Raw genomic sequence first — 57671 nt, 5'->3', positions numbered from 1 at the left:
CTCTTCCGGCTGAAATTTCTTTCTTGCCAAAATAGCTGCCTCAACTACTAAATGTCCAATACCTGTTGAAAGGCTTTCTGAGTTAATAACAAAAATGTGTTCTTCGTAATAAAGCTCTTTTGCTGCAAGTCGCATTACATTTGCTGTTGTTGACATGTCTTCTGAAATAGCAAACATAATTACATCGTCGCCTGCTTCTTTGTATGGTTTTATCGCATTAATCGCATCTTCAATTGATGGCGCTGCTGTTTTTGGTGTTGTTTTATTTTCATCGCTCCATTTATAAATATCATCCGGTGTAATATCCACACCATCCTTATATTCATTGTCACCCATGTGAACATACAGCGGTAAAACATCAATATTGTATCTTTCTAATATTTCCTTTGTTAAATCACTTGTACTGTCTGTAATAATTTTTACCATAGTTCCTCCGTTGTTATTCGTTTTCTACCTCATTAATATCGTAAGGTGTTGTCTGGTATACATAATAGTTAATCCAGTTTGTCCACAAAAGCTGACCTGCCGCACGCCAGTTAACAATTGGCTCTTTTGTTGGATCATCGTCTGGGAAATAATTTACCGGAATAATCGGGTCCATACCTTTTGCTAAATCTCTTTCGTATTCCAACTTCAATGTATCTGCATCATATTCTGAATGATATAAAACAAAGAACTGTCTGCTGTCTACTGATTTTACAACACCAACTCCTGCTTCATCTGACTCTGCCATTAATTCAAGGTCCGGACATTCAAGAATCTGTTCTCTTGTAATTTCTGTTGCTCTTGAGTGTGGTGCATAATACACATCATCAAAACCTCTAAACAATGGTGACTTTTTATTTAAAATATGATGTTTGTAAATACCTGATAATTTAGGCACTCTGTCTCTTTTCTGTATTCCATAATGATAATATAAGCCTGCAAAAGCTCCCCAGCATAAATGGAACGTACAGTGAACGTGTTTCTTTGACCACTCCATTATTGTACAAAGTTCATCCCAATACTCCACATCTTCGTAAGCTACAAAGTCAAGTGGGGCGCCTGTAATAATTAAGCCGTCAAAATGATGGTCTTTTACTTCATCAAATGTTTTGTAAAATTCATCCATATGACTTGGATCAGTATGAGTTGAACGGTATGTTGCTGTCTGCAAAAATTCCACCTCTATTTGGAGTGGTGTATTTGATAATTTTCTTAAAATCTGTGTTTCTGTTACTATCTTTGTAGGCATTAAATTCAATACCAACACCTTTAGCGGACGAATGTTCTGAGTCATTGCTCTGTTCTCCGTCATAACAAATATATTTTCATTTTCTAAAATATCCCTAGCAGGTAAATTTGATTTTACTTTTATTGGCATGTTTATATCCTCTTTCCTACATTTAGTTTAATAATATGAAATAATACATGCAAGTTTCTTAATTCTACATTATGTATTGTGCAATTATATTTCATAATTTTCTCTTAATCAATCGTAAATTTCATTCTAACATAATAGTGAGATTTGTTCAAATTTTTGTATTATACATATTTATACATATTTTTACAACATGCTTATTAACATATCTAAAACATGCTCCACGCTTTTCTCCCTGACCACGTTTCTTCCGAGATTGCCAAAGTGTACTGTCTCCGTTTTTGTTTCACCATTAATTGTATAGCCAAAACATACAGTACCAACAGGCTTTTCCACAGTGCCACCTGTAGGACCGGCAATTCCTGTAATACCCACTCCTACATTTGCCTGATTAGCTTTTGCTACGCCCTCAGCCATTTCCTTTGCTGTCTGTTCGCTTACTGCACCTAATGTATCAAGTGTCTCCTTTGAAACATTTACATATTTCATTTTTGCCGCATTTGCATAAGTGACAAAACTTGCGTTTAAAACCTTTGACGCATCTGCCACATCAACGATAGTCGCTGCCATCTTTCCTCCGGTGCAGCTTTCTGCAAAAGATATTGAATATTTCTTCTCAATTAATTTTTTTACAAGTATTTCCTGTTTGTTCATTATAAAAACTTCCTTTCTCCCAAAGTCTTTAATCCACTTTTGTTCAAACACAAGTGATTACGAACTTTTTTGATTTTGAGTTTTGATTCTGGGAATTGTTTCGCAATTCGCACTCCCACAATGATTATACCTTATTTTTCTATGTTTAAAACATTATTTTTCGGACAATATACTAATACTATGTTTTATAAATTTAATGATTTTAAAAATAAGTTAGATATACAGCCCGAACATGACTTCGTAGGGATTATACCACTATCTTCTGCTAATAATTACCATATTATTAATAAGTATGTACCAAAAATACCTAATTTATTTATGGATTTCCATTTTTCTAAATTAGAGAACTCTAAAGATTTTATCTATGGGTACATTAATATACCGGATATTCTTGTTACGACCCGTTCTATTATTTCTTTTATTTTGACTAGGGACTATGTTGTGTTTATTGACAGGGACGAGTATGTTGCTAAGGCTTTTCAAAAAATGTCTGAATCCAGCAAGAACCAAGATGCTTTTCGGGATAGCGGGTGTGTTTTGTATTTTCTTCTTGATTATATTATGGCTAAGGATTTAGAGAAGATTAACAGCCTTCAACAAAATCTTGTACAGTTGGAGTTGGAAGTTTTAAATGAAAAAAATTTAGATATTATAAAAGAAATTACAAATTATCGGAGCCGCACCATGAAGCTTCACCATTACTATGTACAACTTGAGGGAATTCTTCAGGATTTGGAAGATGATATTTCTGATTTAATTAGTAATGAAGCAAAAGAATATTTCAATATTCTTATAAGAAAAATTACAATGTTTGGTCACGAATCGGAACAGATATGGGAATACACGTCACAAATAAGAGATATTTATCAGCAACAGTTGGACGTGCATCAAAATGCGGTTATGAAATTTCTCACTGTTGTAACCACGCTATTTATGCCTTTAACTTTAATTGTTGGCTGGTATGGTATGAACTTTGAACACATGCCTGAGCTTGAATTCAAATACAGCTATCCTATAGTTTTTGTTTTTAGTCTTCTTCTTGTTATTATTATGTGTGTAATTTTCAAAAAGAAAAAATGGTGGTAATATGCCACCATTTTCGAAATTACTCTTTATATTTTGTGCCTATTTTTCTGCCATATAGAACTCTTGTCTCAATATCTTTTGAAGTGTTATAGAAATATGTTTCAGGAAGTTTTACTTTGTCCTTTTCAACTAAAACAACAATAGTTGAACCGCCATATAAAAACATACCCTTTTCTTCGCCACGTTTTATCAAACCTGATTTTTGGTGGTTTTTGATTTTTCCAATCATCATTGCACCCACTTCTATTTGAGCAACTGTTCCAAAATTCTCAGTTTCAATAATTGAATATTCTCTGCTATTTTGTGCAAACACCGGATATTTATTTACGGCAATAGGTCGCACTGTATGAAGTATTCCCTTAACCGGCTTATTTTCCACAATCTCGCCATTGTCAACATAGCCGTATCTGTGATAGTCATCCACACAAAGTCTGAACACCATACAAATTCCACCATTATAGTCAGGCGCCTTCTTACTGTCCGGTATTAAATCTGCCACTTTGTAATGACTTCTCTTAATATTAAAAGTTGACTTTTCATCAATCCTATAAACGGACAATCTGCTGTCGCAAGGCGAAATAAAAGCATCGCTACTGTATTCCACCGGTCGCTTCTCCGGTAAAATCTTTCTTGTAAAACATTCATTAAAAGAATGGTATTTTACCTTTTCATAATCCCCCATGTTTATACCGTTGTTTTTGATGAAATTTTTAATATGAATTTTAGATATTGGAGAATCCATATAAGCCCCACCAATTTTTGAAATGATGGGGCTTGTAAGTATTTTCAGCACCACACGACCTGGCACTGTATTATATAAAAATTTTAAAATTCCTGATTCGTTATTATTTTCCATGTTACTCTCTATTATTAATAAACTAATCTATTTGTTCTATGCTTACCGCATTAACTCATTTATAAATTATCTTGCAAAATGTTTTACAACTATCATAGCTATAAATTCTAATGCACCTAAAAATACCATAAAATACAACATTGCAGTTCCCGGTTTCTTAAGCTTGAATTTCAAAACAAATAAAACCGCTACAATTATAAGAACTATGTAGTATGCAAAAGAAATATTAACACTGTTAATATATAAAATATGTCTTAGTAAAAGAAATGCCGGGAAAATAAGTGCTGTAGATGTAACAGGTAAACCATAATAATACTTGTTATCTCCTACGCAATCTCCCTGTGTTTCTTCAACAGTAATGTTAAAATATGCAAGTCTGATTAACGCTGCTAATACAAAAAATGCACTTGCAATAACGATAACTGCTTCAGGTATTGTGCATAAAACACTAGGTGGCTTAACCATTGTTGCACCAGCCACTCTGCCTGCGTCAAACATATCTCTTTTCCAAAGTCCCATACCTATACAAACCGGTAAAACACCAAATGCTACCAAATCTGACAATGAGTCAATCTGAACACCAAAATCTTTTTCTTTTTTTGTTCTATTTTTCTTTGATCTTGCCACTCTACCATCAAAAGTATCAAACAATCCACATAAAAGTAGAAACAATACTCCAAAATAAGGGTGACCATGTCCTGAAAGTGATACCAAGATTCCCATTACTGCAGAAAGTAGTGAACCGTATGTAAGTATCACAGTATAATCCCAAATTCCTATCATTTTATCTTGTGTTTCATTCCTTTCATTCCTCTTAACAAATATGCAACTAAAGTAATCAATCCACAAATTAATATACAACAGTAGAAAGAAATTCCTCTACTTAAAAGTTCAATGCTAATACTGTCTTTAACCAAATGTCCAAATCCGTCAATGAACAAATAATCTGCTGCTCCAACTGCTCCCGGTATTGGCACGCTGTTAGAACCAATTACAACAAATCCCTGAGCTGCAAAAGCATCTACCACCTTTGTTCCACCAATTCCAATAAACACACAAATAGAAACACCAATCAGTGACAATCTTTGTAATAAGTTGTAAATAAATGCCACGAAAATGTGTTTCTTATGACTGCTTATTGCCTGAGCACACTCTTTATATTGCTTTTCAACATGCTTTAATTTTTCCTGTCTTTCCTTAATGTTCTTAACTAAATGTAGTTTCTTAAACAATCTTAAGAAAAAGTCAGCGCACTTTGTAATGATTTTTTCCTTATAAACTAACAACAAAAAAGTTGTTAATAAAACAAATTGTACTAACGCTCCAATAAATATCATTATTTTTGAAACGATACTAAAATGCATAACCATAGTTGGTCTTAAAATGAAGCAAAGCACTCCTATAACAATAATTGAAACTGTATATAATGTCAAGTTTACCAGCAATATGATAGTGGTTACAGCCCCAGGAACCTTGTCCTTCATCATAAAATATGCTGATGCCGGCTGTCCACCTGTTGCTGATGGAGTAATTGCTGAGAAATAAATGTCTGATGATGAATATACCAAACATTTTCTAAAAGGTCTTTTGTAACCAAATGTTCCACACAAAACCTTAAGTGCCAAACCTTCGAATACAAAAAATCCGCACATACACACAAAAGCCCCAAAAATCCAGCCTGGGGAAGCTGATTTGATATAGGAAATAAATCCATCTATTGTGAAAGATTCATTTGTTCCAACAATTGCGTATATTGTTAATCCAATCAGTGCTAACAATACTAATGACCATAGCACTTTACTTTTCATATCTTTCATAAACACCTTTTCTATTAATAGTAAGCCTGCAAAGGCTTGTTTACAGTTACCTAACTAGTTTTTTTGAAAAGCCTATCTTCTATTATAAAATAAATCTTTGATAAATTAAACCTTCTTGATAAAAACAATCCAAGTTCCACTACCACAATGGCTGCCACAACATCTAAAACTACATGCTGTTTAACCATAAGTGTTGAAGCAAACACAAGAATTGCTGCTACAAACATAAATATTTTGTAGCCCTTTCCAACCTTTTTGCACTTCATTGCTCCTCGAAAACAAATCCAGTTTTCAAGACAATGTACTGATGGCAATAAATTATCAGGACTGTCCATACTATATATTAATCGTGATAACCACTGAAAAAATCCTGTTCCTGTTACCTCCGGTCTTATAATTGTTGTAGGTATTGCAATGAAAGCAACTAAACAACATAACTTTGCAATCTGCTCTGCCGTCAAAACTTCATAACAGACCTCTCTGCTCTCTCTTCCTATTACAATAAATCCCACAATCCAAACCACGTATGCCAACACATAAACTGACATCATAAACGGTGTAAACGGAATCATGTGATCTATTGGTAAACTTAAATCATAATGATACAAACCCGTTGTAAACAATCTGGTACCAAAATATGTAAACGCATTTAATCCTAAACATATTATTAAAGGTAAAAACGCATATTTTGGCAAAATCTTATATATTCTTTGCAAAATCCAAACCTCTTTCCTTTTAGTTTATACTTCTAAGTTTTTGCCCTTATGGTAAAGTAACACACTTTATCTATAACCGCAAGAAACTTAAGAATTTGTTTACAATTTATTAACTTTTCAAAGTGGCAAATTTCTAGTTGAAATTCCCCTAAAAATATTGTATTCTTTACTTGTAAATTGAAAATCGTCCATGCGACTGGCGGATAAGTGGAGTTCACCACAGGGAGCATGGTTTTAAGAATGTAAGTCGACCGCCTGGGCAACCTCTCTGGTTACCCAGGTGGTTTTGTTATTTTAAGGAGGATTTATTAAATGGAAATGTTATCTCTTGAAAATGAATTAAAAGAAAATTCATATCCGGGACGTGGAATTGTTATTGGAAAGTCTCCAAACGGAAAGTTTGCAGTAACAGCTTATTTTATTATGGGTCGTAGCGAAAACAGCCGTAATCGTGTTTTCGTAACTGAAGGTGAAGGAATTAGAACACAGGCTTTTGATCCTTCAAAGTTAGTTGATCCAAGTCTTATTATTTACGCACCTGTTCGTGTTCTTGGAAATAAGACAATTGTAACAAATGGAGATCAGACAGATACTATTTATGAATTAATGGACAAGCAGCAGACTTTTGAGCAGTCACTTAGAACTCGTGAATTTGAGCCTGATGGTCCTAACTACACACCTCGTATTTCAGGAATTATGCATGTTGAAGACGGAAAGTATAACTATGCAATGTCTATTTTAAAGAGCAACAACGGTAATCCTGATGCTTGCAACAGATACACTTTTGCTTATGAAAATCCTGTTAATGGAGAAGGACATTTCATTCACACTTACAAATGTGATGGTAATCCTCTTCCTTCATTTGAAGGTGAACCAAAGTTAGTTCCTATGATGGACGATATGGACGAATTCACTAACATGCTTTGGAACAGCTTAAATGAAGACAACAAAGTTTCTCTTTTTGTAAGATACATTAACATAGAAGACGGAACTTATGAAACAAAAATTATTAACAAAAATAAATAATCAATTATGCTTATTATCATAAAATTATAATTTATTAATATTTTGTTCAGGCTCTTTCTGAACAAATGCTGTTAATGATTATAATTATTAGTAGCCATTAAAATTGTAACTAAAGAATTTAATAATTATAACTAAAGAATTTAATTAGGAGTGCTTATGAAAGAATTAGAATTAAAATATGGATGTAACCCAAACCAGAAACCTTCACGTATTTATATGGAAGAAGGTGAATTACCAATCAAGGTTTTAAATGGAAAACCTGGATACATTAACTTCCTTGATGCTTTTAACGGCTGGCAGTTAGTTAAGGAATTAAAGAAAGCTACAGGTCTTCCTGCTGCTACTTCTTTTAAACATGTTTCACCAGCCGGTGCTGCTGTTGGACTTCCTTTAAGCGAAGTTGAAGCTAAAATTTACTGGGTTGATGACCTTGGAGAATTATCACCACTTGCATCAGCTTATGCAAGAGCCAGAGGTGCTGACAGAATGTCATCTTATGGTGATTTCATTGCTTTATCAGATGTTTGCGATGTTTCTACAGCACAGGTTATTAAGAGAGAATTCTCAGACGGAATTATTGCACCAGGCTATGAACCTGAAGCTCTTGAATTATTAAAGGGTAAAAAACGTGGTGCTTATGCTATTATCGAAATTGATCCTGACTATGTACCTAAGAAGCTTGAAAGAAAAGAAGTTTTCGGTATTACTTTTGAACAGGGACGTAACGAATTAAACATTGATGATGATTTCTTTAGCAATGTTGTTACAGAAAATAAAGAACTTACAGAACAGGCAAAGATTGACATGGCTATTTCAATGATTACATTAAAATATACTCAGTCAAACTCAGTATGTTTTGTTAAAAACGGACAGGCTATCGGTGTTGGTGCCGGACAGCAGTCACGTATCCATTGTGTAAGACTTGCTGGACAGAAGGCTGACAACTGGTTACTTCGTCAGTGTCCAAAGGTTCTTAATCTTCCATTTAAAGAAGATATGAAGAGAGCTGATAGAGACAATGCTATTGACCTTTACATTGGTGATGAATATATGGATATTTTAGCTGATGGCGAATGGGAAAGAGTATTTACAGAAAAGCCTGAAGTATTTACTAAGGAAGAAAAGCAGGCTTGGCTTGCACAGGCTGAAGGAATCACATTAGGTTCTGATGCATTCTTCCCATTTAGCGATAACATTGAAAGAGCTGCAAAGAGCGGTGTTAAATATGTTGCTCAGCCAGGCGGTTCTATTAGAGACCAGGATGTTATTGATGCATGTAACAAACATGATATGGTAATGAGCTTCACAGGACTTAGATTATTCCACCACTAAATCACTAAGATTTGATTAATTTATAGATATTTACAAAATTCCACCCCTTTATGATTTTATTAGTTGCAAGGGGTGGAATTTTTTGTTTTTGCCATTTTCTGTTTTTATTTGATTTGAATTTTTCCACCCCTTTTTGATTTTATCATGCTCAAAGGATGGAAAATTTTGTTTTTTCGTTTTTCTGTTTTTACTTTGTTTGAATTTTTCCACCCTTTTTAGTTTTTATCAGCCTCAAGGGGTGGAAATTTTTGTTTTTGCGTTTTTCTGTTTTTACTTTGTTTGAATTTTTCCACCCCTTTTAGTTTTTATCAGCCTCAAGGGGTGGAAATTTTTATTTTTGCGTTCTTCTGTTTTTACTTGGTCTGAATTTTTCCACCCTTTTTAGTTTTTATCAGCCTCAAGGGGTGGAAAATTTTGTTTTTACGTTTTTCTGTTTTTACTTGGTCTGAATTTTTCCACCCTTTTTTGATTTTATCATGCTCAAGGGGTGGAAAATTTTGTTTTTGCGTTTTTCTGTTTTTACTTTGTTTGAATTTTTCCACCCTTTTTAGTTTTTATCAGCCTCAAGGGGTGGAAAATTTTGTTTTTGCGTTTTTCTGTCTTTACTTAGTTTGAATTTTTCCACCCCTTTTAAATTTTATTATGCTCAAGGGGTGGAAAATTTTGTTTTTGCGTTTTTCTGTTTTTACTTTGTTTGAATTTTTCCACCCCTTTTTAATTTTATCATGCTCAACGGGTGGAAATTTTTGCTTCCTTATTTTTCAAACTTTTCTTTTGTCTAAATTCGTTAATATTTTCCATTTATTTCTTAATTCTTTGTTAATTTTTTGTGTATTGTATGGATTTACCATTGTTTTTTTGGTATGATGTTGTTCGGTATGAAAAAGAACTACGGAGGGATTTTATATGAATATTTTATTTTTTTTAACACCAAAAGAAAAAGTTGCACATACAGATACTGATGATACATTACGTCAGGCTTTAGAAAAAATGGAACATCATGGCTACTCAGCCATTCCACTTTTAGATTTAGATGGTAAATATGTTGGTACTATCACAGAAGGTGATATGCTTTGGTATATTAAAGATAATGATTTTCCAAGTTTAAAAGATATGGAAGATATTTCGATTTTGGATGTGGAACGTAAAAGAGATAATGAAGCTGTTAATATTTCAGTTTCCATGGATGAGCTTGTAAACAAGATTACTAACCAGAACTTTGTACCGGTAGTAGATGACCACAATGTATTTATAGGCATTATTACCCGTAAAGACGTTATTCTTTACCTTGCCAACAAGGAAATGATTGAAAACAAAATCGTCAGCTAATAATTCGAAAAGATAATAATTCGAAAAGATAATAATTTGAAAATGCTGATTTAACCTGATGCTTCAATATGATAATAGCTAAACAGCTAATACATAATTTAATTTATGGATATTAATAAGTAAAAAGTTGAACAGCTTATACATAATTTAATTTATGGATATTGATAAAGTAAAAAGTTGAACAGCTTATACATAATTTAATTTATGAATATTGATAAAGTAAAAAGTTGAACAGCTTATATATTTCAGTTTATGAGTACCAATAAACAAAGAGCTAAAATTTGTTTGAATATGATACGCAACCTATGCAAATCTATGCAGGAGCAATATCAAATTATCAAACATTTTTAGCTCTTTTTTTTAACAACTTAACAATTTATTTTAATTTATTTATTTTAATTTATTTTCTATTTATCTTATTTTTTTTCTATTTGTTTATTTGTATTTATTATTTTTCTCTTGTATCTTTTTAGTGTCTTTCTTTTTTAAAAAACTCTCAGATCACGTTAATATTTTTATAAATTATAAATGATTATTATAATTCTTTATGCTTTTTGAAATACTCTTTTGTTTCTTTTGCCACAACACCACTTAATACAAACAATGCGATTATGTTAGGAATTGCCATTAAACCGTTAAAGATATCGGCAATTGTCCAAACTGCTGCAACAGTCATGTATGGTCCAATGAATACTGCAAGTATGTATAACCATCTGTATACTTTTACTGCTTTTTGATTTCTATTTGTTAAATATTCTAAGCATCTTTCACCATAGTAATTCCAACCAAGGATTGTTGTAAAAGCAAAGAATACTAAACATACCATCAATATAAATGCTGAAACTTCTGCAGGTAAGAAGCTTAAGCCCTTCTGGAATGCATCAGTTGTAACCTGTACACCTTCGATTCCTTTTACCTGATATGAGCCCATCATTACAATTGATAAACCTGTTAAAGTACATACAATAATTGTATCAATGAATGTACCTGTCATTGTTACTAATCCCTGACGTACAGGTTCGTTTGTTTTTGCTGCAGCTGCTGCGATTGGTGCTGAACCAAGTCCTGCTTCATTTGAGAAAATACCTCTTGCAATACCTTTCTGCATTGCAATACCAATTGCTGCAAGCACACCACCTGCTGCTGCTTTTGCACCAAATGCATATTCAACGATTGTTGCTAATGCACCAGGTAATTTTTCTATATTTGCAATAATTAACACAAGTACAGTCACAATATATAAAACAGCCATAAATGGAACTACTACCTGTGATACTTTAGAAATTCTCTGAATACCACCAATTACTACCAAACCTACTACAAAAGCTAAAACTAAAGCTGTAATAACTGTTACGATTGAATAATCATTTCCAATTATATTAACTGCATGTTCTTTGTTTGGATCAAAGAATGATAATGTTGCTGATGCAATTCCGTTTACCTGTGTAAATGTTCCGATACCAAATAAACCTACGCAAGCTCCAAAAAATGCAAAGATTTTTGCAAGCCATTTCCATTTGTGTCCCATACCACTTTCAATGTAGTAGAAAGGTCCACCAAGAACATGTCCTTCCTTATCAATTGTTCTGTATCTTACTGCCAAAAATCCTTCTGCGTACTTTGTTGCCATTCCAAAAAATGCCGCAACCCACATCCAGAATAATGCACCGGGACCACCAACTGCTGTTCCAAGTGCTGTACAACCAATGGCTGTAGCTACACCAACAATGTTACCTGTTCCTATAGTCGCTGATAAAGCTGTACAAAGTGCTCCAAAACTACTTACTTCCCCTTCACCTTCCTCTTCATTTAAAAACATAAACCTAAGTGCCTTTGGCAAATGCACTATCTGTAAAAGTCTTAAACGAAAAGTAAGGTAGATGCCTGCTGCGAGAATTAACACTATAAGTGGAACTCCCCAAACCAAATCATCTACCTTAGTTAAAAAGTCTCCTATTGCGTTCATAACGTCCTCCTGTCCTTTTGCCTGAGAGATTAACAGAATTCATAAAAGATTTAAATTCTGCCGTACACCTTCGGCGTCTGAGTCAACAAAAATCTCTGTCATCAGACCTCTCCAGTTGTTGTCTATACTCCTTTTTGACAACGCACTTTCTATTGTAAGACTATAGAGGAATTAATGCAATAACATTTTTTACATTTTTTTCATATTTTCGACACAAACGCTAACCTAATGCTACATCTAATGTCATCATTACCGTAAATCCTAATGCGAAAAATATTGTTCCCCAGTTAGAATGTTTTCCTTCCGCCATTTCCGGAACAAGCTCTTCCACAACAACATACATCATTGCTCCTGCTGCAAAACTTAACAGATAAGGAAGTGCCGGAATTATAAAGCTTGCCGCCAATATTGTAATTACTGCCGCTATTGGCTCCACTGCCCCGGATAAAACTCCATACAGAAAAGCCTTTCCTTTTCCATTACCTTCTGCTTTCAAGGGCATTGACACAATGGCACCTTCCGGAAAGTTTTGAATTGCAATCCCAATGGAAAGTGCTAAAGCACCCATTTCAGTAATGCCACTTTTCCCTGAAAGCACACCTGCAAAAACAACACCGACTGCCATTCCCTCAGGTATGTTGTGAAGAGTTACCGCCAACACTAACATGGTTGTTCGCTTAATCTTCACTTTGGGGCCTTCTGTTTCATTACTGCTTACGTGTAAATGGGGAATTGTTTCATCTAATAACAATAGAAACAGGATTCCTAACCAAAAGCCTATAAAAGCCGGTAAAAAAGCAAATTTTCCCATATTTTCCGACTGTTCAATTGATGGAATAATAAGACTCCATATTGACGCTGCCACCATTACGCCAGCTGCAAAACCTGTTAATATTTTTTGAATTTTTATATTCAAATCTTTTTTCATAAACAATACACAAGCTGCTCCTAAAGACGTTCCTAAAAAGGGTATTAATATACCCTGAATGATTTTTAAATCCATATTTTTCTCCTCATATAAGTTATTGATTTCATACACTAAAATACACTTATACTAACCTGTATTAATTTCTACTTACATAAATTACATTAATTTATTTTTTAATCCTTTTATCATATAAGTTTTTATAGTATATGCATTTTATTTCATTCTTTTGTATAAAACTTATATGATTTTACATTTATTAGCATACCACATTATCGAAATTTTTGTTTTGAGTTTTTTGTATGATTAATTATTTTTTTGCAATACTAATATAGAAATTTATTTTTAGGAGGTCATTATGGAATTATCAGAAAAAGAATTATCAGTAATTCAGGATTTATTAAATGAAGAAGAGCTATTAGTGAAAAAGTTTACAATGCTTGCTAATCATAGTCAGGACGAAACAGTAAAACAGCAAATGCTTGATATTGCCCAGAAGCATCAGGGACATTTTAATGGAATTTATTCTTATTTGAATAACTAATCAGAATTTGTTTGATACTCAAGCAGAATTTATTTTGATGGCTAATCAAAACTTATTTCATTAGCTAAATAATCAGGAGGTTTTTATGGAAGAAATTTATACAGAAAAAGAAATTTTAGGGGATGCCCTTAACACTGAAAAGAACGCAACTGCATTATATAATCTTAGTGCAAATGAATGTGTACACGAAAATTTAAGATCCACAATGATGGATTTGTTACAGAAGGAACATGAAATCCAGACAGATGTATTTAACCAAATGCATACAATGGGCTTTTATCCTACACCTGCTGCTGAGTCAAAGAAAATTCAGGAAGCCAAAACCAAATTCCAGTGTGGATATAAAGCTGTGTAGTAGATGATAGCATTGTAATTGCAAAACTATATTGCATATAAACAGTCTAATAATTCCAAAGCTACATGGCATATCAGCTGTAGCGTAATTAACAAGCTATACAGTAGCTATAAACTACATGGTAATTACAAAATATATAATAAAAAGAAACCTTCTCATATATTCCCGAAAAATCATTACTGTAATTTTTCAGAATCGCTATGAGAAGGCCTCTTTTTTATTTTTAAAATCTTTTATGCCTTTATGGCTCTTTTATTCTGTCGGGATATCATCTGCTAGCATTATGGTCACTGCATTTTGTTGGGATGTCATCTGCTGGCATTGTGGCTCCTGTATTCTGTTACCATAACGTCCACTACCATTCATATTCTACAATCTGGCAGTTTTTAATTCCAAAAGCTGCGAATTCTTCATTGCTCATATTATAAAAATATGACTGCACAATTCTTGAAATTCCATTATGAGCAACCAACAAATATGTTTTGTCTGTCTGTTCCTTTAGTTCATCCAAAAGACTATATATTCTTGCTGCCATTTGTAGCATTGTCTCTCCACCATCAAAATCGTAAATAAAATTTTGTTTTGCCTCTTCAAATTCTTCTCCATGTCTTGGAGTTGATTCATACTTGCCAAAATTCTGTTCTTTCAAACGCTGTTCTACACGTAGTGGCACACCTGTGATTTCTGCTATGTGTTTTGCAGTGTCAGCCGCTCTTGACAAAGGAGAACATAGAATTTCATCTATCTGTAAATTTTCTGATTTAATTTTTTCTCCAAGTTCAATTGCCTGTTTGTGTCCTAATTCTGTTAGTGGACTGTCTGTTGCTCCACAAATCTTGTTTTCAACATTCCAAACTGTCTGACCATGTCTTGTAAAATATATATGCGCCATTATTTTTTAATCTTCACTTTCTTTGGTTTTGACCATTTATTGCTGCCTACAGCTTTTACTCTAACATAAAGTTTTGATTTATTTCTCAAAACTGTCTTCTTAATTGTAAGCTTTGTCTTTTTAACTGTCTTCTTTAATATTATCTTTTTAAACTTTTTGCTCTTAGAAAACTGTACCTGATACTTTTTAGCGCCTTTTACTTTCTTAAACTTTAAGCTTACTTTTTTAGAATTTTTCTTCTTTGTTGCCTTCTTTACAGTAGTTTTTCCTAACTGTTTCTTTGTAGCCTGTATGCCCTTAGCGGATGTAGCCTTATTTGTTGTACCTTCATTTGATGTAACGTTATTTGTTGTACCTTCATTTGATGTAACGGTATTTCCGTTACCTGTAGTTGTTGGACGATTAACTGTTTCTGATTCAATTACTTTTCTTGTTGTTGAAAAGCTTACATTTGAAATGCTAATTGTATTCTTTGCATTAGAATCTACAGTTTCTTCGTTTCCTTTTCCAAGACCGTAATATAAATACAACTCTGAAGTATAATCCGCAGGTATTGTTACGTCAAGACTTAAATGGTAAGGGACACCTGCTTTTACATTAATTGTTCTGTTTTCTAATACAGGTGAGTCATGCTGTCCATCATCATTTCCTACTACTTTAACTACAAGCGTTCTGTCTATGTCTGATGTAATAGTTGCATTGTATTTGTATGTATAGCCTGGATAATATTTAAGAGTTCCCAGTGATGCCTGCGCAGCCCATCTGTCAGTTCCTAATTTATCCAAAGCAACTGTTATTCCTTTGTTTGTTGCGTCAGTAATTGTACCTGTAACTCCGCCACCCCAGCTATTATTTTCTGTATCAAAATAAGTTCCGAATTTTTTATCTGTATTAGCAACTAAGTCTGTATCTTCGTATGAAACTTTTGTAATTGTTTCAACGGGACTTGTTGCAGGTGCCTTAGTAGTTGTAGCCGGCTTTGTTGTTGTGTTAGCTTTTGTTGTTGTACTAGGAGTAGTTGTATTTGTTCCATTTCCCTGCTGATATACTCTCAAATAATCAACATACATTGTTGCTGTCTTAAATGTTGCATCATTAGCTGTAACATTGTTAGTAAATCCTGTACCCGGTCCGGCAATAGCAAGGTTAAATAAGAAAAAATGTTCTTTCTGGAAGCAATATGCATTATTACTTGTAATTGACTGACTTAAGTATGTCTTTCCGTCTAACTGCCATTCCATATGATTAGCATCCCATATTAGTGTATATGTATGCCAACCGTTAATTCCATTATTTTCATTGTCAGTGTAATATCCAAAAGCTTTTTCTGCACCTTCAAAACCACTTCCATATGAGCCATGTGAATAGGCACCATTTAAACCGTTTGTATTCCAATGAAGACAACCACCTACATAGTTGTTGGAATTGGCATGTTCCATAATGTCAATTTCCCCACAATATGGCCAACCAACTCCTTCGTTCATGTTTTCGCCCATCATCCAATATGCAGGCCAAACACCATCCTGATTTCCGTTTTCTACTTTTATTCTGGCTTCCATTTTTCCATATTTAAAATATTTCTTGCCCTTTGAAATAATTCTACCTGATGTATATTTCTGTCCACCATAATTTTCTTTTTTTGCAATAATCTGTAATGAACCGTCTGCTACTCTAACATTGTCAGTTCTGTTTGTATAATATTCAATTTCTCCATTACCCCAGCCCCAGTTTCCGTTTCCAATTTCGTATGACCATACAGATGTATCAAGAGATGTGCCGTTAAACTCATCTGACCATACCAAGTTCCAATTGTTTGCAGCTTTTACACTCTTTGTTTTTGTTTCGCCAATTGTAATTCCTGATACAGCTACTGCCAGTGACATTACAACAGCCCCCACTTTTTTCGCTATTCTTTTCATGTTTTTGTCCTTGTACTTTTGCTACCTGATATAATGTAACAAATAACTTCCTTTCCCAATCATAATTGTTAATTAAAAATTACTTTCCGCCTTTTCTGAATTATCTGTAAAATTCATTCAACAAAACTTTTCAATAAATTTCCCATTAAACAAAAATTATATTTCTATATAAACAAAGAAAAATGTTTTTATCAAGTATTTTTATGCAATTTTTCAAAAAAAAGCAGCTACACTTTTGTGTAGCCACCTTTTTGTACCCTATATACATTTAAGAAACAAATATAACAGGGAGTGTGTTATTTATCTGACATCAACTTTTTAATTCCTGCCTTTAAGCCATTAACTGTCAATGGATACATGTCTATGATTTCCTTAATGGCTCTTTCTGATTCCATCCAGTAATTCTTTGTTAAATCACCATGGAATGATGGATTAAGCCAAATGGTATGTGGATATTTCTTCTTAAACAACTGAATCCATTCGTGTCCTGAAAGTCCGTTATTAGGCCCGCTGTAATTTCCGTTTTTGTCGTAGTATTCTTCCGGCGCCATTCCAGCATCACCTACAACTATAACCTTGTAATCCTTGTCATAGTTATTAAACGCATAAGTTGTGTCAATCCATTCTCCCGGAGCACACTCAGGTGTTTTGTATAACTTTGCGTAAATACAATTGTGAATGTAGAAAGTTTTTACGTCCTTAAAATGATTTGCTTTATTTACTGCCTGAAATAGCTGGTTGCATAATTCACTGTAAGGATACATTGACCCACCACTATCAAAAATTAGCATAAGTTTAACAGAATTCTTTCTAGGCTGCTGAAACTCAAGTTTCAGATAACCACCCTGATTACAGGTAGAAGAAATGGTCCCGTCAATATCTAACTCTGTCTTTGGCAAATCCATTTTTCGTGAATACTGGCGTAATTCCCTGAAAGCCACCTGAAACTGTCTCATTGTAAGTTTAGTGTCTCTTCTGAAATCTCTGTAACGTCTCTCACCCATTACGGCAAATGCTGTTTTCATTCCGGCTTCATTTCCAAGTTGGATTCCACCTGCTACATGACCGTTTTTACCAAAAGCCGAACCACCGCCTGTACCAATCCAGTGATTTCCACCGTTATGCTCAGTGTGTTGCTCGCCTAATCTTTCACGAAACATTCTGTGAACTTCTTTTGCCTCACGCTCTGTACGTTTATCTACAAAATCTTCAGGATTAGTTAAACGAACTCTGTCACTGTCGTTATGGAGCCATTTGTTTAATTTTTCCATATTTAATTTATCAGTTTTGATATTTTTAAAATACTCTAAAAAAGCAGAATCTAATTTATCATAATCAGCTTCGCTTTTTACAAGCACTGTTTTACACAAGTAATAAAAGTCAGTAAAATTGGAATGTGCCAGCCCCTTATCTAAAGCTTCCATAAGAGTAAGCCATTCTGTTGTAGATATATCCAATCCATTACTTTTCAATGTGTAGAAAAATGGTGTAAACATATTTCCTCCATATTATCTGCTAACAAGTCTTACTGTTTCTAAATCTTCATCTTTTTTAATAAGCACACCTAAATATGGCAACTTGACGCTTATTGTTTCAGGATCAACGCCACCAATCATTAATGCTCTAATCCAGTCAATAAATTCCGATGTACTTGGTTTCTTTCTTAAATCCCTAATCTGTCTGATTTTATAGAAAGTATTCATTGCCTGATCTAATAGATTCTCTTCTAAATTTTCAAAGTGAGCATCTACAATCTGCTTCATTAATGCCGGTTCAGGGAATGTAATGTAATGGAATACACAACGACGTAAAAATGCATCAGGCAATTCTTTTTCCGCATTAGATGTAATAATAACAATTGGGCGAACCTTTGCCTTTACTGTTTCCTTTGTTTCGTTAATATAAAATTCCATTTTGTCCAATTCCCAAAGAAGGTCATTAGGGAATTCCAAGTCTGCCTTGTCGATTTCGTCTATTAAAAGAACAACCTGCTTATCCTTCTTAAAAGCTTCACCAAGTTTTCCAAGCTTAATATAGTGTCCAATGTCATCTACTCCTGCTTCACCAAACTGGCTGTCGTACAATCTCTGAATTGTATCATAAATATATAAGCCATCCTGCGCCTTTGTTGTTGACTTAATGTTCCAAATAAGTAACTCCATGTCAAGAGCCTTAGCAACTGCCTCCGCCAACATTGTTTTTCCTGTTCCTGGTTCTCCTTTAATAAGAAGAGGTTTCTGCAATTCTCTTGCCACCTGCACTGATGCCATTAAATCATCTGATGCTACATAAGTATCTGTTCCTGTAAATCTTGCTTCCTTTGCCATTTAAATTCCTTTCGTTTTTAGTTTTTTATTATAAAGTCGGTTCTTATATTATTTCTTAACTATAAAATTAGATTAATCCCAAATTTATTATTAAAAAATTATATATTCAAACCATTATTATTTTCCAAAATATTCTGCCACTTTCTTTAAGTCTTCAATAATTGGTAAGTTCTGTGGACAAATTTTCTGACACTTACCACAGGCAATACAATCGCTTGCCTTACCAAAAATTCCTGTTAATCTGTCATAATATTCCCCCTGTGGTGTCCAGCCTTTTTCTTTTACTTCCTGTTTATCTGCATTGTATAAAGAAAAATACTTTGGTATAGCAATTTTCTTTGGACAACCCTCAGTACAGTATGAACAACCTGTACATGGAATTTCTATATTTTCATTTAAAATATCTGCAGCTTTCATAACAAGGTCAACTTCTTCTTTTGTTAATGGTTTAAAATCCATCATATAATCAGTGTTATCAAGAAGCTGTTCCATATTACTCATACCACTTAAAACCATCATTACATTATCAAGACTTGCCACAAATCTAATTGCCCATGATGGCACTGACATTTCGCTATTGTATGCCTTGAAATGTTCTTCAACTGCCTCAGGCACATTAGCTAAAGTTCCACCTTTTACCGGCTCCATAACAATAACCGGCTTCCCATGTTTTGTAGCTACTTCATAGCATTTACGTGACTGAACGCCTTCACTTTCCCAGTCAAGATAATTAATCTGAAGCTGAACAAATTCCATTTCCGGATGTTCTGTTAGAACCTTGTCCAACAACTCTGCATTATCGTGGAATGAGAAACCAATATGCTTAACAAGTCCTGCTTTCTTTTTATCAACCAACCACTGAAAACATCCAAGGTCTGTGTACTTCTTGTAATGGTCTAAACCAATATCGTGAAGTAAGTAGTAATCAAAAAACTCTACACCTGTCTTTTCAAGCTGCTGATTAAAAATCTCATCTGCTTCTTCTATTGTGTTAAAAAATCCACCATGCAATTTGTCAGCCAAAGTAAAGCTGTCTCTTGAATGACGTTTTACCAAAGCCTCTTTTGTAGCATTCTCACTTTCGAATCCACAATACATCCAAGCTGTATCAAAATATGTAAATCCACGTTCCAAAAATGTGTCCACCATTTTGGACATTTCTTCTATATCAACATCTGCTGCTTCATTTGGGTCTACAAGTGGTAATCTCATCAAACCAAATCCTAACTTCTTTTTAGCCATATTTCCTCCTTATTAAAATTGTAGAAATCATTCTTTAGCCATAAATATTTCTACTAATATTTTTCCTAGACATTTACTTTTATATTCTAATAATTTATGAATTATTTGGCAAGCAAAGTTGCAAAAAAGTAAGAAGTCCTTACTAGACTTCTTACTTTCTAAATAAATTACTTTTTAATTTTTACTTTTTTAGGTTTTGACCATGTTTTGCAACCAACAGCTTTGGCTCTTACATATAATTTTTTCTTGTTCTTAAGCTTTTTGCTCTTAATTGTAAACTTAATCTTCTTTACAGTTTTCTTAACAAGAATCTTCTTGAACTTCTTGCTCTTAGAAACCTGTACTTTATATTTCTTTGCATTCTTAGCTTTCTTTAATAAGATGCTAATTTTCTTTGCCTTACGCTTCTTAGTTGCTTTCTTAACCTTTGTCTTGCCAACAGTCTTCTTAACAATAGGTTTTTTTACCTGTGGCTTTGTTGTTTTTACTGGAGTCTTTGTTGTTGATTCCGGTGTTGTTTCTGTTGGTGCTAGTGTTGTTTCTGTTGGTGCCGGTGTTGTTTCTGTTGGTGCCGGTGTTGTTTCTGTTGCTGCCGGTGTTGTTTCTGTTGGTGCCGGTGCTGTTTCTGTTGGTGCCGGTGTTGTTTCTGTTGGTGCCGGTGTTGTTTCTGTTGGTGCCGGTGTTGTTGGTTCAGTTGTAGGATTTGTAATTATCTTTGTACCTAACTTGTAATCACCATATAAGCCATCGTTTGCACCATCAGTTTTTACATTTGCCTTCTTATCATTCTGTTCATCTTCATTTGATGCAACTTTTCTCTGATATACTCTAACATAATCAACTTCCATCATGGCCGATGTGAAATTGTCATCAGGTACATAACCGCTATCAAAAGTTCCGCCTGCTGCTAAGTTTAAGATAAGGTAAAATCTCTGATCAAATGGTGCATATGTATTACCTCTGTCTGAACCTGAGTACCATTCTCCAGCTGTACATTTGAAGTAGCATTTACCATCACAGTAAATCTTAATATTTTCTGCATCCCAAACTACGCTGTATACATGCCAATCATCAATACCTGTTTTAACATTTCCATTTTTAGTCATGTTAAACGCATCAGATGAGTTAATGTTGTTTGGCCACTGTGAACCATAATGTAATGTACCAAATACCATGTTTGGTGTACGTCCACGTCCTTCAAATACATCAATTTCTCCTGATAAAGGCCATGAACCATATACTGAATCATTTGGAAGCATCCACATTGCAGGCCATACACCTGTACCTGTTGGCATTTTTGCTCTAAAATCTACTCTTCCGTATTTAACTGAGAACTTGTCCTTTGTTGTTATCTTACCTGAAGAATATTTTGCTTCTGCTTTCTTAGAAGAATCGTTTTTCTGTGTAAATATCTTTGACTGTTTTTTCATATTGATATTTAATTTACCAGCATTTACTGATACATTATCTCTTGTATAATATTCTAATTCCTGATTTCCCCAACCGGCTGTATTAATATCATCTTCTTCGAGGAGGAATCCTTCGTCGTATGACCACTTATTAGTATCAAGCTTGTCTCCGTCAAATTCATCATGGAAAATCATTTTCCAGCCTGCAGGAGCATAATCCTCTGAACTGTTTTCTACTTTAATATCTGTCATGTCAGCAGGTAACTGTGCTTTATATTCTGTGTTACCCTTAATTGTGTAGATTATTGCATTGCTGCTTGCATCGCCACCTTTTTTGCCATCAATAGGGTAGCTGATTCTGATTTCTGTATCTTCTCTTACAGGCTGAAACCATAAGCCATAAACATGATCAATGAAATATCCCCACTGACTGCTTAATGAATATTTGTTATAGCCATTTCCTTCGTAAACCCAACCACTAGTTGCTACGTCTGTAAGGGCAATCCATTTTCCGTCGACTTTTACTTCATATTTGAATAAGTCTAAATCATCCTTAATTGCTTCTGTTCCACCAATCTTTGGAAGTGGAATACCAACTGATGCTGTTTCAACTTTGCTTGCATCGTATGAAGTTCCCTCATAAGCTGTTAAAGCATAACTTGTTCTAACAGGCTTCTCATAAACAACTTTTACATCCTGCATTACATCAGGATTTGACTTTGATTTGAAACGAAGTGTAAATGACCAATTGATATTTGTAAACCAATAACCGCCATCACCATCTGAATAATAACCAAAGTTCTGATCCCATTTGAAACCTGAATTTGCATTGCTAAGGAACTGTACAAATCCTTTGCCATCGTTATTGTCAACTAAAATTTCAACATCATCCTGAATCTGTTCATACTTAATATTTTTGTCACCGTTAAAAGTCCATGCTCCCCAATGTGTAGCTGAACCACCTGTTGTGTCTGCCTTAATTGTTTCTTCTGTAGTAGAAATACTTGTAAGCTTATAAGTTGCAAGTTTTTCTAGTTCTAAAGTGTAATCCAAGTTTACACCACTTGATTTGCTATGAAATCTGAATTCTGTAGTTTCTGAAACTTTCAACCAGCAAACCCAGCCATCCCAGCTAAGCTGATGTTCAATACCCCAAGTTTCATTCCATACAAAAGACTTAACTTCTTCAATCTTCTTCCATTCGCCGCTTGTGCCGTTCTCCTGTTTAACGTACAACTGAATGTCATCTCTTACATTATCATAATTCAATTCTTTTGGTTCTTTTCCATTAAACTTAGGTAAAACAAATCCAAAGCTTACTGCACCTGTTCCTGTTCTCTTAATTGTTGGTCCCTCTTCACTGTTATAATAGTCCATTGATGTAACTGCTGTTGCGGCTGAAACCTTTGAACTCTTACTTACTGAGACAACACCGATTGTTGTAATCATAAGTGCAACAGTTAATACCATTGAAACAAGTCTGTTAAACCAATTTTTCTTACTAAACCCTCTGTTCATAATAACACGTTCCTTCCTTTCTCAATATTCTTCTGCCCAAATACTTTAAAATGTTTATTCGAGCTTCCCCATGTTAAATGTTCTTTTATTATATCGCTCACATTTTATTCACAAAACTCTTTATTTTTTATTTAGTCCACTTTTTTTATAAAAACATTTTTATTTTTTAAGTTTTAATGCTTTCTCCATAAACTATTCCCCAATTTATATTGTTCTTACGGAATTTCTTATTTTTTAAGTAATAAAAAATATTTTTGGAGAAAAAAATCTGTATTAAGTTCACTGGTAATCTACCAGGTTAACCTAATACAGATTTTTAAAAATTTATGTTTTTATTTTGAAAGCTTATACTTGGCTTTTACTCCAATTTTATGCTATTCTTTATCTTCTTGAACAATGTTAATTAAAGCAATTACCACAATCATCATAAGAATTGCAATCGGTAGCACAATCCATGCATTGCGGACAAAGCCTGCAATTATAAATGAGAAAAATGAAACTACTGCCGCCACAATAGCATAAGGTAACTGAGTGGATACGTGATTTACATGGTCACACTCTGCACCCGCCGAAGCCATAATCGTGGTATCTGAAATTGGTGAACAATGGTCACCGCAAACAGCACCTGCCATGCAGGCTGAAATTGAAACAATCATTAACTCATAATTGCTGCCCTCAAATACTGCAACTACAATAGGAATAAGGATTCCGAATGTTCCCCATGAAGTTCCTGTTGCAAACGCAAGGAAACATGCAACTAAGAAAATAACAGCAGGCAATAATGAAATAAAATCTCCTGCAACAGATTTCATTGACATTGCAACAAACTCTTTTGCTCCAAGAGAATCTGTCATTGATTTTAAAGTCCATGCCATTGTAAGAATTAAAATGGCTGGTACCATTGCTCTGAAACCATCAACTAAACAATCCATGCAATTTTTAAATGGAAGAACTCTTCTAATTACATACAAAAGAATTGTAATAACCAAACCAAAGAAACTTCCGATAGCAAGACCTACTGAAGCATCACTGTTTGAAAATGCTGTAATAAAGTCTTTTCCTTTGAAAAATCCACCTGTGTAAATCATTCCAATTACACAACAAACCACAAGACATAAAATCGGAATAACAAGGTCGATTACTTTACCTTTCGAGCTACCCTGCTCATCTTCCTGAATGTTCTGTGTTCTATCGCCCATTGAAAATAAGTCACCGTTGTCAGCATTCTTCTCATGTTTTGCCATTGGGCCGAATTCAACTTTTAAAAGAACCATAGAAACCATCATTACAACAGTTAAAATTGCATAAAAGTTATAAGGAATGGCTCTTACAAATAAAGTTAAGCCGTCCTCCCCTTTTACAAAACCACTTACTGCTGCCGCCCATGAAGAAACCGGTGCAATAATACAAACCGGTGCTGCTGTTGCATCTATTAAATATGCAAGTTTTGCACGTGATACGTTATGCTTGTCAGTTACCGGACGCATTACACTACCAACTGTAAGACAGTTAAAATAATCATCAATAAAAATCAAAACACCCAATAAAATAGTTGCAAGCTGTGCACCTGCTTTTGTTTTAATATGCTCGCTTGCCCATTTTCCAAATGCTGCCGAACCGCCGGCCTTATTCATCATAGCAACAATAGTTCCCAAAATAACAAGGAATATTAAAATACCTACGTTGTATGAATCTGTTAAAACACTTACAAATCCGCCATTGTCATCTCCGAAAGCATGGAGTATTGTTCTTTCAACATTGCCACCGCCATAAAGAACAGCACCAACAACAATACCTATAAACAATGAACTGTAAACTTCTTTAGTTATTAACGCCAGTGCAATAGCTACAACCGGTGGTAATAACGCCCAACCTGTAGAAAAAACTACAGGGGAATACTTTGCCTTGTCTGCGCCTAAAACAACTGTGGCACAAACAACCACTAAAAGTGCTGAAACACAAAAAAGTGCCATAAGCCTTCTAGCTGTTAAACCTTTTCTTTTTTCCATAATGTTTTTTAGTTAAATTAGCTTTAACTTTCTCCTCCGTTTTCTATTTTTTACCTTTGCCTTTTTATATTATCACTTTTTTATTAATAAGAAAATTGTTAAAAAGGAATTTATGTGTTTTTCCTAAAGTTACCTGTTTCATAACTAGCTCCTTTCATTTAAAAACTCAAGAAAACCTCTGCAACCTTTCTCTACGTCCTCGTATGTAGCGTCAAAATTTCCTGTGTACCAGGGATCTGCAATATCTCCTGTCTCCCCTGCAAATTGCAAAAGTTTATAAACTTTTCCCTTATAATCATTTCCAACAATACGTGCAATATTTTTCATATTAGCACTGTCCATGCCGATAATATAATCGAATTGGTCATAGTCTGACTTTTCTAAATGTCTTGCCTTGTGATTGCCACAGTGAATGCCAACCTGCGCAAGTTTTTTTCGTGTACCCGAATGCACACCGTTGCCGATTTCTTCGAAACTGGTTGCCGCCGAGTCAATATAAAATTGTTCTGCCATTCCTGCCTGCTCTACCATGTGCTGAAGCACGTACTGTGCCATGGTTGAGCGGCAGATGTTGCCGTGGCATACAAATAAGATTTTTGTCATTGGTTGTTCTCCTTTTTTCCTACAACTCATCATATTTTTTAGCATTTCCCTTAGCCTTTTCAACGGGATATTTAGCTTCGTTTTTGTCCATTTTGCTGTTCACAATTTCATCTACATCTAATTCTAGCTTATCCAGCATATCCTGACAATAAACAATCACATCTGCCAATTCTTCTTTTACATGTTCCAAATTATATTCTGTATCACTCCATTGAAAGCATTCCAATAGTTCGTTTGCTTCGATTGATATTGATTTTGCAAGATTTCCAGCAGAATGAAATTGTCCCCACTCTCTATCAGTTGTAAATTTTCGTATTCTATCTATTGTTTCCTGTTTCATAATTGCTCCTTTATTTTGATGCCTTTATTAATGCTTCTCTCAGTTCAGAATCACATGCATATATGTACATTCCATTAACGCCACGTGTCATTAAAACTCTCACTTCATGCCGAATCAACATTTCACCAAACTTCTTTTTAGTACCATCAGATAAGGTTCTATTTCTTATAGCCTTTTCATTATGGCTTTCCGATGGGTCAAACACTACTTTTCCATTACGATATTTTACAGATGGTCCGAGAATTACCCCTACATAATTTAAATCAAAACCTTGAATAGTAAATGTTGATCCTACTTCATTGATTGTTTGTGGCTGTTCTGCCCATGCTAAGCCTTTAATTTTTCTCTTTTCTTTTCTAGAAAGTTCTGACTCTAACTGACGATTCCATGGTTTATGCCAATTTCCAATAAGCACTTCCCAATATTCTTTCAATCGGTCGTCAGGTTTATGATTCGAACTATAATTCCAATCATATGTTGCTATCACACGTGATAGAGCAGAGTTACCTTCTTTGGCCTTTTTCTGAATCTCTATATCAAGATTTTCTGGTTTATCAAATATTTTTATTGAATATCCACCAAATGTATTTGGTATCTTCTTTACAATTCCCTTCTTTGTAAAAGAGTCTATCCAATCCATTGTTGCAGAATCTGCCTGCATGCGAAGTTGTTTATCTAATACAATATGTGTATTGTTTGTCTTTGCCTGATTTCTATATTTTTCAAGAATCTGCGCTTCCCAAAATTGTTCTGTTGTAAGAATCTGATTTTCATCAAACATTACTACTGTCACACGTGCTCTATCAATAATGTCTTTCAACTGATTTTCTCCACGGTATGATTGCTTGCCTTGCGTAAGAAGCAAATGTGCCTCATCTACAAATACCACATCCACTGGATTTTCTATGGAATGATTGTTAATAAAAGTTGTTGGTTTACTTACAACTTTTCCATATCTTTCCGTCAAGCCAAGTTTCTCTGCTATCTGCTCATAAACAGTAATTTGTTCATCATGATTAACAAGTAAATAACATTTTAAATCTTTTTTGTTTTCCTCTGCCTGACAATATAATTCATAAAATGTGCTACTATTTAACACAGTCTTTCCGGTTCCCGCTTCACCATCTACAAAAATAAGTTGTTTCTTTGAATCATTCTCCAGTGCTTTTGAAACTTTTTCAATAATTAACTCTCTTACATTTTCCTGTTCTTTTGTAAGTTTATGAAGTGGGGATGCTTTATATATTGCCGAATCTTTTATGGCTCCTTCAGTAGGAAATAAATCCTTGTTTTCTCTTCTAAGTCCTCTCCATATTTTGCTAAATATTTCATCTAATTCTTCCATTGGATAATAACTAGCCTGTGGATTATCCCTTAAATTATGTACATGCTTTACACTCTCTACACTCATCATATAATGCATTAATCGATTTTCTATGTCTAATGTTAATGATTTGTTAAAATGTTCATGACCTATAATAAAAAGCTTTGCATCCTTTTTCAACAGCTGACTTTGCCATTTTGAATTATTCAATGCTGTCTCGTAATGTTGACGTGTTCTCTTAAAAATATCATTTGATTCACCAACATATACTTCATAATTTCCTGATTCCTGCCAATTATGAATATACACTGTTGGGAACTTTGCAATAATTTCCTGTGTATTTTCATTTTCATTAGGCAACAACACTTTTTCAAAATAATCTAAAGCATTACTATTATCATCAATTTGTTTAATAATTGGCTGTGCCACGCTACTTTTCATCTTTTTTCCTTTCTTTTTTTCCACTGTATTCATTAGTTTCTATAGTATTTAATTTGGTCATTTTCCGGCTTCAATTTAGTCATTTATTACTAATATGACTAAATTAAACTATAACTCAACTCTCTCCATTCCCCAATATGCAGATGCTCAAAATTGATTTCATAGCCCTTATTCTGATTTTCAAATTTTGATACATGCTCATCTGTCTTTCCCTCGTACAAAACTGGGAACATTCCAACTTCCTCTAAGCGTCTCATATGGTGCAAGAAGGGTAAATAAATTTTCAACATGACCATCCAGATATGTTGCGCTGATATAATTTTGCACACGTCCTTCGGCTATCTATAATTCTCTTATATTTTAGCCAAAACACACTTGTCTTTAACACCATATTATATGTTTTATTATTCCGTTTCACTTCCTACCCAGCCGGCAATGTCCCCATCCTCAAAGGCATAATCCAATTTTTTGCCGTATGCCTCCTCGTAAGCCTGCTTCTTCTGTTCGTAGTCTTTTTCCATCATGCGGAAACTGTTTTCTCTTGTTGTTAATTCTGGTTCAGGATAAATTGGTGGCAGTACATGCACTACATATTTTACCTTGTAGAATTCTTCTGTTTCCTTTTCATCTAAATTCTGAATTTCTACAAAGATTGGTACAATTGGTACGTTGTTTTTTGCAGCGTAATAGTATGCACCACGTTTTAGATTTCTAGGTTTACGGTAGTTGAACCACATTTCCTGTTCCGGGTATATTAGAATCCATTTTTTTTACGAAGCATTTTGCAAATCATTTTGTTAAACTGCTTTTTCATGTAGTCCTTATCTTTACTGCAAATTGGAATTATGTCTGTGTAGCGCACAAGAAAGCCAACCCAGACTTTCATTGCCAAATTAGTAGTCTGACTTATGATATAAAGGCGACCTCTTCCAGTTTTCTTTACAGCCGTACGGACAGCTGTGTTGTCTAGTCAACAACATGTTGTTAATCATCCTTTTCTATTGTAAATGTTGAATAAAGAATTTTCATTACATAACAAAGAATGTCGCTTGCCATATTCTACGAGCAGATTATGTATTGCCGCCAAATAATTTCACATTAAATAAAAAACTTCAGCTAATATTCTGTCCTATTTTAGACATATTATATTAACTGAAGTTTTTTATTTATCTTATATATTGTAATTTTTCTACTTATTTTTAGACATTTATTGTAACAGCAAATTGGCATTTGAGCTATAATACCTTATTTACTCTTTTTGCTATATTACTACGTTTTATTTTTATTAAAACAATGTCTCCACACTTTTTATAAAGCCTTCTTTATTGCATCCATCAATTCATCGTATGTTTCAAATGCTGGAAGTTCAGGATATTCTTTCTTAATTTCGTCTGTACTTCTGAATAAGAATCCTGCCTTGCTTGCCTTAATCATGCCAAGGTCATTGTGGCTGTCACCGCTGGCAATTGTATCATAGCCGATTGACTGTAATGCCTTAACTGTTGTAAGTTTTGAATTTTCTATTCTCATCTTAAATCCTGTAATTTCGCCATCATCAGCAACTTCTAATGAGTTACAGAAAATTGTAGGATAACCTAACTTTTTCATTAAAGGTCCTGCAAACTGTGTAAATGTATCACTGATAATAATTACCTGAGTCATTTCTCTTAATTCATCTAAGAACTTCTTTGCTCCTGGCATTGGATCAATCTTTGCGATTGTTTTCTGAATTTCCTTAAGACCTAATCCATGTTCTTTTAAAATATTTATTCTATAATTCATAAGCTTATCGTAATCAGGCTCATCTCTTGTTGTTCTCTTAAGTTCACTTATTCCTGTTTCCTCTGCAAATGCAATCCAAATTTCAGGTACTAATACTCCCTCTAAATCTAAACATACAATGTTCATTTCTCATTTCTCCTATCTGTTTATAAAAAAGTTTAAGGCACGCTGTACCGCAGATATTGTACCATAATTTCATTATTTTGTCTAAAATGCCAAATCCTTTGTCCAAAATATAAAGCCATTGTCATTTTGCTTTATAAACTAATGTTTACGTTAGCTTCCTAACATTTCTTTTACAAAATACTGTACAATTTTGTAAATAACACTTACTTTTTCACTATCACATACTTTCTTCCTGTTTTCTATATCTTCTTTGGTAATAGTCAAGTGCACGATAGTTTATTGCATCTTTTACTTCTTTAACAAAAATTGGATTAGTAACTATATCTATCATTTCATCTCGAAGAGCTAACGCAAATCCATCCTTTTTTACAAAAAAGCCTTTGCCTGATTCCTGTAAAAAATGAACAGGCATTTTCATAATTTTTTTAATATGCTCCTTATCTGATATATTTTTATATTTTTCAAAAGAGAGGTCCTTTTCCAAATCCTTCCAATTGGTCCCTGTTCTAAAGAATTCCTTCCAACTTTCTAAAAGTTGTTGTTCTGTAACTTCCATAAGGACTTTATCTTTTCTAACAAATGCCATTAATACAGGCATTTTGTAAACTTTTGTCATGCTAGTATTCTCGATAAAACTAATAAATTCTCTTCCCATTCCCTGAGATAATTCATTTTCTTCCTGAGATAATTCGCCTAATTCTTCCCTATACTCAAGATATCCTTTAAAAGGATTATCTTTTGAATGTTTTATTGCTAACTGGTACACATCATCTTCCATATATGTAAATAATTCTATTCTTGATGGAGACTTTCCTAGCAAGCCCTTCACTCTAAAATATTCATTTTTAATTCTGTCTTTAAGCTTTGCTTGCTTTTTATCTATTTCTTCAAATAAATCAAGTAACTTCATATCAAAATCTATCAGGCAATCATCCGGTAAATTAGAACGGTCTGCCGGATTATAATGTCCATTTTCAGATATTGTTTTCTCTGTGAGTAAAAATCTTACCCTACCGGCTTTTTCATAGTTTCCGATAAAATCTAATACATTAAGATACTCTTTTCCACGACTTCTTCTAAGTCCACGCCCTAATTGTTGCAAAAATACAATTGGAGACTCAGTTGGACGTAAAAACATTACCATATCAACTGAAGGTATATCCACACCTTCATTAAACATATCAACTGAAAAGATTACTTTAATTTCACCCTTAAATAATTTTTCAATTGCTATTTCTCTTTTTTCTGAGTATGCACCAGCAGCATTGCTATAAACAGCCACAGAAGGAATTCCTCTTTTGCAAAACTCTCCTGCCATTTCCTCTGCATGTTGTCTTGAGCAACAAAACCCCAGTGCTCTTTTTGAACCATACTTGCAATAATATTTATAAATTAAATCATGACGATGTACATTTCCAATATATGTTTCGTTTAATTCTTTCTCATCATATTTTCCACGTACAATATGTATCTTTGAATAATCTGTATCATCATAGATTCCGTAATAATGAAATGGTACAAGTATCCCCTTGTTTATAGCCTCTTGTAATGAAATTTCATATGGAACATTATAATCACAAATTTCATATATATTTTTACCATCCATTCTTTCAGGCGTAGCTGTAAGTCCCAACAAAAATTTAGGTCTGAAATATTCTACAATACGAAGATACTGGTTATTTACTGAATGATGAAATTCATCAACTACTATATAATCAAAATAATTTGGTTTGAAATATTTTTCATTTAGGTAACTTTGCTTTCCTAAACTTGCAACAGATGCAAATATAACAGACTTATCTGTGCATTTTTCCTTTCCACTAAAGAATCCATAATCTTCCGACTTTCTTACATTTTTAAACGAAACTGCTGCCTGTTTTAGAATTTCTTCTCTATGTGCCACAAAAAGAACCCGCTTGAATTTTTTAGAATCAAATGCTGCAAGATAAGTCTTTCCCACACCGGTTGCAGCTACAACTAATGCTTTTGTTGCCCCTTCAGTTCTTGTATCTTCTAACGCACACAATGCCTCTATTTGCGCCCCTCTTGGTTCATACATAACTCTTACATTGGTGTCAGCCGGCTCCTCCATAATTTCATATTTTTCTAAATCCTTTGATACTGCCGGTCTGTGCCAATTTTTAGAATATCTATGTAATTCTTCATCATCAACTATAATTGAATGATTGTTAAATAAATCTTCGAAAGTATGAAAAAATTTTAAATAATTCTTCTCATCTTTTTTGCTACTAAATCTGTAATTCCATTCAATTCCTGAGGTTAGTGCACTTTTAGATATATTTGATGAACCAATATAAATTTCGCTATGTTCTTTGTAATGAAAAATATATGATTTAGGATGAAATGAACGATTCTTTTCATTATAGAATCTTAAGTCCACTTGATTTCCTAATTTTTTCTTTATAAGATATAATGCTGATGGCTGAGTAATTCCAAGATAGTTACCTGTTAAGATTCTGATTTTAGCCCCTCGTTCCAAAGCCTTTTCTAAGTCTTTTAAAAGCATTTTCACCCCTGACTCCATCAGAAAGGATACTATAATATCCACAGTTTCTGCTTTTTCTATACTTAATGCCAGCTGATTATACAAATACATTCTCTTGTTTCTATCACCTGTCATTACATCTGTAGAATAATTATGAATATCGTGATTTATTAAATCTTTCGCAAGATTATGTTCAACCATTTTTCTCCATCCCTTCCTTTTCGTACATCATTAGTTATCCAACATTCTTCTATTTGTAACTCTTCAATATCTTTAATAAATTTTCTAAATTCCTTTACAGTAAAATCTACAAAAAATCTTCCATTTCTTACACCTTCAAAATCACCGTATTTAAATGAAGTATATATAATTCCATTGTTCTTTAAAGCTTTTGACATTTTTTGAAAAACTAATTTTAATTCATTTTTTGATAAATGAAGAATAGATGAACATGCCCAAATACCATCATACTTATTCTCTTCATTTAAATCCTTAAAGAACATGTTCTTAATTTTCATTCCTGTATAATCGCTTGCTATTTTGCATAACTCTAATGAACCATCTATTCCTTCAACCTTCATTCCCTGTTTGGCAAAATATTTTGTATCCCTTCCTGAGCCACAACCGAAATCCAGAATATAGTCTCCCTTGTTAAGTAAATTCAAAAACTTATCCTGGGTTTCCTTAAAGTCTACACTAACTGTTCCTTTTACGAACTCTCTCGCATTTTTATTATAAAACTCTATAGTTTCTGATACATCGTTTTTCATATTATCCATATATTTTTATTCCATCCTTTAGTATTTCCTCTGTTAATTCTATATTATCATTTAATTGATTAATGTCCAAAACATCAACTTTCTTATTCAATTTTAAATGTATTTCCTCAACCAACCCATAAAACTTTAATCCCTTAACATTTGCAGAAATTAACAAATCCACATCGCTAGTTGGTTTTGCTTTTGCTTTTGCATAAGAGCCAAATAGATAGCAGAAATTAACATCTCTTAATTCTTTTAATTTATTCATTTTGCACCTCTGTCTTAACATTAGTGCAAAATTTGCACTTTATCAATCATAGGGTGTAAAAATTGCACTTTATCAGTTATACAAATGTAATTCATTCTTATTTTCCCGCTTTATCTTATCCCAAAAGTTCCAGCAATTCTTCCTTATTAAAACTTGCACTTCCTATTCTTTCTCCACCAAGTACCTTATCAGCCAATTCCTGTTTTCGTTCCTGCAAATTAACAATCTTTTCTTCTATTGTTCCTTTTGTTATAAGTTTATAAACGTTCACAACATTCTTTTGACCAATACGATGCGCCCTATCTGTTGCCTGATTCTGAACAGCCACATTCCACCATGGGTCATAATGTATAACAATATCTGCTGATGTAAGATTAAGTCCTGTTCCACCTGCCTTAAGTGAAATACAAAATACTGACGTTTCATCACAATTAAACTGTTCAACCATTTTAGCTCTTTCCCTTTTGTCAGTAGAGCCTGTTAATGTGTAAAAGCTAATGCCTTCCTTAATCATTCTCTTCTGCAGATTTTCAAGCATTGATGTAAACTGGGAAAACAACAAAATCTTATGACCATTCTCTGTTGCATTTTTTATTAATTCAATACACATATCTGCTTTTGCCGATTCCCCTTTGTACTTATCAAATAAAATTGCCGGGTCACAACATAGCTGACGCAGTTTTGTTAATTCAGCAAGGATTTGTATTTTGCTTGTATTAAATTCTACATCATCAGTTTTCTCAAGCATTAATTTCATACGTTTAACATGAGCATCATAAAGTTTTTGCTGTTCGCCTTCTAATTTCACATACATATTTTCTTCTACCTTGTCCGGCAAATCTTTTAGTACATCTTTCTTTAATCTTCGAAGTATAAAAGGACTTATCATTTTCTGTAACCTTACCATTGTTTCCTGGTCGTTATCCCTTACAATAGGCTGTTCAATCTGTTCTTTATATCTTTTATAATTAAACAAAAAGCCGGGCATTAAAAAATCAAACTCACTCCACAATTCACTAAGTCTGTTTTCAACCGGTGTTCCTGTAAGTGCAAGTCTGAATGTTGCATTAATAAGTTTTACTGCCTTAGCTGCCTGTGTTGTACTGTTTTTTATATATTGTGCTTCATCAATTATCTCAGCAAAGAATTCCATATATCCATAAACTTCAATGTCTCTTTTTAGCAAATCATATGAAGTAACAAGAATATCTTTTTTGCCTGATTCCATAATCATTTCATGTCTTTCATCCACATTTCCGGATACCGTTTTAACAATTAAATTAGGAGCAAATTTTTCGAATTCACTTTTCCAATTGTAAACAAGGGATGCGGGACAAACTATTAATGTTCGTTTATTTTCAGACTTTTTTGCCTTTTCCATTTCAGACAAAATAAAACAGATTACCTGAAGGGACTTTCCCAATCCCATATCATCTGCCAATATTCCTCCAAAACCATTTTCATGCAAAGCTTTTATCCATCTAAAGCCTTCCTTTTGATAGTTTCTCAAAATACCGTTAAGACTTTGTGGTATTTCAAAATCATATTCTTCTACACTTTTTATATTATCAACTAACTTTTTAAAATCAGTACTTTTATTTGTTTTAAGAAATTCTTCGTCCTTAACCTGCTCATCTAAATATAACGCCCTGAATTTTGGCACCTTAACTGTTCCTTTTTTCATTTCCCTGTCAGTTAGTTGTAAATTATCTTTTATGATAGAAAGTCTGTCCAACTGCTCACTATCTGCATAGAATATGTTTCCGTTTTTTAATTTGTAATACTTTTTCTTTCTGTCATATCTGCAAATCAAATCTACAAGTTCATCCATTGACATTTCATCTGATGTAATATTTAATTCCAGCAAATCTCCTGAAAGAGAAATTCCTACAGTAGTTTTTGCCGACCGAACTACCTGTAATTTCTTTATTGCATCAGATACGAAAACCTCGCCGACCTGTTGCAATCTCTCAATCCCTTTTGTTAGCAGTAAATATAATTTTTCCTCATCATTATCTAAAACCATTAATTTATTTTCATTATCATAAGCATTGCTTACAGTTTTGATAATATCTGATACTATTTTCTCTGTTTGTAAGTCTCTAAGTGCCACATTTTCCTGATCAAATACAGAATATTCATTCTCACCATAAATTGCCTGTGCTTTAAATGTAATCATGTCTTCCTGTGGCATATCCAAATATGTTTTTAATTCAGGTTTTGTTACAACGTATTTACTCTCATCAAAATCTACTAATTCCACATTGCAACATCCTTTTATTTTAGGTAACAGGATATTGCAGAAAGAAGGTAAATCTTCTTTGCTTACATAAATATCGCCTGCATATTCATCTGCACAAATCATTAATTCATCTAAAAGTTTCCAATTTTCTAAAGGTTCCATGTAAACACAATTTTCTTTAAATATCATATATTTATTGTTACCTTTATATGCAAACAATTGCTGAATTTTTATATTTGCACCGCTATCATCACCTTGTATTTTTAAATCAAAGCTGGCATTTTCATTAAAGCTCTCTTTTGCCACTTTATACGTTGTTTTGGCACCATCTACATCTAATGCGAATTCTTTATATTCAGTTGCCATAAGAAACTCTTCAAGACTGTTCTCGTCTAATGGAATATGTCTGACCTTTTGATAAGTATTTCCATAAAATCCAAATATAGAATATGTATTTTTGTTTCTGGCAACCCAATCCTCAATGAACTTTACCATCTTTCTTGAGTCAGGCGAAAACGCCTCCATTATATGAACAAATTCCAAATTTTTTCCATAGGAATGATTTTCTTTTTCTTTTATGTTTTTGACAAATTCAATTAAATCTTTTAAAACATACTTTTTATCTGTTCCAATTTTAAATTCAACAGACATTCGTCTGTACCCTTCAATTGAAAGAAATGGTTCTAACTCTATTTTTCCATACAAATCCCCATTTAGAATTGGTAGCATTTTCTCATTTGTGTATTGGTCTAAAATATTTTTAAGTAATGGATTAGTTGCAACTTTTATTCCTTTAGTAATTCCCTGCATATTTTGTAACTTATACAATGCTTCTTCCTTTGATGTAAATTTCTGTATCTGATTTTCACATTGATTGTTATATTCAAAAGCTACTGCTACACAATGCTTGCACATAGCATAATAACTTTCTGCAGCAGGACATGAACAATCTGATGCCATAATATCTCCATCCTCAGCATCTACTTCTAATTCTATGTCATATATATTATGTCCACTACCTTTAACATCAGCATGTATAATAATCCAATCGCCGTCTTCCTGAACATCAATATTTAAGACTTTTCCTCTATAATATAAATCTTTGCCTCTCTCATAAAATCGACTATTTGTACACGCTTTAATTGATTTTACATCTATCATCTATTTCTCCTGTTCACATCAATGTTCTGAACTCGTCTTTAGCAGACTCTACTGCTCCCCAATCCTTTTCGCCAAGTCCTCCAAATATTCCCATCTGTCCATTTTCTCCATTAAAAGATTTTCCGTTTCTTCTTTAGCTTCCATTAATTCTTTTAACTTAACAGAATTAGTTGCATTTTCATTCATCTCTTTATCCAGTCTTTCCAGCTTTTCTTCAAGGTTAGCAATATCATCTTCTATGGTTTCATATTCTCTTTGTTCGTTATATGAAAATTTTAATTTTTTATTTCTGTGTTTATAGTCATCTTTTTTTTGACTATTCGATGCTTCTCCTGTATTTTGTTTTCCATTCCCCTTAATACTTCCTGTGCTCTTTGCATTACCTATATTTGCAGATTGCACGGCACCTGAACCACTACCTGATTTTCCAGTATTTTTTTCTCTTAAAGTTCCGGCATTTCCCGCAACCTCCTGCTGTTTCTTCTTATTAATATAGTCTGTATATCCACCTTCATACTGACTAATCACTCCATTACCTTCAAAAGCAAAAATCCTTCTTACTATTCGATCAAGGAAATATCTGTCGTGGCTTACTGTAATTACAATGCCATCAAAACTATCCAAGTAGTCTTCTAAAATTGTCATTGTTTCAATATCCAAATCATTTGTAGGCTCATCTAAAATCAAAACATTTGGTGCTTCCATAAGCACTCTTAAAAGATTAAGTCTACGTCTTTCACCACCTGAAAGTTTTTCTATTTTGCTATACTGCTGGGAAGATGGAAATAAAAATCTTTCAAGCATTGCTGATGCAGAAACCAACCCATCCTCTGTACGAACAAATTCCGCTGTATTTTTTATGTAATCAATAACTTTTTCCTGTGGATCCATGTAAGCAATTCCACCTTGTTGGTCTGTCTCAATTTCCTGTGTATAGTAGCCGATTTTGATAGTCTGTCCAATTGTTACAGTTCCACTGTCAGGTTTAATTCTACCATCTATAATTTTCATTAAAGTTGTTTTACCACAACCATTTTTTCCTACGAAGCCAACTCTGTCACCTTTTAAGAAGTTGTAAGTAAAATCCTTAATTAAAACCGTATTCGCACCATAAGCCTTTGAGATTTTATCAAGCTCAATTGTAGTTTTTCCCATTCTTGACTTAATACTGCTTAATTCAATTTTATCATCTTCAACTATTCCTTTTTGATTCTTAAGATTTTCATAGCGCTGTATATGAGCTTTTTGTTTTGTTGATCTTGCTCTTGCGCCACGCTGCATCCACTGAATCTCCTTGCGGAGAATACTTTGTCTTTTGCGTTAACTTGCCTTCTGACTGTCTTCTCTTTCTGCCTTACGCTGTAAAAATCCAGAATACTTTTCGTTATAACTGTAAATTTTTCCTTTGTCTAACTCGATAATTCTATTAGTAACACTATCTAAAAAATATCTGTCATGAGTTACCATAACTAAGGCCCCTTTAAATGCGCGCAACTGATTCTCCAACCATTCTGCCATTTCACTGTCTAAATGGTTTGTAGGCTCATCTAAAATCAAAATATCACAAGGTGTAATAAGCACAGAAACTAAAGCAAGTCTTTTTCTTTGACCACCGGACAATTCACCTGTTTTCTGTTCAAAATTATTTATACCAAGTCTTGTCATCATGGCTTTCGCCTTAACTAACTCGTCTTCGTTTGCATGATGATGTACCATATTCTGCACACTTTCAATTACTGTGTCGTCTTCATTAAACTTCGGGTTCTGTGGCAGATAATGTATCATCAAATTAGATGCCTTTATGACATTTCCACTGTCAGGTACTTCTAAGCCTGCCATAATTTTTAGCAGTGTTGATTTTCCTGTCCCATTTATGCCAATGATTCCGACTTTTTCGCCTTCATGAAGGTAAAAGCTTGCGTCATCAAATAATTTCCTTTCTGTATATGAATGTGTAATGTTTTCTAATGATAAAATATTCACTTAATGCCTCTTTCCATAAAATTTTTGTTGTCTATAATTCGTTAAACTTTTTTGCTATTAGTATAACACATATGTAGAAAACCGTAACAATAAACAGAACCGTTTTAGCTTAATTTTATGCTGGGAAATATTTAGACAGTTGTATGATTTTTGACAAATTCTTCAGGTGCCCTGTATGTTGTCCACAAACATACGGAGCACAAAAAAACCTAGGACACATTACTGTAGTCCTAGGTTTTTTCATTTATTGCTTATTCTCTAAACAACCATATGAATAATTTATTTATCCTTCAATTTCTATAAATTTTTCTTTTTCTTCAACCTGTTTGTTTTCTTTTGGAACTGTGAAAGACAAAATTCCGTTTTCATATTTAGGATGAACATCCTGAACAGTTACATGATCACCAACATAGAAACTTCTTGTTAGGCTACCTGCATAACGTTCACGTCTTACATATTTACCCTTCTTATCTTTCTCGTCCTTGTCTAATCCTTTAGCTGCATTAATTGTTAATACACCATTTTCAAGTTTCATCTTTATTTCGTCTTTTTTGAATCCTGGAAGATCCATAGAAACTTCATAGCCATTCTCTGTGTCCTTAACATCAGTCTTCATTAAATTCTTAGCATGTTTACCATACAATTTCTTGTCAACATCTGGGAACTCTGGGAAATCAAAGCCTCTTGAAAAATCATCCATAAAGTCATCAAATAAGTTTTCTCCAAAAATACTAGGCATCATCATAAGTCATCTCTCCTTCCATATTACATAACTAAAACTTAATTTGTCATGCGCTACGGCGTAGCGACTAATTTGTTGTGCGCCATCACGTTGAGACCTTTTAGCCTTTTTGTATTTATCTTTGTACCTTTTTCTTTGTACAACTATGTTATAGTCCTTTTTGTTAGCACTGTCAAGAGGTGAGTGCTAATTTTTTGTGAATTTTTTGTGAATTTTTTGTGAACTTTCCAATTTGTGCTTTCAGCCTGTGAGTCTATTTTCCGTAAACTGACACTAAAATGTCATACGCCTTTCCGTATGCAGCTTCCCAGTTAATTACAACCTTGTTAATCATATATGTTTTTTCAAGGTCAATTATAAGCCATGCATCATCTGCAAAATTTGATGACCATCTTGAATCATTATTTCCACTTCCCTCTGCCCCATAATCCTTTGCGTTATAGGCATAAAAAAAGCACTGGAACGCCCATTTTATGATATGCTCCCTATATAGTAGATTTTTAATTATTCAATCTGTCTACTATATAGGGAGCATATCATTATAAGGTTTTTTCAGTGTTTTTATTAATAAATTTGTATCCTAATATGCCCGTCAAATCCGATAAAAACCAACCAATTGGTATGGCTACCCAAATACCAATTACTCCTATAACCGGTATTTTTGATAAATAATATGCTAAAACAACTCGTGTTCCAAGAGAAATTATTGTAAGAATTACTGACATTAATGGCTTATTTATAGCCCTATAAAAACCGTAAAGCATAAATAAAATTCCAATTCCTACATAAAAGGCACCTTCTATTCTTAAATAAGTCACTCCCGTACTTATAACTGCTGCACTCTTACTGCTTACAAATATTGACATAAGTGGTCTTGCAAATATAAATACCAAAGCACTTATTCCCAGGCAAAATAGGACTACACTAATACCTGCTTTTTTTACACCTTCTTTAATTCGCTGCTTTTGATTGGCACCATAATTTTGGGCTACGAAAACAGAAAAGGCATTTCCAAAATCCTGTGCGGGCATATAGGCAATGGTATCAATTTTCACCGCCACCGCAAATGCCGCCATTACATTTTGTCCAAATCCATTAACTATTCCCTGAACCATAAGTATGCCAAGGTTCATCACCGACTGCTGAATACAGGTGTAACCTGATAGTGACAGGATATTTTTAAAATTGCTTTTGCTCCACCTGCAATCTTCTTTTCTGACTCTGTATTCCGGATATTTTATTATGTAATATATCAATATTCCAAGCCCTGCAATATACTGGGAAATTACCGTAGCAACTGCTGCTCCAATTATTCCCATACCAAGTCCAATTACAAAATATAAATCGAGTATTATATTTAACACCACAGAAACGCCAAGAAAAATTAAAGGTGTTACAGAATTGCCAACTGCCCTTAACAGGTTGGAACAATAGTTGTAAATATACGTTGCAAAAAATCCTATAAATACATAAAACAAATATGTACGCATATCAGCAAATGTGTTATCTGGCACATTTAAAACCTTTATAATTTTATCTAAAAAAGTGTATGAAATTATTATCAGTATTATTGTCAGACCACAGGTAATTTCTGAAGATATAACAATTCCGTTTCTAATCATTCTATTATCTTTGTTTCCAAACGCCATTGAAATAAAAGTGCTGCTTCCCAAAGATAACCCAATAATAATGGATGTAAGAAACGTCATTAAAGTATATGACGAGCCAACTGCTGCTAAAGCGGTGTTGCCAATGAATCTTCCCACTACCCATGTATCGGCTAAGTTGTAAAACTGTTGCATTACATTTCCCAGCATCAACGGAATTGCAAACGCCCACAAGCCTTTTGAAATATTACCTTTTGTTAAATCTATGTTCTTTGCCATTATGTGTTCCTTATTTATTTTTAATATCTATAATCGCATACTCTGAATGCTTTTCAGTTCTTATTGGATACCCCCAACCTGCAATTCCGGATGTAACTATCTCATTAAGATTGCTCTCTTTCACATAGCCATAATTCAAATCATTCATATGGAACAATGGCGAAATCAAACCTATTGGTAAAATCTGACCAGCGTGTGTATGACCTGACAAAATCAAGGCTGTTCCAACTATTGCTGATATGTTCTTTTTAGACTTTTTCATTTCACCTTTAAAGAAATCAACTGCCCTGTAGATTTTTCTAAAAAGGTAAAATCCTACTGCTCCAATTGCAATAATTGGAAGCACAACCCAAATAAATATCATAAATTCTCCATTCCTTTCTGGTTAATCCATATTGTTGTATTTTACCATTCCATAGTTGAACTTTATTTATGCAATAGAAATCCCAAGAGATTTCTATTACACAAATAATTCTTTAACTTTGGCAATTAAAACCAAGCCTTAACACTTCCGTTTAATAACTTGCCTTTTCCCCAATTAATGTTCGGGTATTCTTTCTGTAAGTTCTTTTCTACATTTTCGATTCCACTTCCGCCTGATGTAGCAAATGGTATTACTGTCTTTCCTGCAAAATCATAACTATCTAAAAATGTGTCAATAATCTTTGGTTCAACGTACCACCAAATTGGAAATCCAACTAATACTGTATCATACATGTCCATATTTTCAACCTGCTTTGCAATTTCAGGTCTGCTTGCAGGATCATTCATTTCTACAGAACTACGACTTTTCTTGTCCATCCAGTTTAAATCTGCTGATGTGTATTTTTCCTTTGGTTCAATTTCGAACAAATCACCATCTACTTCTTTTGCCAACTTGTTAGCTGTTTTTGCTGTTACTCCACTTGCACTGAAATATGTTACTAATACTTTACTCATATGTATCACTCCTTCTTTATAACTTTATTTACAATATAACACTAGCTTCTTTACCATGTCTAATACCTATTATGCATATATGGATATGCCTTTTATGTATCTTATTTGTAAACATTTTTTATGCAATAAACATTCTTCCATAAGAATGTAGAATAAGAAATTATAAAGAATATAGTTTACTAACTTACAGGTCAAATGCGTGTTTGCTAGTGTAATTATATTTTTAAACCATAAGCAGCCATAAACTACTAACAATAATGGTTAAGTATTCATACCATTTTAGTAATTTATGACTGCTTATTTTTTATCTATTGTATTCTTCACATTTATGAATTAACAACCTGACCTATTTTCTTATTTTCATTTATAACAGATTAACAACCTATTCTGTTATCTTTTCATTTATAATAAATCAACAACCTGTCCTGTTTTACACAATGTTTCCTAATACAATATTAATTAATTTCTTATTTAGCATTATTGTTTTGTTCCATGGATTAAAAATTACACCTTCAATATCATTTGCACTTAAAGATGATTTCAACAATTGATCCATGTCTGCAAGGAATGTGGACATTACCTGATTTCCACCTTTCATTTCCTCATCAAAACTTGTAAACGCTGCCCACCATTTCTTGCCATCAGGAGTTTCCACAACCTGTAATCTTATCTGATTATCTCCCCTTGGTGGCTCCACAGCTATAATCATCTGTGCTTTCTTTGTCATTGTTCTACGAATAACCGTAAGAGTATGTGCCAACATTTCATAGCTGCTTTCTTTTTGTAGTGCCTCAATAGCTTCCTCGATTCTATAGTTTTCTTTTAAACCTGCATCGATTTTTTCATTGTCCCTGTGCATAAAATTTCACCCCTTTGTACTTTCATTTCTTCCGAAATTTACCTTTGCTATTTAAATTGGAATCCGATAAAATCCAATATTTTTGCAACATTATTGTTTAAAATTAAATCCTGGTTTAAATTTAAATCATACTTTTTTTATTATGATTAGTATACCACCAACAGATGTTTTTTTCAGCAGAAAATCTCACTATTTTGCATTTAGGTTGTAATTATTTTATGCATTTTTTTAAATTTGTAAATTAATATTATTTTATTTTTCTAATTAGATTTACCATTTCAATAGCGCCAAGTGCACACTCGTATCCTTTGTTTCCAGCCTTGCTTCCTGAACGTTCAATTGCCTGTTCAATATTTTCTGTAGTAATTACACCAAACATTACAGGTATGTCATTTTCCATTGAAACTGCTGCAATACCTTTTGATACTTCATTGCAAACATAATCATAGTGACTTGTGCTTCCTCTAATAACAGCTCCTAAACAAATTACAGCATCATATTTTCTGCTTTTTGCCATTTTTGATGCCACAAGTGGAATTTCAAAAGCACCTGGCACCCATGCAACGTCTACATCATCTTCGTTTACATCATGTCTTACCAAACCGTCAATTGCTCCACTAAGCAATTTTGATGTAATGAACTCATTAAATCTTGCCACTACAATTCCAACTTTCATGCCTTCTGCTACTACTTTTCCTTCTAAAATATTCATTTTCTTTCCTACCTTTCATATCTTAATATATCAACACTATCCCCTATTCTCTGCCCAACTAAATACTTTATCGAAAGCACGCTCCCGCTGCGTTCCGCTCGTAGCGGTCCTATAAAGCCGACTACGCTGCCTTTATGGACCGACGGCTCCACAGCACTTTCTTATAAAGTCTTTAGCTGTGCAGAGAATATTTTTAGTTGTTGTTTTTACTTATTTATTTTTGTCTTTGATTATTTATTAATCTTCTCTTTTATTATTTGTATTGGAGAATATGTCCCATTTTAAATTGTTTTGTTTTTAAATAATATAAGTCATATTCTGTTGCGTCCATTTGAATTGGAACTCGTTTTGATATTTCCATTCCAAATTCTTCTAGTTGGTATACTTTGTCCGGATTGTTTGTTAAAAGGTTTAAATCTTTTACACCTAAATCTCTTAATATCTGAGCGCCGATATAGTATTCTCGCTCATCTCCTTTGAATCCTAGTGCTAAATTTGCTTCCAAAGTATCCATACCTTTTTCCTGAAGTTCGTATGCTTTTAATTTATTTATCAAGCCAATGCCTCTACCTTCCTGTCGCATATAAAGTAAAATTCCTCTGCCTTCTTTTTCGATTTGAGTCATTGCGGCAGCAAACTGCTGTCCACAGTCACATCTAAGTGAACCAAAAGTATCACCTGTAAGACATTCTGAATGAACTCTGCAAAGAACGTCTTTACCATCTCCAATATCACCTTTTACTAATGCAATGTGATGTTCGCCATTTAATTTATTTACATATCCGTATGCTGTAAACTCACCATACTTTGTTGGCATTTTTGTAACTGTCACTCTATCCACTAATTTTTCGTGTACTTTTCTGTAGTGCTGTAAATCTTTAATGCTAATCATTTTGATATTCATATCCTTAGCCAACTGAACTAATTCTTTAGTTCTCATCATGGTACCGTCTTCACCCATGATTTCACAGCAAAGACCACATTCCTTTAAACCTGCTAATCTGCATAAATCAACTGTGGCTTCTGTGTGGCCGTTTCTTTCTAACACACCATTGTCTTTTGCCAAAAGGGGAAACATATGACCTGGTCTTCTGAAATCTTCCGGTTTTGCTTTTTCGTCAACACACTTCATAGCTGTCATTGAACGTTCTGCTGCTGAAATTCCTGTTGTTGTATCTACCCCATCAATTGAAACTGTAAAAGCTGTTTCATGATTGTCTGTATTATTTGTAACCATTTGAGGAATTCTAAGTTTTTCCACATACTCCTTTGACATTGGCATACAAATAAGTCCCTTTCCGTAAGTTGCCATAAAATTAATATTTTTAGTTGTGGCAAACTCTGCTGCACAAATAAAATCTCCCTCATTTTCTCTGTCAGGATCATCTGTTACTAAAATAATTTTTCCATTTCTTAATTCTTCTAAAGCTTCTTCTACTGTATTAAACTGATACATTTTCTACCTCTCTTTCTACTGAAAAACTGTTAATAGATTTCACTTATGATACTTTGTATGTTAATCTCATATTGCTCTAGCAACTGTTTTCTTTCTGCACGAATGCACATCAATAGTAGAACGTTTTTTATTGCTTACTTTGATTAAACATTCCGTCAAAAACCATGCTTACTTAAAAACTCCATTGTTATTCCTGAATGGCTTTTTGTTTGCTTATTGTCTGATGACTCATTATTTTTTAATGATTGATTATGACCATCAACCACATCTCCGCCAAAGCTAAGGAACCGTTCCACATATTTTCCAATAATGTCATTTTCCAAATTAACAACATCACCAACTTTTTTATCTTTTAAAATCGTTACCTGAACTGTATGTGGAATTGCTGAGATTGCAAAATTCTCATTACTCACTTTTGCAACAGTAAGGCTGATTCCGTCTATTGTTATGGAACCTTTTTCTACGATATATTTAAGTATTGTAGGGGCTGTCTTAATGGTGTACCAAATTGCATTATCGTCTTTTTCTATTTTTGCGATTGTGCCTACACCATCCACATGACCTGAAACTATGTGACCACCAAATCGTCCATTAGCAGCCATTGCTCTTTCCAAATTTACCCTACTGCCGGTTTTCAGATTATTTAAAGATGAACGTTTCAAAGTTTCATGCATTACATCAGCTTTGAAAAACTGACTTTCTATTTCAGTTACTGTTAAGCAAATTCCATTTACCGCAATGCTGTCACCAATTTTTGTTTCTTCTAAAACTTTTGTAGCACCAATAGTTAATATTGCTGAGTTGGCAGATTTTCTTATGCTTTTAACAGTCCCCATTTCTTCTATAATTCCTGTAAACATTAGCCTCACCCCTTTATGTAACTTTCAATTAAAATATCTTCACCAAGAATGCTGACCTTACTTTTTTCAAGATTTAAACTTTCGGCTGGCAACTTAAATCCCTGTCCTTCAACCGGTGTCTTGGCATCTTTCCCACCAAAAATTTTAGGTGCAATGTAAATCTCTGTTTTATTAACAAGTCCCTTAGCTACCATTGACCAGTTAAGAGTTCCACCACCTTCAACAATGACACTGTCAATATTCATCTCTCCTAATTTTTTCATCAGGCTTTCCAAATTTACCTTGCCTTTTTCATCAGGTAGCTGAAGAATTTTGCATCCTAGTTTTTCATAAGTTTTTACCTTTTCTTCTTCAACCTTTCCTGTTGCAATTATGGTTGGTATGTCTTTTGCTGACTGTACAATATTTGACTCAATGGGAGTCCTTAGATTTGTGTCACATATAATCCTTGTTGGATTTACGCCCTCTGGAATTCTGCAGGTAAGCATTGGATTATCAGCCAACACTGTTCCAACTCCTACCATAATTCCACTGTATCTATGTCTGTTATTATGTACATGCTCTCTGGCTTTTTTCCCTGTAATCCACTTAGACTCGCCAGTGTAAGTAGCAATTTTTCCATCAATGGTCATTGCATATTTTAAAATTACATAAGGCGTTTTTGTTTGAATATAGTGGAAAAAAACTTTATTTAAGCTGTCACATTCCTCTTTTAAAATATGAGTTTCAACTTCTATTCCATTGTCCTGTAAAATTTTAATCCCTTTGCCTGCCACTAATGGATTAGGATCATCTGAACCTACAAAAACTTTCTTTATACCTGCCTGAATAATTGCCTCCACACATGGTGGCTGTTTCCCTTTGTGGCAACAAGGTTCCAATGTAACATACATGGTAGCTCCTGTCACATCATCAGTGGCGTTTGCAAGAGCATCTCTTTCCCCATGCAAATCACCATACTTGTGGTGGTAGCCTTTGCCAATAACTTTTCCATTTTTCACAATAACGGCACCTACCATTGGATTAGGCGATGTGTAACCCATTCCTTTTTTTGCTAAATCCAGTGCCATTCTCATATAATATTCAGAATTCATTTTTCACCTCCTGATTTTGTGTAAATAATGAAGAATGTCGCTTGTGACATTCTTTGCGCTGAGTGCGTGCCCGTCTGCAACTATTTTCTTATCCCACGAATACGCATCCATGTGGAACGCTTTTTATGTAATAGAAATTCTGAAAGAATTTCTATTACATAAAAAGCCCTGAGCATATGCTCAGGGCTTTTTTCAATCTATGTTATCTAATCAATTCCTGTTAATACCGATTAACATTTCAATAAATTATTGAAGTAATTATTAACATTATTTCATTTCAAATTCACTCTATGATAATTATTAATTTCCTTTCGCACCAGTGGGCATCCATAGTGGAACGTTTTTTATATAATAAGAAATTGTGAAGGAATTTCTTATTATATAAAAAAGCTCTGGAAATACATTTCCAGAGCTTCTAATTATCAATATAAATTTTAAATTTATTCCATATCTTCTTTCATCCAGACTTTACTGTCGGCTTCGGAGTTTCACCGAATCATGCCTTGCGGCTCGTGGGCTTTACCACCGGTAGGGAATTTCACCCTGCCCTGAAGAGTTTATTTTGTTTTCGTTTAAAACTATACTCTACCTAAAACTAAATGTCAACTTTATATTATTAGTTATTAATACACTCTCTTTATAATTTCACAACATTGCTCCATTTTGTGTACAATGTCTTACCACCTTTTTTTCTATACGCCCTATATTGGAATGTGCTTTTTACGTCTTTAGGTGCAATTTTATTTTTGCTTACAAACTTGCCCATTTTTCTGTCAAGTTTACCGTAACTTGGAATGTAACTTTTTTTAGTTTTCTCCACAAAAGTCTTTTTGATTTTTTTATTCTTTTTACTACTAATAGTTATTTTTATCTGGTAACCTTTAGCTGTGTCAACATCATTCCAAGTAAATGGATATAACATATAAGGCTTTATCTTTTTAAAAGATTTAGTATAGCTTATTTTTGTAACAGTATTCAATGCTCTTTCAGCCATTTTCACTGAATTTGGCAAATAAATTTTCTTTACTTTGGCTGTGTAGAAAGCATTTTTTCCAATGTTTTTTACTTTAGGACCTTTAACTGTCTTAAGTTTGTTGCAGTTTGCAAAAGCCTCTTTTCCAACATCTTTAACATTTTTCAAATTGATTTTTGTTAGATAATTACATTCTGAAAATGCATAGTCTTTTATTTTGTTTACATTATTTAAGTCGATATTCTTTATGTAACTTCCTGCAAATACATGTTCTGCTATCACTTTTACTTTCTTAGGAACCGTTATATCTACGACTCCGCAACCGGCAAATGCATAAGTACCTATTGAAGTAATGTTATCTTCCATTTTGATAGTTTTCAACTGTGCATTATTAAATGCATGTTCCGCTATTTTCTCAACTGTTTCAGGGATGGTATAGCTACCACCAATATTCTTTTGTCTTGGATAATAAAGTATAGTCTTTTTGTCTTTTGAAAATAAAATTCCATCTTCTGACATATACTTAGGATTGTCTTTATCAACATTTACACTTTCAACGCTATTCATTGTCCAATGCCAAATTTCATCTATACTTCCGGTATAATTTTTGTCTATTGTTATTACTCTGTAATCTGAGCCATGCTGAATTTTATCTATGCTCACTTCACCGCCTGCATTCTCGCTGGCACCTACAATATTTACCTGAAAACACATAGTAAGCGCTAATAATATTAGTAAGAATTTTTTCATAACTTTCTCCTCCTTTAATCTGCATCATGCCATGAATCATAAACCATATAATCACTCCACTTTGTATACACTTTTTTATTCTTTATGTATTTATAGGCCCTTACCTTTGTTTTTATAAAATAGTGCTTATACTCCGAAAAAAAGTCTATTTTTAAATTTTTGTCATATCTAAAGTCGTAATTTAATTCTCTAAATTTATTTAAAACTTTTTTTCTTATTTTCTTGTCATAGACATTTTTTGATGTTTTTGCCCTTACAATTTTCTTGTCTTTTGGTTTAAATCCACTATATATTACGCTCTTAACATCATATCCTTTTGCTTTTGAAATCTTATACCATCTATTACAGCTATATACATATGGCTTTATTTCTTTAAATTTTTTATTAGTTTTTATTAAAATATTGCTGTCTACAGCACGTATATCCAGCTTTGCCTTCTGATTTAACTTTATTTGCTTTATTGCGGTATTATTTATACCCTGTTCTTCAATTCTGCTAATATTATTTGACACAATCTCTTTTAGATTTTTGCATTGTGAAATTCCATTAGAATTTATTTTTTTTGCTTTATTTAAATCAATCTTTTTCAATGATGTACAATTATAAAAAGCCTTATTTTCTATAACTTCAGCACTTGTAATTAACTTGTATGACTGTGATTTACTTCTTGGAAAATAATATAAAATCTTTCCATCTTTTGAATAAAGCGCCCCGTCTATAGCCTTATATTTTGAATTTCCTTCTGCCACTACAAACTCTTTTTTACAATCTACATATTGGTATTTTGTGTTGTACACTGCATCACCACGATAATTTTCATCAATATAAATCTTATCGTATGATGTTCCATGTCCTTTTACATCTTCAATATTAGTAATATTATCATTTGCACTAACACTAATCCCAAATAATATTGTTGTTACCAATATACTAAATATCATTGTTACTTTACATAGTTTTTGTTTCATAAAAAAACCTCCTTTGAAAAAAAAGAAAAGATTACTTGCTAAATATGTAAGTAATCTTTTCTTCGCTTAAATTGTTCTACATTGTTTTAATTACTTCATACTAACGGCGCAAGAGTTTTCACATTATTTTATCTATATACTTTTAAACGTAGGATTTTTACTATTTATTGCATTAGCAAATAAAAAAAGTTGAATGCAAAACTAACTTCTGGTTTCTTCATTTTTCAATTGTTTAGCTGTTGTTTTTCCTTTGTCGACTCTATAATTAAGTTAAATCAATGGATTTTTGAGCATACTAACCAGGCTCCTGGAAATCACAGTGCAAGAGTAACTTCTGGATGCCTTTGGATTTGGCTATCCTTTTCGTATCCTCCTGCCTGTTTTCCCAGGTTAAGTGTTGTCCTTTTTTTCTTTTCTCAGGCATTTTTTCCTCCAATCTCAGGAGGATACATACCTATTATATCATTGCTGACTAACTTATGGATTGGATATAAAAAACAGAACTTTGAAATTCATTTAACTTATTTTTCAATGTTGCCAGATACATATGTAGACGAAGAATCAATTTTTTTCTTAGTTGTCAAGTTTCCCATACACATATCATTGTTTACTATAACATTATTTTTAGATACACTTTGAACCCATATATTATATCCCGAAGTTTTTTTATCACAGAAGGTATTTCCGCTAACATAGTTTTTTTGAGCATATCCTGCACTGCTCCCTCCAATTAGCACATCTGTACCACCATTGTTTAGAAATATACAATTTTTTATTATTGTACTAACAGAGTTAACTGTTGATGTAATGCCATAGGATGCATTTTCTTTTATAGCGCAACCTTGAATAATGGAATTTTCACAATCATGAACATACAATCCATGTGAACCATTATTATAAACACTGCATCCCATTACCATAGTATTATTTGAAGCTACATTTATTCCAATAGTACTCCCATTATATATACTTATATTGGACAATTTAACATTACTTCCACTTGCATTAGCTATTCTTCCACTTTCTGTATTAACCGACACACCTGCGCTTTTGCATTCTTTAATTTCTCCTCCAATCACTTCAATATTATTCGAGTTTATTAGTTTAACACCATTTCCGCTAATTCCCTTCAAAATACAATTCGAGATTATGCTGTCATAAAGATTTTCGGCTTCAATTGCGCTCCCATTAACAGTATTTAATACTATGTTTTTATCAAAATTACATCTCGTCCAATTAAATGGTTTTATAGCACTATACTTTATATTATAGAAGAAGTTATCCTCTATTTGAATTGATTGATGTTGTGAATTAACTGTACACGCATGACTTCCCACACCATCACCTGTTTCAGCAAAATAGCACTCCCTTACATTAACGAATGTACATGGTTTATTATCCCATCCTCCAAATAATGGAAACACCTGTATATTTTTAGCTAAATCAATTTGAATCGCTTCACTGTGGCTTCGTTTATTTGAATCGACAATAATGTTATGGTGATTATGAAATTTGCAATTTACAATTGTAACTAATGAACACGAATTAATTTCAATATGATGTCCTGACCTAACATTTTTTATTGTAATATTACTAATATGTATATTCTTTGCGTGTGCAAAACATATGCCATTGCTTGGGGTATCTTCATTTTCACCATTGCAATCTATTACTCCACCACTAATTGAAATATTACCATTTCCATTATAATCATAATATACATCTGTTTTCTCGCCATTTGTAAAAATTGCATATGGTCCAGATGTGTAAAGTTCAGGACTAGTTGCCTGTTGATTAATTGTTACACTCCCACTTCTTTGTAATATAGTATCTTCATCCATTCTTATATGTGTGTTTTTATAAATTACTAATGGACTACTTATAAGATATTCTCCTTTTGGTATATAAATATTTCCACCTTCATTGAGCGCTTTCTGAATTTCTTTAGTGTAATCTATTCCGTTTCCTAATGCTCCATAATCCTTAACATTTATTTCCATAGTTTTTCTCCTCTTTTAATACAATTCCTTGTTTAATATTTTTATATTCTTTAATTTGCTAATTACTACCTTATTCAAAATTTTTTCACATATAATGTCTATGCACGCACATACAATATAAATCAAAATAACACTTGTGATTGCACTCACTATTAACATTGCTCCACCTTCCAAATACTTTTCCGGACATTTGATAATATCATTCCATAAAAAGTATCTCATCGTGTCACTGTTAGCATGTATCAATAAAATACCGAATGTTGTTTTTGACAATGTATTAATTATTTTGCTATTTTTAATATTTATGTTCTTAAATAAGATAAATAACATAATTGCCATTGTAATAGCCATAAATTTATTAGCTCCAATGACAAAATGATATATATCAATTTTCATTGTGTAATTAAACACATAGATGCTAATACATATTACTACAGCAGAAATAATTGTGCCTACTAATCCCACTCTAAAATTATCCCATTTTTTGTTACCATATTTTCTTATAAAAGCTCCAATTAAATATACTGTAATGTACCATCCCAGTCCTTCAAAATTGTCTCTAACAAATAAATATCCCTCACTGTCTATCTGAAAAAAGAACGTGCTAAAAATAGAATATAATGCTATTAAAATAGATAGTAATATAATCATTTCCTTTTTATTCATAGCATTTATAAGCTTATTAATAAAAGGAATCAACAAAAATAATGCCAAATATAAAGCTACAAAACTATCATATCCTGTTCCATAGTTTTTTATAAAAGGAACAAATCCATACAACAGATTATATTTTCCCAAAGGATAATATCCTACAATCAGAAAAGCCCCATTAATTACCAGAAGGTAAAAAGCATATTTCACAAACAAATTACACCACTTTAATAATGTGACTGATTGTTTACACATAAAAAAACCTGTTATGATTATAAAGCCATCAATAGCAATCTTTCCACCACATCCGAATATTTCTATCCCTATCATTTTTGCTGACATTTTAGCTGGTGTAAAAAACGCTTTTATGCCGGAATTTATCACATAATGATGTGCTATTACCATTATAATCAAAACAATTCTCAACAACTCGATATTTGATTTTCTCATTTTTTTTATTTCCATTTTTCGCTCTTTCCTCCTAAATTTTGACAATCATCTTTGATTATAACACACAATAGTCTATATTCAATAAATTCATCGAAACACCAGCTGTTAATTTCAAATTTCTAAAATAAAAATCTTCCCACTTTTTGTGAGAAGATTTTCGTTATCACTATTACTATTATTTTTATTATAATTCTTCACCATTGGAAGCTATTACTTTTTTATACCAGTCAAATGACTTCTTTTTGCTTCGTTTTAGTGTGCCATTACCTTCATTATCTTTGTCAACATAGATAAATCCGTAACGCTTTTTCATTTCTCCTGTTGTAAATGAAACACAGTCAATACAGCCCCATGGTGTGTAACCCATAAGGTCTACTCCATCATCAATTACAGCTTTTTTCATTTCTTCAATGTGAGCTTTTAAGTAAGCTATTCTGTAATCATCATCGATTGTTCCGTCTTCATTTACAGTATCAATTGCGCCAAATCCATTTTCCACAATAAATAGTGGCACCTGGTATCTTTCATATAACAAATTAAGTGCATATCTAAGTCCAATTGGATCAATCTGCCAGCCCCAATCACTTGTTTTTACATAAGGATTTGGAACGCTTCCAGGGAAGCCATCTACACCATTTCCATCTGCAACATGGTCGGCTTTTACAGCATTTGTCATATAGTAACTTAATCCTACAAAGTCAACAGTGCCTTCTTTTAATATCTCCCTGTCTCCTTCTTCCATTTGAACGTGAATGTTTTTCTTTTTCCACTCAGGCCATACATAAGATGGGTATTCGCCTCTTACATGAACATCACCAAATAGGTAGCGGTCATGCATTGCTTCAACTGAATACATCATATCTTCCGGTTTACATGAATATGGATATAATGGAACGCACGCCATCATACAGCCAATCTTAAAATCAGGATTAATTTTATGTCCTTCTTTTACTACCATGGCACTTGCCACTAATTCGTGATGTACCACCTGATACATACATTCTTCCGGATGCTTTTCATTATTGAAAATCACACCTGAGCAAGTATATCCGAAAAGTGGATACTCATAGTTCTTCTGGTTATTAATTTCGTTAAAAGTCATCCAATATTTTACTTTGTTTTTATATCTTTCCATAACGGTTAGTGAGTACTTTACAAAAAAGTCGATAACTTTTCGATTTTTCCAGCCCCCGTACTCTTTTACAAGATGATATGGCATTTCGAAATGAGATAGTGTTACCACCGGCTCAATTCCGTATTTTAGTAGTTCATCAAAAAGATTGTCGTAGAATTTTAATCCTTCTTCATTTGCCTGTTCATCATCCCCATTTGGGAAAATTCTTGTCCAGGCAATTGAAGTACGAAAACACTTAAATCCCATTTCAGCAAATAACTTTATGTCTTCCTTATAGTGCCCGTAAAAATCTACTGCTTCATGATTTGGATAATAATATCCATCTTGTACTCCGTCTGTGATTTTCCTATCTACACCATGAGCTCCGGCTGTTAAAACATCGGCTATACTTACGCCTTTGCCTCCTTTATTCCATCCACCTTCTACCTGGTGCGCGGCAACAGCTCCACCCCATAAAAAATCTTTTGGTAACATGCCCATATCTAACTCCTCTCAATTATACTGTTAAAAATGCAATATCCTTAACAGCTTCCTTTCTTCCTGATAAAACCTGAACATCCTTTGATGTATCAGTTGTTATAAACATAACTGTTGTATCGTAGCCTTCTTTCTTAAGAAGTTCCACGTCAAATTCCACAAGTAAGTCACCTTTCTTAACTTTATCTCCCTGTGAAACATAAGTTGTAAAACCTTTTCCTTCAAGCTTTACTGTATCAACACCAATGTGAATTAATACTTCTGCACCATTTCCATCTGATAAGCCTACTAAATGGCCTGTTGGAAATACTGCGTCAACATTGCCATCAAAAGGTGCATATACTTTTCCATTTTCAGGTTCAATTCCTACACCTTTTCCCATTGCTTCAGAAGCAAAAGCTTCGTCTTTTACCTGATTTACAGGAATAACATTTCCTGTTACAGGTGCTACAAACTCACTTGTAGCCTCACCATTTGTTTCTGTTGTTTCATTTGATGTTTCAATTTCCTTTGTTTCATCATCTGCTTCATCTTCAAAACCAACAATGTATGTAAGCACTGCACCAAGCACGAATGCTACAACAATTGAAATTACCAAACCGATAAATGGTGTTAAATGGCCAACCTTAAAGTAAGCAGGTAATGTTGCGATACCAGGCATATTATAGCTCCATGACACTGCATGGAAAGCTCCACCAATAGCACCACCAACTGCACCGGCAATACAGCCACAAATCATTGGTTTCTTTAATCTTAAGTTAACACCATAAATTGCAGGTTCTGTAATACCGAAAAGACCTGTAATTGCTGCTGATGCTGAAACACCCTTCATGTCTTTATTTTTTGTCTTAAGGAAAACTCCAAATGTTGCACCTGCCTGTGAAAATACGGCTGATGCCTGAAGTCCTGTAAATGTGTCATAACCTAAGTTCGCGTAGTTTCCTACTGTTACAGGTGTAATTCCCCAGTGAACACCGAAGATTACAAGCACTTCCCATAAGCCACCTACTACAAGTCCGGCAACTATAGGACTTAAATTGTATAATGTATTGTAAATGCCACCAATTGCTCCACCGATTGTATTTCCAATTGGTCCAAATGCTAATAAAGTAAGTGGAACCATAATTGCTATTGTAAACATTGGTGTAAATAAGTTTCTAATAACGATTGGTAAATATTTATCGAAAAATTTCTGTACGTATGATGCAATCCAAATTGATAAAATAATTGGGATTACTGATGATGTATAGCTTAAAAGCTGTACTTTCATGCCTAAAAAGTAAACAGGTTTTGCTGCATTAACCATTGCAATGTAATCCGGGCAAACAAGTGCACAGGCAATAACTAATGCAATAAATGTATTAACACCAAATTTCTTTGACGCTGTAACTGCTATGAGTACAGGTAAAAATGTAAATGCTGTCCATGAAATAAAGTTTAAAATCTGATATGTACCGCCGGCTGTATCAATTGCATTTAATGCAACTAAAACACCTAAGATACCCTGAAGAATACCACATGCTGCCAATGTGTATAAAAATGGAGCAAATATTGCAGAAATTACATCAATAATTCTACTTACTATACCTACTTTTTTGTTTCCTGTTCCTTTTGCTGCTTCTTCATCAATTGTAACCATCTTAATCATGTGCTCATAAGCGTCCTTTACATGATTTCCAATTACTACCTGAAACTGTCCCCCAGCCTGTACTGTAGTAATTACTCCCGGAATTTTTGCTACTTTATCTTTGTTTACTATTGATTCATCTTTAAGTATAAATCTAAGTCTTGTAGCACAATGAGTTACGTTGGTAATGTTGTCATTACCGCCAAGTTCTTTTAACAGCTCCGTAGCTGTCTTGTGATAATCGATTGCCATGTTTTTCTCTCCTTCTCTTCTATATTTCCGTCAATTCTTTATCAACTAAGAATATTTTATCATACAAGATTTTTATTTCTACAAATCTGCGTTTTATGTAACGTATGAGGACGAAAAAAATATGTTACAAAGTCGTAACACCTTGTAACATATCCTTGATTAATTTTCATTTATTTAATTTCTACGATTGTGCTCCTATTTTTCTCATGATTTTCGTTTAAATAATATGATTTATCTGCTTTCTATCTTTTGTTTTCTTTTGATAAAATCTACAGCCTTCTATCTTTTGTCTTTATTTGATAAAACCTACAGCCTTCTTCCAATTGCCTCTATCAAATAAATGACAGGTATCTGAGTTGTTGTATTAATATGATTACCATGTTCATGGTCCGTAACATAATAGGTCAAATTATAATCAGAAAGATTTGATAAGGTTGATGTTCCCTTATTTGTAATACTGATTATTTTACACTTGTTCTTTTTAAAATCATTTGCCATTTGAACTATCTGTTCTGTTTCTCCTGAAACGGAAAGTGCAATTACAACCGCATTCTTTATGCCTTCCATAATAGGAAAATATGGATCCTCTATGTACTGACTGAATTTTCTCAAATTTGAGAAGAATCGTGCACCGTATTTTCCAAGGATACCTGACGTACCAAGTCCAATAAAAATAACCTGGTCAGCCTGTCTTACAACCTGGGCAATTTCATCCAATTCCTTTTGATGTATGCCGGAACCTATTTTATAAAAATACTCCTGTATCTCCTTTACATCTTCGTTATTCTTTTTGTTTTTCTTTGTCTCTTCTTCAAGATACATTTTGAATTTCACTTTAAATTCAGAATATCCATCAAAACCTGCTTTTCTGCAAAAACGCATAACAGTGGCTGTTGATACATGAACCTCATCTGCTAACTCCCTTACAGTCATGTATTTTACTACATTTTTGTTCTTCACAATGTAGTCATAAACCAGCATCTCCATATCATTAAACGACTTAAGAATTTCGTAATTAAAC

The 57671-nt window shown here is 33.4% G+C and carries 51 protein-coding genes and 3 riboswitches (2 of these 54 only partly in view); of the genes, 6 read left to right on the top strand and 45 right to left on the bottom strand.

Translation table 11 applies throughout. The features are described 5' to 3' along the window. The 3 genes from ACQY63_RS11120 to ACQY63_RS11110 all read right to left on the bottom strand — a co-directional run. On the bottom strand, positions 1-426 hold the 5' end (the start) of the coding sequence (locus ACQY63_RS11120; protein WP_428245235.1) for a DegV family protein. It extends 597 nt beyond the left edge of the window; only the first 426 of its 1023 coding nucleotides appear in the window; it begins with the start codon at positions 424-426; its stop codon lies off the left edge, out of view. A gap of 13 nt (positions 427-439) precedes the next feature. Beyond that, positions 440-1363 (bottom strand): homoserine O-acetyltransferase MetA, encoded by a 924-nt coding sequence (gene metA / locus ACQY63_RS11115; RefSeq protein WP_290988660.1) that lies wholly within the window; start codon positions 1361-1363, stop codon positions 440-442. 183 nt (positions 1364-1546) lie between these two features. Beyond that, complete coding sequence (locus ACQY63_RS11110; protein ID WP_302689834.1) at positions 1547-2014, bottom strand: CinA family protein; 468 nt, start codon at positions 2012-2014, stop codon at positions 1547-1549. A gap of 180 nt (positions 2015-2194) precedes the next feature. On the opposite strand from ACQY63_RS11110, the gene ACQY63_RS11105 reads away from it, so the two are divergent. Continuing rightward, entirely contained in the window at positions 2195-3100 is a 906-nt protein-coding gene (locus ACQY63_RS11105; RefSeq protein WP_302689835.1) for a magnesium transporter CorA family protein, read from the top strand. A gap of 19 nt (positions 3101-3119) precedes the next feature. Here the strand turns inward: ACQY63_RS11105 and ACQY63_RS11100 are convergent, their stop codons facing one another. The 4 genes from ACQY63_RS11100 to ACQY63_RS11085 form a co-directional block, all read right to left on the bottom strand. Further along, entirely contained in the window at positions 3120-3956 is an 837-nt protein-coding gene (locus ACQY63_RS11100; protein ID WP_022164659.1) for a phosphatidylserine decarboxylase, read from the bottom strand. A 66-nt stretch (positions 3957-4022) separates the two neighbouring features. Continuing rightward, complete coding sequence (locus ACQY63_RS11095) at positions 4023-4739, bottom strand: CDP-alcohol phosphatidyltransferase family protein (RefSeq protein WP_302689837.1); 717 nt, start codon at positions 4737-4739, stop codon at positions 4023-4025. Then, positions 4736-5773 carry a lysylphosphatidylglycerol synthase transmembrane domain-containing protein gene (locus ACQY63_RS11090; RefSeq protein ID WP_302689838.1) on the bottom strand — a complete coding sequence of 346 codons (1038 nt, stop codon included), beginning with the start codon at positions 5771-5773 and terminating at the stop codon, positions 4736-4738. Before ACQY63_RS11090 ends, ACQY63_RS11095 begins: the two co-directional genes overlap by 4 nt. Positions 5774-5823: 50 nt before the next feature. Next, positions 5824-6489 carry a phosphatidic acid phosphatase gene (locus ACQY63_RS11085; protein WP_302689839.1) on the bottom strand — a complete coding sequence of 222 codons (666 nt, stop codon included), beginning with the start codon at positions 6487-6489 and terminating at the stop codon, positions 5824-5826. 182 nt (positions 6490-6671) lie between these two features. After that, positions 6672-6757, top strand: a riboswitch (ZMP/ZTP riboswitch). 44 nt (positions 6758-6801) lie between these two features. On the opposite strand from ACQY63_RS11085, the gene ACQY63_RS11080 reads away from it, so the two are divergent. The 3 genes from ACQY63_RS11080 to ACQY63_RS11070 all read left to right on the top strand — a co-directional run bounded on the left by ACQY63_RS11080 (position 6802) and on the right by ACQY63_RS11070 (position 10176). Further along, complete coding sequence (locus ACQY63_RS11080; RefSeq protein WP_302689840.1) at positions 6802-7515, top strand: IMP cyclohydrolase; 714 nt, start codon at positions 6802-6804, stop codon at positions 7513-7515. A 156-nt stretch (positions 7516-7671) separates the two neighbouring features. Next, the gene (locus tag ACQY63_RS11075) at positions 7672-8847 is read left to right on the top strand and encodes a phosphoribosylaminoimidazolecarboxamide formyltransferase (protein WP_022164654.1); all 1176 of its coding nucleotides are present in this window, start codon (positions 7672-7674) and stop codon (positions 8845-8847) included. Between the two features lie 906 nt (positions 8848-9753). After that, the gene (locus ACQY63_RS11070; RefSeq protein ID WP_022164616.1) at positions 9754-10176 is read left to right on the top strand and encodes a CBS domain-containing protein; all 423 of its coding nucleotides are present in this window, start codon (positions 9754-9756) and stop codon (positions 10174-10176) included. Between the two features lie 535 nt (positions 10177-10711). On the opposite strand, the gene ACQY63_RS11065 is transcribed toward ACQY63_RS11070, so the two are convergent. Beyond that, positions 10712-12142, bottom strand: a complete 1431-nt coding sequence (locus ACQY63_RS11065) for an alanine/glycine:cation symporter family protein (RefSeq protein ID WP_412622040.1) — start codon at positions 12140-12142, stop codon at positions 10712-10714. Further along, a riboswitch (glycine riboswitch) is annotated at positions 12142-12267 on the bottom strand. Its footprint overlaps the gene before it by 1 nt. Before the next feature lie 95 nt (positions 12268-12362). Beyond that, a complete protein-coding gene (locus ACQY63_RS11060) occupies positions 12363-13145 on the bottom strand; it encodes a ZIP family metal transporter (RefSeq protein WP_022165991.1) in 783 nt (260 codons plus the stop codon). Positions 13146-13425: 280 nt separating this feature from the next. On the opposite strand from ACQY63_RS11060, the gene ACQY63_RS11055 reads away from it, so the two are divergent. After that, on the top strand, positions 13426-13611 hold the full coding sequence (locus ACQY63_RS11055; RefSeq protein ID WP_022165992.1) for a hypothetical protein: 186 nt from the start codon (positions 13426-13428) through the stop codon (positions 13609-13611). An 85-nt stretch (positions 13612-13696) separates the two neighbouring features. Further along, complete coding sequence (locus ACQY63_RS11050) at positions 13697-13966, top strand: spore coat protein (RefSeq protein ID WP_022165993.1); 270 nt, start codon at positions 13697-13699, stop codon at positions 13964-13966. A gap of 355 nt (positions 13967-14321) precedes the next feature. Here ACQY63_RS11050 and ACQY63_RS11045 read toward each other — a convergent pair whose 3' ends face one another. The 36 genes from ACQY63_RS11045 to ACQY63_RS10870 form a co-directional block, all read right to left on the bottom strand. Continuing rightward, positions 14322-14858, bottom strand: a complete 537-nt coding sequence (locus ACQY63_RS11045) for a histidine phosphatase family protein (RefSeq protein WP_022165903.1) — start codon at positions 14856-14858, stop codon at positions 14322-14324. Continuing rightward, on the bottom strand, positions 14858-16777 hold the full coding sequence (locus tag ACQY63_RS11040; RefSeq protein WP_428245234.1) for a glycoside hydrolase family 16 protein: 1920 nt from the start codon (positions 16775-16777) through the stop codon (positions 14858-14860). Before ACQY63_RS11040 ends, ACQY63_RS11045 begins: the two co-directional genes overlap by 1 nt. Positions 16778-17073: 296 nt before the next feature. Then, on the bottom strand, positions 17074-18273 hold the full coding sequence (locus ACQY63_RS11035; protein ID WP_022165905.1) for a hypothetical protein: 1200 nt from the start codon (positions 18271-18273) through the stop codon (positions 17074-17076). A gap of 12 nt (positions 18274-18285) precedes the next feature. Further along, positions 18286-19104: an AAA family ATPase gene (locus ACQY63_RS11030; protein WP_022165906.1), complete on the bottom strand. Its 819-nt coding sequence runs from the start codon at positions 19102-19104 to the stop codon at positions 18286-18288. A gap of 117 nt (positions 19105-19221) precedes the next feature. Next, a complete protein-coding gene (locus ACQY63_RS11025) occupies positions 19222-20346 on the bottom strand; it encodes an aldo/keto reductase (RefSeq protein WP_022165907.1) in 1125 nt (374 codons plus the stop codon). A 167-nt stretch (positions 20347-20513) separates the two neighbouring features. Further along, the gene (locus ACQY63_RS11020; RefSeq protein WP_428245233.1) at positions 20514-23273 is read right to left on the bottom strand and encodes a glycoside hydrolase family 16 protein; all 2760 of its coding nucleotides are present in this window, start codon (positions 23271-23273) and stop codon (positions 20514-20516) included. A gap of 374 nt (positions 23274-23647) precedes the next feature. Next, the gene (locus ACQY63_RS11015) at positions 23648-25246 is read right to left on the bottom strand and encodes a Na+/H+ antiporter NhaC family protein (RefSeq protein WP_412336383.1); all 1599 of its coding nucleotides are present in this window, start codon (positions 25244-25246) and stop codon (positions 23648-23650) included. Positions 25247-25426: 180 nt separating this feature from the next. Continuing rightward, on the bottom strand, positions 25427-25885 hold the full coding sequence (locus tag ACQY63_RS11010) for a low molecular weight protein-tyrosine-phosphatase (RefSeq protein WP_022165910.1): 459 nt from the start codon (positions 25883-25885) through the stop codon (positions 25427-25429). A gap of 19 nt (positions 25886-25904) precedes the next feature. After that, positions 25905-26225, bottom strand: coding sequence for a nucleotide pyrophosphohydrolase (locus ACQY63_RS11005; RefSeq protein ID WP_022165911.1), 321 nt, complete (start codon positions 26223-26225; stop codon positions 25905-25907). Positions 26226-26235: 10 nt separating this feature from the next. After that, positions 26236-27990: a DNA/RNA helicase domain-containing protein gene (locus ACQY63_RS11000; RefSeq protein WP_428245232.1), complete on the bottom strand. Its 1755-nt coding sequence runs from the start codon at positions 27988-27990 to the stop codon at positions 26236-26238. Positions 27991-28088: 98 nt separating this feature from the next. Beyond that, on the bottom strand, positions 28089-28223 hold the full coding sequence (locus ACQY63_RS10995) for a hypothetical protein (RefSeq protein WP_428245231.1): 135 nt from the start codon (positions 28221-28223) through the stop codon (positions 28089-28091). Positions 28224-28394: 171 nt separating this feature from the next. Beyond that, the gene (locus tag ACQY63_RS10990) at positions 28395-28727 is read right to left on the bottom strand and encodes a phospho-beta-glycosidase (RefSeq protein ID WP_022165914.1); all 333 of its coding nucleotides are present in this window, start codon (positions 28725-28727) and stop codon (positions 28395-28397) included. A 571-nt stretch (positions 28728-29298) separates the two neighbouring features. Next, positions 29299-29898 carry a bifunctional phosphoserine phosphatase/homoserine phosphotransferase ThrH gene (gene thrH / locus ACQY63_RS10985; RefSeq protein WP_428245230.1) on the bottom strand — a complete coding sequence of 200 codons (600 nt, stop codon included), beginning with the start codon at positions 29896-29898 and terminating at the stop codon, positions 29299-29301. A gap of 217 nt (positions 29899-30115) precedes the next feature. Further along, positions 30116-32605 (bottom strand): DEAD/DEAH box helicase family protein, encoded by a 2490-nt coding sequence (locus tag ACQY63_RS10980; protein WP_428245229.1) that lies wholly within the window; start codon positions 32603-32605, stop codon positions 30116-30118. Continuing rightward, positions 32575-33183 (bottom strand): class I SAM-dependent methyltransferase, encoded by a 609-nt coding sequence (locus ACQY63_RS10975; RefSeq protein ID WP_022165917.1) that lies wholly within the window; start codon positions 33181-33183, stop codon positions 32575-32577. Before ACQY63_RS10975 ends, ACQY63_RS10980 begins: the two co-directional genes overlap by 31 nt. Further along, the gene (locus tag ACQY63_RS10970) at positions 33176-33433 is read right to left on the bottom strand and encodes a nucleotidyltransferase family protein (protein ID WP_022165918.1); all 258 of its coding nucleotides are present in this window, start codon (positions 33431-33433) and stop codon (positions 33176-33178) included. Before ACQY63_RS10970 ends, ACQY63_RS10975 begins: the two co-directional genes overlap by 8 nt. 115 nt (positions 33434-33548) lie before the next feature. Then, entirely contained in the window at positions 33549-36836 is a 3288-nt protein-coding gene (locus ACQY63_RS10965) for a DEAD/DEAH box helicase (RefSeq protein ID WP_022165919.1), read from the bottom strand. 48 nt (positions 36837-36884) lie between these two features. Then, positions 36885-38117: an ATP-binding cassette domain-containing protein gene (locus tag ACQY63_RS10960; RefSeq protein ID WP_022165920.1), complete on the bottom strand. Its 1233-nt coding sequence runs from the start codon at positions 38115-38117 to the stop codon at positions 36885-36887. Positions 38118-38156: 39 nt separating this feature from the next. After that, the gene (locus ACQY63_RS10955; protein ID WP_022165921.1) at positions 38157-38819 is read right to left on the bottom strand and encodes an ATP-binding cassette domain-containing protein; all 663 of its coding nucleotides are present in this window, start codon (positions 38817-38819) and stop codon (positions 38157-38159) included. A 283-nt stretch (positions 38820-39102) separates the two neighbouring features. Further along, entirely contained in the window at positions 39103-39564 is a 462-nt protein-coding gene (locus ACQY63_RS10950) for an Hsp20/alpha crystallin family protein (protein ID WP_022165922.1), read from the bottom strand. A 250-nt stretch (positions 39565-39814) separates the two neighbouring features. Further along, complete coding sequence (locus ACQY63_RS10945; RefSeq protein WP_428245285.1) at positions 39815-40036, bottom strand: discoidin domain-containing protein; 222 nt, start codon at positions 40034-40036, stop codon at positions 39815-39817. Between the two features lie 64 nt (positions 40037-40100). Continuing rightward, entirely contained in the window at positions 40101-41447 is a 1347-nt protein-coding gene (locus ACQY63_RS10940; protein ID WP_022164909.1) for an MATE family efflux transporter, read from the bottom strand. Between the two features lie 10 nt (positions 41448-41457). Further along, complete coding sequence (locus tag ACQY63_RS10935) at positions 41458-41811, bottom strand: phosphohydrolase (RefSeq protein ID WP_022164910.1); 354 nt, start codon at positions 41809-41811, stop codon at positions 41458-41460. Between the two features lie 125 nt (positions 41812-41936). Next, positions 41937-42386 carry a flavodoxin gene (locus ACQY63_RS10930; RefSeq protein WP_022164911.1) on the bottom strand — a complete coding sequence of 150 codons (450 nt, stop codon included), beginning with the start codon at positions 42384-42386 and terminating at the stop codon, positions 41937-41939. A 430-nt stretch (positions 42387-42816) separates the two neighbouring features. Continuing rightward, positions 42817-43245, bottom strand: a complete 429-nt coding sequence (locus tag ACQY63_RS10925) for an SseB family protein (protein WP_022164912.1) — start codon at positions 43243-43245, stop codon at positions 42817-42819. Positions 43246-43492: 247 nt separating this feature from the next. Next, the gene (gene ribH, locus ACQY63_RS10920; RefSeq protein ID WP_022164913.1) at positions 43493-43957 is read right to left on the bottom strand and encodes a 6,7-dimethyl-8-ribityllumazine synthase; all 465 of its coding nucleotides are present in this window, start codon (positions 43955-43957) and stop codon (positions 43493-43495) included. Positions 43958-44210: 253 nt separating this feature from the next. Next, positions 44211-45413 (bottom strand): bifunctional 3,4-dihydroxy-2-butanone-4-phosphate synthase/GTP cyclohydrolase II, encoded by a 1203-nt coding sequence (locus ACQY63_RS10915; protein ID WP_022164532.1) that lies wholly within the window; start codon positions 45411-45413, stop codon positions 44211-44213. A gap of 155 nt (positions 45414-45568) precedes the next feature. Continuing rightward, positions 45569-46273: a riboflavin synthase gene (gene ribE / locus ACQY63_RS10910; RefSeq protein WP_022164533.1), complete on the bottom strand. Its 705-nt coding sequence runs from the start codon at positions 46271-46273 to the stop codon at positions 45569-45571. A gap of 5 nt (positions 46274-46278) precedes the next feature. Further along, the gene (gene ribD / locus ACQY63_RS10905; RefSeq protein ID WP_022164534.1) at positions 46279-47367 is read right to left on the bottom strand and encodes a bifunctional diaminohydroxyphosphoribosylaminopyrimidine deaminase/5-amino-6-(5-phosphoribosylamino)uracil reductase RibD; all 1089 of its coding nucleotides are present in this window, start codon (positions 47365-47367) and stop codon (positions 46279-46281) included. A 445-nt stretch (positions 47368-47812) separates the two neighbouring features. Continuing rightward, a riboswitch (FMN riboswitch) is annotated at positions 47813-47927 on the bottom strand. A 77-nt stretch (positions 47928-48004) separates the two neighbouring features. Further along, positions 48005-49090, bottom strand: coding sequence for a leucine-rich repeat domain-containing protein (locus ACQY63_RS10900; protein ID WP_428245228.1), 1086 nt, complete (start codon positions 49088-49090; stop codon positions 48005-48007). Positions 49091-49104: 14 nt separating this feature from the next. Next, positions 49105-50058 (bottom strand): leucine-rich repeat protein, encoded by a 954-nt coding sequence (locus tag ACQY63_RS10895; protein WP_428245227.1) that lies wholly within the window; start codon positions 50056-50058, stop codon positions 49105-49107. A 521-nt stretch (positions 50059-50579) separates the two neighbouring features. Then, the gene (locus ACQY63_RS10890; protein ID WP_022164878.1) at positions 50580-52058 is read right to left on the bottom strand and encodes a right-handed parallel beta-helix repeat-containing protein; all 1479 of its coding nucleotides are present in this window, start codon (positions 52056-52058) and stop codon (positions 50580-50582) included. Positions 52059-52073: 15 nt separating this feature from the next. Then, on the bottom strand, positions 52074-53174 hold the full coding sequence (locus ACQY63_RS10885; RefSeq protein ID WP_428245226.1) for an acyltransferase family protein: 1101 nt from the start codon (positions 53172-53174) through the stop codon (positions 52074-52076). A gap of 169 nt (positions 53175-53343) precedes the next feature. Beyond that, positions 53344-54774, bottom strand: a complete 1431-nt coding sequence (locus ACQY63_RS10880; RefSeq protein ID WP_022164876.1) for a 6-phospho-beta-glucosidase — start codon at positions 54772-54774, stop codon at positions 53344-53346. A 16-nt stretch (positions 54775-54790) separates the two neighbouring features. Continuing rightward, positions 54791-56650, bottom strand: a complete 1860-nt coding sequence (locus tag ACQY63_RS10875; protein WP_022164875.1) for a beta-glucoside-specific PTS transporter subunit IIABC — start codon at positions 56648-56650, stop codon at positions 54791-54793. Positions 56651-56956: 306 nt separating this feature from the next. Further along, positions 56957-57671, bottom strand: the 3' portion of a protein-coding gene (locus tag ACQY63_RS10870) for a MurR/RpiR family transcriptional regulator (RefSeq protein ID WP_022164874.1). Its footprint extends 2 nt past the window's final position; 715 of the gene's 717 nt are visible here — the last part of the coding sequence; only part of the start codon is in view: it crosses the right edge, with 1 base visible at position 57671; it ends in the stop codon at positions 56957-56959.

Source organism: Eubacterium sp. Marseille-QA0814, from assembly GCF_965119675.1.
Classification (GTDB): domain Bacteria; phylum Bacillota; class Clostridia; order Lachnospirales; family Lachnospiraceae; genus Eubacterium_G.
This window is presented reverse-complemented; position numbering and strand designations above follow the sequence as displayed.

Excerpts from the sequence above, each read along its gene's own strand:
- ACQY63_RS11015 (WP_412336383.1), bottom strand. The coding sequence starts at position 25,246 with ATGGCACTTTTTTGTGTTTCAGCACTTTTAGTGGTTGTTTGTGCCACA.
- metA (WP_290988660.1), bottom strand. The coding sequence starts at position 1,363 with ATGCCAATAAAAGTAAAATCAAATTTACCTGCTAGGGATATTTTAGAA.
- ACQY63_RS10885 (WP_428245226.1), bottom strand. The coding sequence starts at position 53,174 with ATGGAAATAAAAAAAATGAGAAAATCAAATATCGAGTTGTTGAGAATT.
- ACQY63_RS11005 (WP_022165911.1), bottom strand. The coding sequence starts at position 26,225 with ATGAAACAGGAAACAATAGATAGAATACGAAAATTTACAACTGATAGA.
- ACQY63_RS11025 (WP_022165907.1), bottom strand. The coding sequence starts at position 20,346 with ATGGCTAAAAAGAAGTTAGGATTTGGTTTGATGAGATTACCACTTGTA.
- ACQY63_RS11075 (WP_022164654.1), top strand. The coding sequence starts at position 7,672 with ATGAAAGAATTAGAATTAAAATATGGATGTAACCCAAACCAGAAACCT.
- ACQY63_RS10875 (WP_022164875.1), bottom strand. The coding sequence starts at position 56,650 with ATGGCAATCGATTATCACAAGACAGCTACGGAGCTGTTAAAAGAACTT.
- ACQY63_RS10900 (WP_428245228.1), bottom strand. The coding sequence starts at position 49,090 with ATGAAAAAATTCTTACTAATATTATTAGCGCTTACTATGTGTTTTCAG.
- ACQY63_RS10995 (WP_428245231.1), bottom strand. The coding sequence starts at position 28,223 with ATGTTCCCAGTTTTGTACGAGGGAAAGACAGATGAGCATGTATCAAAA.
- thrH (WP_428245230.1), bottom strand. The coding sequence starts at position 29,898 with ATGAACATTGTATGTTTAGATTTAGAGGGAGTATTAGTACCTGAAATT.
- ACQY63_RS11060 (WP_022165991.1), bottom strand. The coding sequence starts at position 13,145 with ATGGATTTAAAAATCATTCAGGGTATATTAATACCCTTTTTAGGAACG.
- ACQY63_RS11035 (WP_022165905.1), bottom strand. The coding sequence starts at position 18,273 with ATGTTTACACCATTTTTCTACACATTGAAAAGTAATGGATTGGATATA.
- ribE (WP_022164533.1), bottom strand. The coding sequence starts at position 46,273 with ATGTTTACAGGAATTATAGAAGAAATGGGGACTGTTAAAAGCATAAGA.
- ACQY63_RS11020 (WP_428245233.1), bottom strand. The coding sequence starts at position 23,273 with ATGAACAGAGGGTTTAGTAAGAAAAATTGGTTTAACAGACTTGTTTCA.
- ACQY63_RS10975 (WP_022165917.1), bottom strand. The coding sequence starts at position 33,183 with ATGGATAATATGAAAAACGATGTATCAGAAACTATAGAGTTTTATAAT.
- ACQY63_RS10930 (WP_022164911.1), bottom strand. The coding sequence starts at position 42,386 with ATGAGTAAAGTATTAGTAACATATTTCAGTGCAAGTGGAGTAACAGCA.
- ACQY63_RS10965 (WP_022165919.1), bottom strand. The coding sequence starts at position 36,836 with ATGATAGATGTAAAATCAATTAAAGCGTGTACAAATAGTCGATTTTAT.
- ACQY63_RS10880 (WP_022164876.1), bottom strand. The coding sequence starts at position 54,774 with ATGGGCATGTTACCAAAAGATTTTTTATGGGGTGGAGCTGTTGCCGCG.
- ACQY63_RS11110 (WP_302689834.1), bottom strand. The coding sequence starts at position 2,014 with ATGAACAAACAGGAAATACTTGTAAAAAAATTAATTGAGAAGAAATAT.
- ribH (WP_022164913.1), bottom strand. The coding sequence starts at position 43,957 with ATGAATATTTTAGAAGGAAAAGTAGTAGCAGAAGGCATGAAAGTTGGA.
- ACQY63_RS11040 (WP_428245234.1), bottom strand. The coding sequence starts at position 16,777 with ATGAAAAGAATAGCGAAAAAAGTGGGGGCTGTTGTAATGTCACTGGCA.
- ACQY63_RS10890 (WP_022164878.1), bottom strand. The coding sequence starts at position 52,058 with ATGGAAATAAATGTTAAGGATTATGGAGCATTAGGAAACGGAATAGAT.
- ACQY63_RS11010 (WP_022165910.1), bottom strand. The coding sequence starts at position 25,885 with ATGACAAAAATCTTATTTGTATGCCACGGCAACATCTGCCGCTCAACC.
- ACQY63_RS10970 (WP_022165918.1), bottom strand. The coding sequence starts at position 33,433 with ATGAATAAATTAAAAGAATTAAGAGATGTTAATTTCTGCTATCTATTT.
- ACQY63_RS11065 (WP_412622040.1), bottom strand. The coding sequence starts at position 12,142 with ATGAACGCAATAGGAGACTTTTTAACTAAGGTAGATGATTTGGTTTGG.
- ACQY63_RS10915 (WP_022164532.1), bottom strand. The coding sequence starts at position 45,413 with ATGTATCAGTTTAATACAGTAGAAGAAGCTTTAGAAGAATTAAGAAAT.
- ACQY63_RS11080 (WP_302689840.1), top strand. The coding sequence starts at position 6,802 with ATGGAAATGTTATCTCTTGAAAATGAATTAAAAGAAAATTCATATCCG.
- ACQY63_RS10980 (WP_428245229.1), bottom strand. The coding sequence starts at position 32,605 with ATGGTTGAACATAATCTTGCGAAAGATTTAATAAATCACGATATTCAT.
- ACQY63_RS10950 (WP_022165922.1), bottom strand. The coding sequence starts at position 39,564 with ATGATGATGCCTAGTATTTTTGGAGAAAACTTATTTGATGACTTTATG.
- ACQY63_RS11000 (WP_428245232.1), bottom strand. The coding sequence starts at position 27,990 with ATGAAAAGTAGCGTGGCACAGCCAATTATTAAACAAATTGATGATAAT.
- ACQY63_RS11090 (WP_302689838.1), bottom strand. The coding sequence starts at position 5,773 with ATGAAAGATATGAAAAGTAAAGTGCTATGGTCATTAGTATTGTTAGCA.
- ACQY63_RS11050 (WP_022165993.1), top strand. The coding sequence starts at position 13,697 with ATGGAAGAAATTTATACAGAAAAAGAAATTTTAGGGGATGCCCTTAAC.
- ACQY63_RS10940 (WP_022164909.1), bottom strand. The coding sequence starts at position 41,447 with ATGGCAAAGAACATAGATTTAACAAAAGGTAATATTTCAAAAGGCTTG.
- ACQY63_RS10925 (WP_022164912.1), bottom strand. The coding sequence starts at position 43,245 with ATGCACAGGGACAATGAAAAAATCGATGCAGGTTTAAAAGAAAACTAT.
- ACQY63_RS10990 (WP_022165914.1), bottom strand. The coding sequence starts at position 28,727 with ATGTGGTTCAACTACCGTAAACCTAGAAATCTAAAACGTGGTGCATAC.
- ACQY63_RS10935 (WP_022164910.1), bottom strand. The coding sequence starts at position 41,811 with ATGATATTTATTTGGGTTGTGCTTCCAATTATTGCAATTGGAGCAGTA.
- ACQY63_RS11055 (WP_022165992.1), top strand. The coding sequence starts at position 13,426 with ATGGAATTATCAGAAAAAGAATTATCAGTAATTCAGGATTTATTAAAT.
- ACQY63_RS11100 (WP_022164659.1), bottom strand. The coding sequence starts at position 3,956 with ATGGAAAATAATAACGAATCAGGAATTTTAAAATTTTTATATAATACA.
- ACQY63_RS10895 (WP_428245227.1), bottom strand. The coding sequence starts at position 50,058 with ATGAAACAAAAACTATGTAAAGTAACAATGATATTTAGTATATTGGTA.
- ACQY63_RS10960 (WP_022165920.1), bottom strand. The coding sequence starts at position 38,117 with ATGCAGCGTGGCGCAAGAGCAAGATCAACAAAACAAAAAGCTCATATA.
- ACQY63_RS11030 (WP_022165906.1), bottom strand. The coding sequence starts at position 19,104 with ATGGCAAAGGAAGCAAGATTTACAGGAACAGATACTTATGTAGCATCA.
- ACQY63_RS11045 (WP_022165903.1), bottom strand. The coding sequence starts at position 14,858 with ATGGCGCATATATATTTTACAAGACATGGTCAGACAGTTTGGAATGTT.
- ACQY63_RS11070 (WP_022164616.1), top strand. The coding sequence starts at position 9,754 with ATGAATATTTTATTTTTTTTAACACCAAAAGAAAAAGTTGCACATACA.
- ACQY63_RS11095 (WP_302689837.1), bottom strand. The coding sequence starts at position 4,739 with ATGATAGGAATTTGGGATTATACTGTGATACTTACATACGGTTCACTA.
- ribD (WP_022164534.1), bottom strand. The coding sequence starts at position 47,367 with ATGAATTCTGAATATTATATGAGAATGGCACTGGATTTAGCAAAAAAA.
- ACQY63_RS11105 (WP_302689835.1), top strand. The coding sequence starts at position 2,195 with ATGTTTTATAAATTTAATGATTTTAAAAATAAGTTAGATATACAGCCC.